General features: G+C 62.3%; 51 protein-coding genes (1 of these 51 running past the window's edge). 23 read left to right on the top strand and 28 right to left on the bottom strand.

The window, feature by feature from the left end; translation table 11 throughout:
* Window positions 1–252: the final stretch of an NADP(H)-dependent aldo-keto reductase gene (locus ACI2KG_RS02235; RefSeq protein WP_404660637.1), read on the top strand. The gene continues 789 nt to the left of window position 1, outside the view; only the last 252 of its 1041 coding nucleotides appear in the window; the start codon falls outside the window, past its left edge; its stop codon occupies window positions 250–252.
* Window positions 253–502: 250 nt separating this feature from the next.
* Window positions 503–1423, top strand: a complete 921-nt coding sequence (locus ACI2KG_RS02230) for a GlxA family transcriptional regulator (RefSeq protein WP_201202078.1) — start codon at window positions 503–505, stop codon at window positions 1421–1423.
* Between the two features lie 132 nt (window positions 1424–1555).
* Here ACI2KG_RS02230 and zapE read toward each other — a convergent pair whose 3' ends face one another.
* The 3 genes from zapE to ACI2KG_RS02215 all read right to left on the bottom strand — a co-directional run bounded on the left by zapE (window position 1556) and on the right by ACI2KG_RS02215 (window position 4915).
* Window positions 1556–2650: a cell division protein ZapE gene (gene zapE / locus ACI2KG_RS02225; RefSeq protein ID WP_404660636.1), complete on the bottom strand. Its 1095-nt coding sequence runs from the start codon at window positions 2648–2650 to the stop codon at window positions 1556–1558.
* Between the two features lie 254 nt (window positions 2651–2904).
* Window positions 2905–4254 (bottom strand): tryptophan--tRNA ligase, encoded by a 1350-nt coding sequence (locus ACI2KG_RS02220; protein WP_404660635.1) that lies wholly within the window; start codon window positions 4252–4254, stop codon window positions 2905–2907.
* Between the two features lie 25 nt (window positions 4255–4279).
* Window positions 4280–4915, bottom strand: a complete 636-nt coding sequence (locus ACI2KG_RS02215; protein ID WP_404660634.1) for an alpha/beta hydrolase — start codon at window positions 4913–4915, stop codon at window positions 4280–4282.
* 135 nt (window positions 4916–5050) lie between these two features.
* On the opposite strand from ACI2KG_RS02215, the gene ACI2KG_RS02210 reads away from it, so the two are divergent.
* Window positions 5051–5488, top strand: coding sequence for a ZapG family protein (locus tag ACI2KG_RS02210; RefSeq protein WP_391127640.1), 438 nt, complete (start codon window positions 5051–5053; stop codon window positions 5486–5488).
* A gap of 157 nt (window positions 5489–5645) precedes the next feature.
* Here ACI2KG_RS02210 and ACI2KG_RS02205 read toward each other — a convergent pair whose 3' ends face one another.
* Window positions 5646–6872 carry a methionine gamma-lyase gene (locus ACI2KG_RS02205; RefSeq protein WP_404660633.1) on the bottom strand — a complete coding sequence of 409 codons (1227 nt, stop codon included), beginning with the start codon at window positions 6870–6872 and terminating at the stop codon, window positions 5646–5648.
* A 127-nt stretch (window positions 6873–6999) separates the two neighbouring features.
* On the opposite strand from ACI2KG_RS02205, the gene ACI2KG_RS02200 reads away from it, so the two are divergent.
* Window positions 7000–7479 carry an Lrp/AsnC family transcriptional regulator gene (locus ACI2KG_RS02200; protein WP_404660632.1) on the top strand — a complete coding sequence of 160 codons (480 nt, stop codon included), beginning with the start codon at window positions 7000–7002 and terminating at the stop codon, window positions 7477–7479.
* A 387-nt stretch (window positions 7480–7866) separates the two neighbouring features.
* On the opposite strand, the gene ACI2KG_RS02195 is transcribed toward ACI2KG_RS02200, so the two are convergent.
* From ACI2KG_RS02195 to ACI2KG_RS02180, 4 genes are all read right to left on the bottom strand, one after another.
* Window positions 7867–8241 (bottom strand): tail fiber domain-containing protein, encoded by a 375-nt coding sequence (locus ACI2KG_RS02195; RefSeq protein WP_404660631.1) that lies wholly within the window; start codon window positions 8239–8241, stop codon window positions 7867–7869.
* A gap of 209 nt (window positions 8242–8450) precedes the next feature.
* Window positions 8451–10352, bottom strand: coding sequence for a sulfate adenylyltransferase subunit CysN (cysN, locus tag ACI2KG_RS02190; RefSeq protein WP_404660630.1), 1902 nt, complete (start codon window positions 10350–10352; stop codon window positions 8451–8453).
* A 16-nt stretch (window positions 10353–10368) separates the two neighbouring features.
* Window positions 10369–11286, bottom strand: a complete 918-nt coding sequence (gene cysD / locus ACI2KG_RS02185; protein ID WP_003251799.1) for a sulfate adenylyltransferase subunit CysD — start codon at window positions 11284–11286, stop codon at window positions 10369–10371.
* Between the two features lie 255 nt (window positions 11287–11541).
* Window positions 11542–12300, bottom strand: coding sequence for a Nif3-like dinuclear metal center hexameric protein (locus ACI2KG_RS02180; protein ID WP_404660629.1), 759 nt, complete (start codon window positions 12298–12300; stop codon window positions 11542–11544).
* Window positions 12301–12468: 168 nt separating this feature from the next.
* Here ACI2KG_RS02180 and algW point away from each other — a divergent pair, with 168 nt between their 5' ends.
* Complete coding sequence (algW, locus tag ACI2KG_RS02175) at window positions 12469–13629, top strand: Do family serine endopeptidase AlgW (protein ID WP_400614447.1); 1161 nt, start codon at window positions 12469–12471, stop codon at window positions 13627–13629.
* Between the two features lie 292 nt (window positions 13630–13921).
* Here algW and ACI2KG_RS02170 read toward each other — a convergent pair whose 3' ends face one another.
* From ACI2KG_RS02170 to ACI2KG_RS02155, 4 genes are all read right to left on the bottom strand, one after another.
* Window positions 13922–14686, bottom strand: a complete 765-nt coding sequence (locus ACI2KG_RS02170; protein WP_016498022.1) for an amino acid ABC transporter ATP-binding protein — start codon at window positions 14684–14686, stop codon at window positions 13922–13924.
* A gap of 10 nt (window positions 14687–14696) precedes the next feature.
* Window positions 14697–15794, bottom strand: coding sequence for an amino acid ABC transporter permease (locus ACI2KG_RS02165; RefSeq protein WP_400614444.1), 1098 nt, complete (start codon window positions 15792–15794; stop codon window positions 14697–14699).
* A gap of 10 nt (window positions 15795–15804) precedes the next feature.
* Window positions 15805–16983 (bottom strand): amino acid ABC transporter permease, encoded by a 1179-nt coding sequence (locus ACI2KG_RS02160; protein WP_404660628.1) that lies wholly within the window; start codon window positions 16981–16983, stop codon window positions 15805–15807.
* Window positions 16984–17050: 67 nt separating this feature from the next.
* Window positions 17051–18079: an amino acid ABC transporter substrate-binding protein gene (locus ACI2KG_RS02155; RefSeq protein WP_201201991.1), complete on the bottom strand. Its 1029-nt coding sequence runs from the start codon at window positions 18077–18079 to the stop codon at window positions 17051–17053.
* Between the two features lie 332 nt (window positions 18080–18411).
* Here ACI2KG_RS02155 and ACI2KG_RS02150 point away from each other — a divergent pair, with 332 nt between their 5' ends.
* Together ACI2KG_RS02150 and rhlB are read left to right on the top strand one after the other, a co-directional pair.
* Window positions 18412–19068, top strand: coding sequence for an alpha/beta hydrolase (locus ACI2KG_RS02150; RefSeq protein WP_400614438.1), 657 nt, complete (start codon window positions 18412–18414; stop codon window positions 19066–19068).
* 101 nt (window positions 19069–19169) lie between these two features.
* A complete protein-coding gene (gene rhlB, locus ACI2KG_RS02145; protein WP_400614436.1) occupies window positions 19170–20633 on the top strand; it encodes an ATP-dependent RNA helicase RhlB in 1464 nt (487 codons plus the stop codon).
* A gap of 160 nt (window positions 20634–20793) precedes the next feature.
* Here the strand turns inward: rhlB and moaE are convergent, their stop codons facing one another.
* The 5 genes from moaE to ACI2KG_RS02120 form a co-directional block, all read right to left on the bottom strand.
* Entirely contained in the window at window positions 20794–21240 is a 447-nt protein-coding gene (gene moaE, locus ACI2KG_RS02140) for a molybdopterin synthase catalytic subunit MoaE (protein WP_400614434.1), read from the bottom strand.
* A gap of 2 nt (window positions 21241–21242) precedes the next feature.
* Window positions 21243–21488, bottom strand: coding sequence for a molybdopterin converting factor subunit 1 (gene moaD, locus ACI2KG_RS02135; protein WP_404660627.1), 246 nt, complete (start codon window positions 21486–21488; stop codon window positions 21243–21245).
* Complete coding sequence (gene moaC / locus ACI2KG_RS02130; protein ID WP_201201984.1) at window positions 21488–21958, bottom strand: cyclic pyranopterin monophosphate synthase MoaC; 471 nt, start codon at window positions 21956–21958, stop codon at window positions 21488–21490. Before moaC ends, moaD begins: the two co-directional genes overlap by 1 nt.
* A gap of 265 nt (window positions 21959–22223) precedes the next feature.
* The gene (locus ACI2KG_RS02125; protein ID WP_012274097.1) at window positions 22224–23618 is read right to left on the bottom strand and encodes a PhoH family protein; all 1395 of its coding nucleotides are present in this window, start codon (window positions 23616–23618) and stop codon (window positions 22224–22226) included.
* Between the two features lie 281 nt (window positions 23619–23899).
* Entirely contained in the window at window positions 23900–25027 is a 1128-nt protein-coding gene (locus tag ACI2KG_RS02120; protein WP_404660626.1) for a polysaccharide deacetylase family protein, read from the bottom strand.
* A gap of 137 nt (window positions 25028–25164) precedes the next feature.
* Between ACI2KG_RS02120 and yaaA the strand changes: the two genes are divergently transcribed.
* Both yaaA and ACI2KG_RS02110 read left to right on the top strand, forming a co-directional pair.
* Window positions 25165–25944: a peroxide stress protein YaaA gene (yaaA, locus tag ACI2KG_RS02115; RefSeq protein ID WP_404660625.1), complete on the top strand. Its 780-nt coding sequence runs from the start codon at window positions 25165–25167 to the stop codon at window positions 25942–25944.
* Between the two features lie 132 nt (window positions 25945–26076).
* Window positions 26077–26481 (top strand): NUDIX hydrolase, encoded by a 405-nt coding sequence (locus ACI2KG_RS02110; RefSeq protein WP_404660624.1) that lies wholly within the window; start codon window positions 26077–26079, stop codon window positions 26479–26481.
* A 92-nt stretch (window positions 26482–26573) separates the two neighbouring features.
* Here the strand turns inward: ACI2KG_RS02110 and ACI2KG_RS02105 are convergent, their stop codons facing one another.
* The 6 genes from ACI2KG_RS02105 to ACI2KG_RS02080 form a co-directional block, all read right to left on the bottom strand.
* Entirely contained in the window at window positions 26574–27800 is a 1227-nt protein-coding gene (locus ACI2KG_RS02105) for an efflux RND transporter periplasmic adaptor subunit (RefSeq protein ID WP_404660623.1), read from the bottom strand.
* Window positions 27801–27831: 31 nt separating this feature from the next.
* Complete coding sequence (locus tag ACI2KG_RS02100) at window positions 27832–29256, bottom strand: TolC family protein (RefSeq protein WP_404660622.1); 1425 nt, start codon at window positions 29254–29256, stop codon at window positions 27832–27834.
* Window positions 29246–30415, bottom strand: a complete 1170-nt coding sequence (locus ACI2KG_RS02095; RefSeq protein WP_404660621.1) for an ABC transporter permease — start codon at window positions 30413–30415, stop codon at window positions 29246–29248. Before ACI2KG_RS02095 ends, ACI2KG_RS02100 begins: the two co-directional genes overlap by 11 nt.
* On the bottom strand, window positions 30408–31064 hold the full coding sequence (locus ACI2KG_RS02090; RefSeq protein ID WP_404660765.1) for an ABC transporter ATP-binding protein: 657 nt from the start codon (window positions 31062–31064) through the stop codon (window positions 30408–30410). Before ACI2KG_RS02090 ends, ACI2KG_RS02095 begins: the two co-directional genes overlap by 8 nt.
* 5 nt (window positions 31065–31069) lie before the next feature.
* Entirely contained in the window at window positions 31070–31852 is a 783-nt protein-coding gene (locus ACI2KG_RS02085) for a hypothetical protein (protein ID WP_404660620.1), read from the bottom strand.
* Window positions 31853–31943: 91 nt separating this feature from the next.
* Window positions 31944–32381, bottom strand: coding sequence for a hypothetical protein (locus ACI2KG_RS02080; RefSeq protein WP_404660619.1), 438 nt, complete (start codon window positions 32379–32381; stop codon window positions 31944–31946).
* A gap of 915 nt (window positions 32382–33296) precedes the next feature.
* On the opposite strand from ACI2KG_RS02080, the gene ACI2KG_RS02075 reads away from it, so the two are divergent.
* From ACI2KG_RS02075 to ACI2KG_RS02010, 14 genes are all read left to right on the top strand, one after another.
* Window positions 33297–34613 (top strand): nucleotide sugar dehydrogenase, encoded by a 1317-nt coding sequence (locus ACI2KG_RS02075; protein WP_400614410.1) that lies wholly within the window; start codon window positions 33297–33299, stop codon window positions 34611–34613.
* Between the two features lie 74 nt (window positions 34614–34687).
* Window positions 34688–36169: a glycosyltransferase family 2 protein gene (locus ACI2KG_RS02070; RefSeq protein ID WP_400614407.1), complete on the top strand. Its 1482-nt coding sequence runs from the start codon at window positions 34688–34690 to the stop codon at window positions 36167–36169.
* Window positions 36170–36205: 36 nt separating this feature from the next.
* A complete protein-coding gene (locus ACI2KG_RS02065) occupies window positions 36206–37372 on the top strand; it encodes a PilZ domain-containing protein (protein WP_404660618.1) in 1167 nt (388 codons plus the stop codon).
* Window positions 37373–37384: 12 nt separating this feature from the next.
* Window positions 37385–38935 carry an alginate biosynthesis TPR repeat lipoprotein AlgK gene (gene algK, locus ACI2KG_RS02060; RefSeq protein ID WP_404660617.1) on the top strand — a complete coding sequence of 517 codons (1551 nt, stop codon included), beginning with the start codon at window positions 37385–37387 and terminating at the stop codon, window positions 38933–38935.
* Window positions 38932–40410 (top strand): alginate export family protein, encoded by a 1479-nt coding sequence (locus ACI2KG_RS02055; RefSeq protein ID WP_400614399.1) that lies wholly within the window; start codon window positions 38932–38934, stop codon window positions 40408–40410. Before algK ends, ACI2KG_RS02055 begins: the two co-directional genes overlap by 4 nt.
* A 16-nt stretch (window positions 40411–40426) precedes the next feature.
* The gene (gene algG, locus ACI2KG_RS02050) at window positions 40427–41986 is read left to right on the top strand and encodes a mannuronan 5-epimerase AlgG (RefSeq protein WP_404660616.1); all 1560 of its coding nucleotides are present in this window, start codon (window positions 40427–40429) and stop codon (window positions 41984–41986) included.
* Window positions 41987–41999: 13 nt separating this feature from the next.
* On the top strand, window positions 42000–43442 hold the full coding sequence (locus ACI2KG_RS02045) for an alginate O-acetyltransferase (protein WP_404660615.1): 1443 nt from the start codon (window positions 42000–42002) through the stop codon (window positions 43440–43442).
* Between the two features lie 7 nt (window positions 43443–43449).
* Complete coding sequence (locus ACI2KG_RS02040; protein WP_404660614.1) at window positions 43450–44553, top strand: mannuronate-specific alginate lyase; 1104 nt, start codon at window positions 43450–43452, stop codon at window positions 44551–44553.
* Window positions 44554–44760: 207 nt separating this feature from the next.
* Window positions 44761–46221, top strand: coding sequence for an MBOAT family O-acyltransferase (locus ACI2KG_RS02035; RefSeq protein ID WP_404660612.1), 1461 nt, complete (start codon window positions 44761–44763; stop codon window positions 46219–46221).
* 10 nt (window positions 46222–46231) lie between these two features.
* Window positions 46232–47389, top strand: coding sequence for an alginate O-acetyltransferase (locus ACI2KG_RS02030; RefSeq protein ID WP_404660611.1), 1158 nt, complete (start codon window positions 46232–46234; stop codon window positions 47387–47389).
* A gap of 20 nt (window positions 47390–47409) precedes the next feature.
* Window positions 47410–48057 carry an alginate O-acetyltransferase AlgF gene (locus tag ACI2KG_RS02025; protein ID WP_264360713.1) on the top strand — a complete coding sequence of 216 codons (648 nt, stop codon included), beginning with the start codon at window positions 47410–47412 and terminating at the stop codon, window positions 48055–48057.
* Between the two features lie 35 nt (window positions 48058–48092).
* Window positions 48093–49547: a mannose-1-phosphate guanylyltransferase/mannose-6-phosphate isomerase gene (locus ACI2KG_RS02020; RefSeq protein WP_404660764.1), complete on the top strand. Its 1455-nt coding sequence runs from the start codon at window positions 48093–48095 to the stop codon at window positions 49545–49547.
* Window positions 49548–49745: 198 nt separating this feature from the next.
* Window positions 49746–50210: a multidrug transporter gene (locus tag ACI2KG_RS02015; RefSeq protein ID WP_404660610.1), complete on the top strand. Its 465-nt coding sequence runs from the start codon at window positions 49746–49748 to the stop codon at window positions 50208–50210.
* A 152-nt stretch (window positions 50211–50362) separates the two neighbouring features.
* The gene (locus ACI2KG_RS02010; protein ID WP_404660609.1) at window positions 50363–51175 is read left to right on the top strand and encodes an SDR family oxidoreductase; all 813 of its coding nucleotides are present in this window, start codon (window positions 50363–50365) and stop codon (window positions 51173–51175) included.
* A gap of 131 nt (window positions 51176–51306) precedes the next feature.
* Here ACI2KG_RS02010 and ACI2KG_RS02005 read toward each other — a convergent pair whose 3' ends face one another.
* From ACI2KG_RS02005 to ACI2KG_RS01985, 5 genes are all read right to left on the bottom strand, one after another.
* Entirely contained in the window at window positions 51307–52101 is a 795-nt protein-coding gene (locus ACI2KG_RS02005) for an SDR family NAD(P)-dependent oxidoreductase (RefSeq protein WP_404660608.1), read from the bottom strand.
* Between the two features lie 154 nt (window positions 52102–52255).
* Window positions 52256–53707 carry an efflux transporter outer membrane subunit gene (locus ACI2KG_RS02000; protein WP_404660607.1) on the bottom strand — a complete coding sequence of 484 codons (1452 nt, stop codon included), beginning with the start codon at window positions 53705–53707 and terminating at the stop codon, window positions 52256–52258.
* A complete protein-coding gene (locus ACI2KG_RS01995) occupies window positions 53704–54765 on the bottom strand; it encodes an HlyD family secretion protein (RefSeq protein ID WP_404660763.1) in 1062 nt (353 codons plus the stop codon). Before ACI2KG_RS01995 ends, ACI2KG_RS02000 begins: the two co-directional genes overlap by 4 nt.
* Window positions 54766–54793: 28 nt before the next feature.
* Window positions 54794–56335 (bottom strand): MFS transporter, encoded by a 1542-nt coding sequence (locus ACI2KG_RS01990; protein ID WP_404660606.1) that lies wholly within the window; start codon window positions 56333–56335, stop codon window positions 54794–54796.
* Window positions 56336–56499: 164 nt separating this feature from the next.
* Window positions 56500–57408, bottom strand: a complete 909-nt coding sequence (locus ACI2KG_RS01985; protein WP_404660605.1) for a LysR family transcriptional regulator — start codon at window positions 57406–57408, stop codon at window positions 56500–56502.
* Between the last annotated feature and the right edge of the window lie 263 nt (window positions 57409–57671).

The following is a 57671-nucleotide window of genomic DNA, read 5'->3' as shown; positions in this document are numbered from 1 at the left end:
CGCTACTCCAACCCGCAAACGGTGGCGGCTTGCAGCCGTTACGTGCAGTTGGCCCGCGATCACGGCCTGGCCCCGGCACAGATGGCTTTGGCGTTCGTCACGCGGCAGCCGTTCGTGACCAGCAACATCATTGGTGCGACCAGCCTGGAGCAGCTGGACAGTAACCTGGCCAGCTTTGAGCTGAACCTGAGCGACGAGTTGCTGGCGGCGATCGAGGTGATTCACCAGGAGCAGCCGAACCCGGCGCCTTGATCAAAGCTACAAGCTACAAGCTACAAGCTACAAGCTACAAGCTACAAGCTACAAGAGAGAGCCGCTCGCGCACGGACTGCTCTTTTCTTGCAGCTTGAAGCTTGCAGCTCGCCCAAAAAAATAAGACGATCCAGCCGGTGATTGACCACTCTACCCTATAAGAACAATGACAATGATGTTTACCCAACCCTCCGCGTCGCTGCGGCGCGTCAGCATCCTGGCCATTGACAAGGTGTTCGCTTCTACCTTGATGCAGGCCAAGGACTTTTTCCACCTCGCCAGCCTGCGCTACAGCAAGCAGCTGGGCCTGGGCTTGCAGCCCATGTTCGAGATCCGCCTGGTGAGCCCCGATGGCCAGCCCGTGGACAGCTTCAGCAATGTGCAGCTGCCGGTCGACGGCGGCCTGGACGACGCCGATGTGATCATCCTGCCGGCCTACTGGGACGACTTCGATAACCTGTTGCAACGTTACCCCCAGGTGCTGCCGTGGCTGCGTGACCAGCATGCCCGTGGCGCCGTGCTGTGCGCCGAGGCCAGTGGCGTGTTCTGGCTGGCCGAGTCCGGCCTGCTCGACGGCAAGGAGGCGACCACTTACTGGCGCTTCTTCAGCAGCTTTGCCGAACGGTTCCCGAATATCCGCCTGAACCAGGACAAGCACCTGACCGATGCCGACAATATCTATTGTGCTGGCGGCGCCACGTCGGCCTGCGACCTGTACATCTACCTGATCGAGCGCTTCTGCGGCGCCAACGTGGCCAGGGCGGTGTCGCGCGACATCCTCTACGAAGTGCAGCGCAACTACACCCCAGGGCGCATGGGTTTTGGCGGGCAGAAGCTGCACCAGGACCTGATCATCCTGCAGATCCAGCACTGGCTGGAAGAGCACTTCGCCGACAAGTTCCGCTTTGAAGATGTGGCGCGCAACCACGGCATGAGCATTCGCAACTTCATGCGCCGCTTCCAGGGCGCGACGGGTGACAAACCGCTGCACTACCTGCAACGGCTACGTATCGAGACGGCCAAGGGGTTGTTGTCGAGCACGCGCAAGAGCATCAAGACCATCAGTTACGAGGTCGGTTATGACGATGCGAGTTTCTTTGCGCGGTTGTTCCGCCAGCATACCGAGCTATCGCCGAACCAGTATCGGCAGCAGTTCATGCAGGAGGCTTGAGGCCCTCTGGGGCTGCTTTGCAGCCCATCGCCGGCAAGCCAGCTCCCACAGGTATTGCATAAGTCTCAAGGGCTGCGCTAAACCTGTGGGAGCTGGCTTGCCGGCGATGGGGCGCGAAGCGGCCCCGGATTCTCAAGGCTTGTGCGCGCGCGACAGGAACTCGTGCGACTGCATCTCCAGCAACCGGCTCAGGGTACGCTGGAACTCGAAGGCCAGGCGCCCACCGGTATACAGGTCCTTCAGCTCCACCTCGGCCGAGATGATCAGCTTGACGTTGCGGTCGTAGAACTCATCGACCATGTTGATGAAGCGGCGGGCGATGTCGTCGGTGGTGACGCTCATCTGCTCCACGTTGCTCAGCAGCACAGCATGGAAAATCTTGCCCAGCTCGATGTAGTCGTTCTGGCTGCGCGGCCCGTCGCACAGGGCGCGGAAGTCGAACCAGGCGACGTCGTCGCACGTACGCAGGGCAGTGATCGGGCGGTTCTCGATCATCAGCACGTCGTTTTCGACCGCCTGGGTGCACTCAGGGGTCAGCGCCTTGAAGCTGGCACGCATGCTCTCGTGCGCCGCGTCATTGAGCGGGTAATGGAACAATTCGGCCTGCTCCAGGTGACGCAGGCGGTAGTCGACCCCGCTGTCAACGTTCACCACGTCGGTGTACTGCTTGATCATGGCGATGGCCGGCAGGAAGCGCGCACGCTGCAGGCCGTCCTTGTACAGGCCGTCCGGGACGATGTTGGAGGTGGCCACCAGCGATACGCCGTTCTTGAACAGCTCTTCCATCAGGGTGCCGAGGATCATCGCGTCGGTAATGTCCGAAACGAAGAATTCGTCAAAGCAGATCACCTTGGCTTCTTCGCTGAAACGCTTGGCGATGATGGTCAGCGGGTTCTTCTCGCCTTTGAGGGTGCGCATTTCCTCATGCACACGCTTCATGAAGCGGTGGAAGTGCGTGCGCATCTTCTGCTTGAACGGCAGCGCCTCGTAGAAGGTGTCGACCAGGTAAGTCTTGCCTCGCCCTACCCCACCCCAGAAATACAGCCCCTTGACCGGGGTCTGCTCCTTCTTGCCGAACAACTTGCCGAACACGCCCGGCTTGTTGTTCTGCGCCTGCACCAGGTCGTCGTACAGGCGCTGCAGGTGACGCACCGCAGTTTCCTGCGCCGCGTCATGGAAGAAGTCGGGACGTTTCAGATCTGCTTGATATCGTTCTAGGGGCGTCATGATTTCGTTAGCGAGGCAACAAAAAACGGGCCGTCACTGTAGCGACAGGCCCGCTTAATGGCAATGCGACTTGCGTCAATATGCCTCATTTACGCTGTATGGCACCGGCTTTGCCGGTGTTCGCGAGTGAACTCGCTCCTACAGGTAAAACCCCTCAGGCTGCACATATTACCTGTGGGAGCGGGTTCACCCGCGAACACCGGCAGAGCCGGTGCCAGGCACCGCGGCGCGCCCGCTGCCACAGTGCAACACCCTCAGTCCTGCTGTGGCGCCAAGGCTGCACGCAGGCTTTCGATGGCCGCATCACGCGCGTCAGCGCTGTCGAACTGCGGCCCTTCGGCCACCTGCTCGCCGTTCAGCCACACGCCAAAGCCCAATCCTTCAACGCGTACATCCGCCTCGCCGCCCTGCTGCAGCTGCTTGCTCACAGCACCGGCGCTCTTGCCGTCGGCGAAGCTGCGCGACAGCAGCAGTTGCTCACCGTCGGCGGCCAGCAGGCGGAAGCGGAAGCTGCCGTCCTCATCGCGGAAGCTGACGAAACGCGCGCTCTTGGCAGCCTTTTTCTTCACTTCGGTGCCGGCCTGCACGCTGGTGCGGAACGAACGCAGGCCAACGGCTTCGCGCAGTTGCTCGAGGAATGGCGTGGCGGTCTTGCGGGCCTTGGCGGCGCCAGCCAGCAGGATGTCTTCGAGGTCCGCCGGGCGGGCGATCAACTGGTGGTAGTACTCACGCTTCTCGGCCAACTGGCCGTCCAGCAACTGGAACAGGCGCTGCTTGGCGTCGCCCCAGCCCAGGCCCTGCAACAGTTCTTCGCGGAATTCGCTGCACTGCTGCGGCGTCGCGAAGGCCTGATACAAGGTGAACAGGTGCGAGGTGTCCGGGTCTTTCGCTTCGCCTGGCGCACGCGAGTCGGTGACGATGCGCGAGATGGCGTCTTTCATGTCCTTGGCGCTGGTGAACAACGGGATGGTGTTGTCGTAGCTCTTGGACATCTTGCGCCCGTCCAGGCCCGGCAGGGTCGCCACGCTCTCTTCGATCACCGCCTCTGGCAGGGCGAAGAAATCCTTGCCCTGGCCGAACAGGTGGTTGAAGCGCTGGCCGATGTCGCGGGCCATTTCCACGTGCTGGATCTGGTCGCGGCCGACCGGCACCTTGTTGGCATTGAACATCAGGATGTCCGCAGCCATCAGCACCGGGTAGCTGAACAGGCCCATGGTCACACCCGCATCCGGGTCTTCGCCGGCTTCCAGGTTCTTGTCTACCGAAGCCTTGTAGGCGTGCGCACGGTTGAGCAGGCCCTTGGCTGCGACGCAGGTCAGCAACCAGGTCAGCTCGGGGATTTCCGGGATGTCGGACTGGCGGTAGAAGGTCACCTTGTCCGGGTCCAGGCCACCGGCCAGCCAGGTGGCGGCGATTTCCAGGCGCGAACGCTGGATGCGCAGCGGGTCGTCGCACTTGATCAGGGCGTGGTAGTCGGCCAGGAAGTAGAACGAGTCGACACCGGGCTGCTGGCTGGCACGGATCGCCGGGCGGATGGCGCCGGCGTAGTTGCCCAGGTGCGGAGTGCCGGTGGTGGTGATACCGGTAAGAATGCGCGTGGTCATGGGTGTTCGCTTATTCAGGCTTGGCTCAGTTCGAAAGGCGCGGCAGCAGCAGATCCTTCAGATCGGTCAGCTTGCCATGGAAGAAGTGTCCGCATTCTGCCACTTTCAGCAGCTCATGGGGACGCGACAGGCTGTAGGACCAATCGTAAACCAGCTGCGGCGCGACCACTTCGTCGGCATCCGGCTGCACCACGGTGATCGGGCACTGCTGCGGCAGCGGGAATTCATCGGTCAGGCGCATCACCGCCGGGGCGATCATGAACAAGTGCTGCAGGCCCACCCCGGCGGCCTCCAGGCGGCCAGCCAGGCTGGTGGCGACAAAACCGCCGAACGAGAAGCCCATCAGTACGAGCGGCAGTTCGGGGTGCTTGCCACGCAGCCAGGCCGCTGCAGCCTCGGCATCGGCCACTTCGCCAGCGCCCATGTCATGGCTGCCGGCACTCTGGCCAACGCCACGGTAGTTGAAGCGCAGGGTCACATAGCCGGCATCACGGGCGGTACGCTGCAGGGTCGAGACCACCTTGTTGAGCATGGTACCGCCCTGGACCGGGTTGGGGTGGCAAATCAGCACCGCGCCGCGGGCGTCGGCCACGTCCAGGTACAGGGCTTCCAGCGGGCCGCAGGGGCCATCGATGAACAAGGGGGTTTCGCGGACAAGCAAGGCACTACTCCGTGACCTCAGGGAGGGTCGATTCGTCTAGGTGAGGAATTCTGTTCTGATTTGCGATCGCTCGCGGTATACAGCGCAGGTCTGAGCCGTTAACGTAAAGCAAAGCCGTTTATAGAGGAAGGACTCGTGGAACTCTCGCTCCTTGTTTGGTTGTTGCCGACCTTGGCCCTGGTCATTGGTGTGGTAGTTGGTTTCGTCGTGGCCCGCCTGCTGCCCAATGCCGCGCCGAGCAGCACCCAGCGTCAGCTGGATGAGATGCAGAAGCGCTTCGACAGCTACCAGAACGAAGTGGTGACCCACTTCAACAGCACTGCAGTACTGGTGAAGAAGCTGACCCAGAGCTACCAGGATGTCCAGGACCACCTGGCCGACGGTGCCAACACCTTGGCACTGGACGAACTGACCCGCCAGCGCCTGCTGGCCGCGCTGCACTCCGAAGGCAGCCAAGGCCCGCGTGACCGCCTGACGCCGCCAAAGGACACTGCCGAAGTACCCCGCGACTACGCGCCAAAAGCGCCAAACTCGCCGGGCATGCTCGACGAGAGCTACGGGCTCAAGCGTTGATCCGCTGACATGAACATGAAAAAGGCCTCGCGAGAGGCCTTTTTTGTGGGCGCCGGCCAAAGCCTGTACACGATCCCCTGTAGGAGCGGCCTTGCGTCGCGAAAGGGCTGCACCGCAGCCCCGACAGTATTGCAGGATGGCTGAAATCCTGGGGCCGCTACGCGCCCCTTTCGCGACACAAGGCCGCTCCTACAGGTGCCCCCAATGCCTGTTGGATATCAGCCAGCAGGTCCTCCACATCCTCCAGCCCCACCGACAACCGCACCAGCCCCTCCGAGATCCCGTGATGCGCCCGCTCCTGCGGCGTATAGCTGGAATGGGTCATACTCGCCGGGTGCTGCGCCAGCGACTCGGCATCCCCCAGGCTCACCGCCCGGGCAAACAGCTGCAGTGCGTTCATGAACCTGCGCCCGGCCTCGATACCGCCCTTGAGCTCAAAGGCAATCATCCCGCCCGGCAAACGCATCTGCCGCTGCGCCAGCGCGTACTGGGCGAACGACGGCAACCCCGGGTAGTGAATCAGTTCCACCTGCGGCTGCCGCACCAGAAACTCAGCCACCTTCTGGGCGTTTGCGCAATGCCGGTCCATGCGCAGGGCCAAGGTCTTCATACCGCGCATCAGCAGCGCCGCATCATGCGGCGACAGCACCGCCCCGGTCATGTCTTTCAGCCCTTCCAGGCGAATACGGTCGACCAGCGCCTTGCGCCCGACCACCAGGCCGGCAGTGATATCACCGTGACCGCTGAGGTACTTGGTCGCCGAATGCACCACCAGGTCCGCCCCCAGCTCCAGCGGCCGCTGCAGGTAGGGCGTGCAATAGGTGTTGTCGACCACCACATGCACATCATGCTCACGCACCGCCTCGGCCACCACGGCGATATCCACCAGCTGCATGTTGGGGTTGGCCGGCGTTTCAAAGTAGATCATCCGCGTTTTGCCGTTGATCGCCGCTTTCAGGGCCTTGGCATCGTTCAGGTCGACATGGCGGATCTTCACGCCGAATTCGCCAATGCCATGGTGCAGGAAAGCAAAGGTGCAGCCGTACAGTGTGCGCCCGACGATCAGCTCATCGCCGGGGCGCAGCAAGGTCCAGATCGTCGAGGTGATGGCGCCCATGCCCGACGCCAATGCCAACCCCGCCTCGCCGCCCTCCAGCGAGGCCATGCGCTGTTCCAGCAGGGCCAGGGTAGGGTTGGAGATACGGCTGTAGAAATGCCCCGGTTCTTCTCCGGCGAAGCATGCAGCGCCATATTCAACAGTCGGGAAGGCGTAGGTGGCGGTCTGGTACACCGGCGGCACCAGGGCGCCACCGTGAGAAAGCGGGTCGTAGCCATGGTGAATGGCCCGCGTGGAAAAACCGGTGTTGTGATGGGAGTCGCGCATGGCAACAGCCTCTTGTGGTTTGTTATAAGCTTATGCCACCGAGCTGCCCGATTTTTTCCAAAATAACCCACGCATCTGCGTGCATGCTGGAACAAAAACAATAATTACCGGACCAGGAGGGCAAAACATGCCTTCAAGCCTCGACCGCACCGACCGCGCCCTGCTCGCCGCCCTGCAGGACAATGCCCGCCTCACCGTTGCCGAACTGGCCGACCAGGTGGCACTGACCACTTCACCCTGCTGGCGGCGGGTGAAACTGCTGGAAGACAATGGTTACATCACCGGCTACCAGGCCATCCTCTCGCCCAAATCGCTGGGGTTTGGTGTTACGGCGTTCGTCAGCATCATGATGGACTCGCACACCAAGGATATGGCGCTGGCGTTCGAGCGGCGGCTGATGGAAATTCCCGAAATTGTCGCCTGCCACAACATTTCCGGGCGCTATGACTTCTTGCTGGAGATCCTGGCGCGGGACCTGGAGTCGTTCGGCGAGTTCACCCGCGAAGTGCTGCAGCGGTTACCGGGGGTGAAGGAGATTTATTCGAGTTTTTCGTACAAGGCAGTGAAGGACAAACGGGTGATACCGGTGTCGGAAAAACACATCTGAGACAGATCTTTCCGACTTAGACAAATATGCTCACTACGGGGCGCTTGCTCGATAGAAAAAGGCCTCGAAAGAGGCCTTTTTCATACTTCTGAGCCGCCTAAGGAACCCCTGCAGAGCGGCCCGCCATTTCAGATCAAGGCTTACGCCAGGACTGACCACCTTCATCGTCGTCACCGCCGCTGCGGCAAATGTACAGGTGGCTGTAGTTCGGGAATACGCTCATGGTAATACGCCTCTTGAATGCACTGGCCAATTCACCAGCTCACCCAGCGTGCCCTCGCCTGGCTTCTTTGGGCATTGGGCAAAAATTCCCGTTCCGCTAGTTCATGCACATGCCTTTAACGCCTGTTCAACATCAGCCTGAAAGGGTGAATGTTGCAACAGCTGTTAGTGCGAGGCGCCGGCCTTCTCCAAAGTCTTTACACGCTGATCCAGTTCACGGACAGCCTCGATCAAAGGCGCAACCAGCTTTTCGTAGTCCACCGTCAGCAGCCCATCCTTCTCATGCACCAGCTCCGGATAGACCTTTTGTACGTCCTGTGCGATCACCCCAATGTCATTGCGACCGGACGCTATCCACTTCATCCGCACACCTTGAATCTGCTGCAAGGTTTCCGTGGAATTCAGCAAACGCTCTATGTCGGTTTTCAGACTTTTATCACTGAAAGGACAACATTTGGCGCCCAGATCTGCATGTGCCATGCCCGATAACCCAACAGCCGATACCAACGTCAATGCTGCGAAAAGTTGGGAAAACTTCATCGCTATGCCTCCTTATGCTCAGAAGCACACAGAGTGAGCGAACGGTTTCCTACTCCATAGTCGGATGCGTCGTTCAGCGCTGTAGGAAATGGCGACGTGATTTGTAGTACGAAATAGATAGGGGTGGACATTACAACCAGTAAAAGAGGCACTGTACGCGCACCACAAAAAAACCCCGCCGGAGCGGGGTTTTTCTTGCAGCCCAGCGCTTAGATAGCGCCACGCTGACGCAGTACGTCAAGCACCCGCTTAACGCCTTCGTCGACGCTGATCGACTGGGTGTCGATCACCAGGTCGGCGTCCAGCGGCACATCGAACGGGAAGCTTTCGCCCGGGATGTTGTCGCCGCCGGCGGCATACAGGCCTTGCGGGTCACGCTCGCGGCAGGCCAGTGGCGAAGCCTGCACGTAAACGGTCACCAGGCGTTCCTTGCCGATGAGTGCCTTGGCCTGTTCGCGGCCTTCGGCGTCCGGGGCAACGAACGCAGCCAGGGTCAGCATGCCGGCTTCGTTGAACTGGCGCGCCACATGGGCGGCGCGGCGCCAGTTCTCGGTGCGGCCGGCGCGGTCCTGTGGCAGGCCCTTGTTCAAGTCGTGGCGCAGGTTCTGGCCGTCGAGCACGTACACCGCACGGCCCATGTCGAACAGCTTGCGCTCTACGGCATAGGCCAAGGTGCTCTTGCCAGCGCCGGAGAGGCCGCTGAACAGCACGGTAGCCGGCTGCTGACCAAAGCGCAGGGCGCGCTCTTCGGTGGACACGTGGGCCAGTTTGCCATGCTGGCCGGTGCTGCCATGCGGCAGGACTGGCTGGGCGATGATCATGCCGGCGCCGACGGTGCCGTTGGTCAGGCGGTCGATGACGATGAACGCACCAGTGGTGCGGTTACTGTCGTAACCGTCCAGGGCGATGGCGCTGTCCAGGGACACCTTGACGCGGCCAATCTCGTTCAACTGCAGGGCGCTGGCAGCGTCCTTCTCGAGGGTGTTCACATCAACCTTGTGGGTGATGCTGGCAATCGAGCCCGGCACGTAGCTGGTGGCGCGCTTGATGTCGTACTTCTTGCCCGGGAGCATCGGCTCTTCGGCCATCCACACCAGCATGGCATCGAACTGGTCGGTTACCGGTGGAACGTTGTCGGCGTGTACCAGCAGGTCACCACGGGAGATGTCGATCTCGTCTTCCATGGTCAGGGTCACGGCCTGGCCGGGACCTGCGTTTTCCAGTTCACCTTCGTAGGTGACGATGGACTTGACCCGGCTGCTCTTGCCCGATGGCAGCACGACGATTTCGTCGCCCTTGTGCACCACGCCGCTGGCGAGGGTGCCGGCAAAGCCGCGGAAGTTCAGGTTTGGGCGGTTGACGTACTGCACCGGGAAACGCAGGTCGGTGAAGTTGCGATCAGCCGAAACCTCGACGGTTTCGAGGATTTCCATCAGCGTCGGGCCGCTGTACCACGGCGACTGCTCGCTGTGGTTGACCACGTTGTCACCCTTGAGCGCCGACATCGGCACGAAGTGCAGGCTGCTCGGGGTCAGGTTGATGGCTTCGGCAAACTTCAGGTAGTCGGCTTTGATCGACTCGAACACGCCTTCATCGAAGCCTTTCAGGTCCATCTTGTTGACCGCGACCACGATGTGCTTGATGCCCAGCAACGAGGCAATGTAGCTGTGGCGGCGGGTCTGCGTCTGCACGCCGTAGCGGGCATCGACCAGGATGATCGCCAGGTCGCAGGTGGACGCACCGGTGGCCATGTTGCGGGTGTACTGCTCGTGGCCCGGGGTGTCGGCGATGATGAACTTGCGCTTGGCGGTGGAGAAGTAGCGGTAGGCGACATCGATGGTGATGCCCTGCTCACGCTCGGCCTGCAGGCCGTCTACCAGCAGCGCCAGGTCGACTTCTTCGCCGGTAGTGCCGGACTTTTTCGAGTCACGGGTGATTGCCTCGAGGTGGTCCTCGTAGATCATCTTGGAGTCGTGCAGCAGGCGCCCGATCAGGGTGCTCTTGCCGTCATCCACGTTGCCGCAGGTGAGGAAACGCAGCAGTTCTTTACGCTCGTGCTGAGCCAGATAAGCGAGGATGTCTTCGCTGATCAAATCGGATTGGTGCGACATGGAGTAACCCTGAAAATTAGAAGTAGCCCTGACGTTTCTTGTCTTCCATGGAACCGGCGCCATCGTGGTCGATGACCCGGCCCTGGCGCTCGGAAGTGCGCGTCAGGAGCATTTCCTGAATGATGTCGGTGAGCGTTTCGGCTTCCGACTCGACAGCGCCCGTGAGCGGGTAGCAGCCGAGGGTACGGAAACGCACCTTCTTCTTGACGATGCGGGCTTTCTCTTCCTCGGAGAGGTGCTCGAGAATGCGCTCGTCGTCGATCATGATCAGGGTGCCGTTCTTCTCGATGACTTCACGCTCGGCGGCGAAGTACAGCGGCACGATCGGGATGCCTTCAAGGTAGATGTACTGCCAGATGTCCAGCTCGGTCCAGTTCGACAGCGGGAAGACACGGATCGACTCGCCCTTGTTGACCTTGCCGTTGTACACGTTCCACAGCTCGGGGCGCTGGTTCTTCGGGTCCCAGCGGTGCTTGCTGTCACGGAACGAGTACACACGCTCCTTGGCCCGCGACTTCTCTTCGTCGCGGCGCGCGCCACCGAAGGCGGCATCGAAACCATGCTTGTCCAGCGCCTGCTTCAGGCCTTGGGTTTTCATGATGTCGGTGTGCTTGGAGCTGCCATGGGTGAACGGGTTGATGCCCTGCGCCACACCCTCAGGGTTGACGTGGGTGATCAGCTCCAGGCCCATTTCCTCGACCATCTTGTCGCGGAAGCTGTACATCTCCTGGAATTTCCACTGGGTGTCGACGTGCATCACCGGGAACGGCAGCTTGCCCGGGAAGAAGGCCTTGCGCGCCAGGTGCAGCATCACGGCGGAATCCTTGCCGATCGAGTACAGCATTACCGGGTTGTCGAACTCGGCCGCCACCTCGCGGATGATGTGGATGCTTTCCGCCTCCAGCTGTTTCAAGTGCGTCAGTTTGTCGACCATGGCTACTCACGAAAAACGATCTTATGGACGGCCTGCGGGCCGTGTTCGAGCGGGCCACTTTATCACAGCGGCTGCTTCTATTTAGGAGGCTGGCTAGATCGAAAAGGTCTAACGATATGACTGGGGGTTTGGGCTGAAACGGGGGCCGCCTTGCGGCCCATCGCCGGCAAGCCAGCTCCCACAGAGAGCTGCACAAGTCTGCAGGCCTGCGCAGTACCTGTGGGAGCTGGCTTGCCGGCGATGAGGCCAGTAAGGTCAGATCGGATTAGGGCAATCGATGAACAGGTGCTCCACGGCAAACCGCCGCGCCAGGTAATCACCCAGCGCCTGCACCCCATAGCGCTCGGTAGCATGGTGCCCGGCAGCAATGAAGCTGACACCATTCTCGCGGGCACTGTGATAGGTCTGCTCCGACGCCTCGCCGGTCAGGTACAAATCGACCCCGGCAGCAATCGCCGTGTCGATGTAGCCCTGCCCGCCCCCGGTGCACCAGCCAACCCGGCGAATCATCTGGTCGCCTTCGACCAGCAACGGCTCACGCCCCAGCACTTCCTGCACCCGCCGGGCAAAGTCGCGCGAGGTGATCGGCTCGGCCAGCGAGCCGACCAGCCCGACCACCTTGAGGTTCTCCGGGTCCAGCGGCCCTTCGACGGTGATGTCCAGGTGCCGTGCCAGTTGCACGTTGTTGCCCACCTCTGGGTGTACATCCAGCGGCAAGTGGAACGCCAGCAGGCTGATGTCGTTGTTCAGCAAGGTCTTCAACCGGCGCTGGCGAATGCCGGTGATACAAGGATTTTCGCCCTTCCAGAAGTAGCCATGGTGTACCAACACCAGGTCGGCCTCGGCTTCGACTGCCGCATCCAGCAACGCCTGGCTGGCGGTAACGCCACTGACGATGCGGCTGACCTGCGGCCGGCCTTCTACCTGTAACCCGTTGGGGCAATAATCCTGGATCTTCGCGCTGCCCAGGTAACGCTCGGCTTCCTCAACCAGGGTGTTAAGAGCGACGGCCATGAAAATCTCCTCGAAAACTGCGCTTTTCCCGGGCACAACGCAGAGGGAACGCCCGTATAATGCCGGCCATTATGGGCCGTCGCCGGCACTGGGGGAACCGGTGTATGATCGCGCGCGCTCATGCCCCACCGCGCGGCCGCTGGCCCCCGCTCTTTCCAGGATCCGTTCATGTTCAAGGCTTTGCGTTACTTTGGCTGGCCCCTGCTTACCGGCGTACTGATCGCCATGCTGATCATCCAGCGTTACCCGGAGTGGGTCGGCCTGCCCAGCCAGGACGTCAACCTGCAGCAGGCCCCGCAGACCACGCGGATCATGCAGGGCCCTGTGTCGTATGCCGACGCCGTGACCCTCGCCGCCCCGGCGGTGGTCAACCTGTACACCACCAAAGTGGTGAACAAAAGCGCCCACCCACTGTTCGAAGACCCGCAGTTCCGCCGCTTCTTCGGCGACAACCTGCCCAAGCAGCGCCGCTGGGAGTCGAGCCTGGGTTCGGCGGTGATCATGAGCCCCGAAGGCTACCTGCTGACCAACAACCACGTCACCAGCGGCGCCGACCAGATCGTCGTGGCCCTGAAAGATGGCCGCGAAACCCTGGCCCGGGTGATCGGCAGCGACCCGGAAACCGACCTGGCGGTGCTGAAGATCGACCTGAAGAACCTGCCCGCCATTACCATCGGCCGTTCCGACACCATTCACATCGGCGACGTGACGCTGGCTATCGGCAACCCGTTCGGCGTCGGCCAGACCGTGACCATGGGCATCATCAGCGCCACTGGCCGTAACCAGTTGGGCCTGAACAACTACGAAGACTTCATCCAGACCGATGCGGCGATCAACCCGGGCAACTCCGGGGGGGCGCTGGTGGATGCCAACGGCAATCTGGTCGGCATCAACACTGCAATCTTCTCCAAGTCTGGCGGTTCGCAGGGCATCGGCTTTGCCATCCCGGTGAAACTGGCGCTGGAAGTGATGAAGTCGATCGTCGAGCATGGCCAGGTGATTCGTGGCTGGCTGGGCATCGAAGTGCAGCCGCTGAGCCAGGAGCTGGCCGAATCGTTTGGCATGAAGGACCGCCCGGGCATCGTGGTGGCGGGCATCTTCCGCGAAGGGCCGGCAGCCAAGGCCGGGCTGCAACTGGGTGACGTGATCCTGAGCATCAACGGCGAACCGGCCGGTGACGGGCGCAAGTCGATGAACCAGGTGGCGCGGATCAAGCCTAACGAGAAGATCACCATCGAGGTGATGCGCAATGGGCAGCAGCTGAAGCTGGTGGCCGAGGTGGGGCTGCGGCCACCACCGGCGCCGGCTGCTGCTCAAGAAGAGAAGTAACCATCGGGGCCGCTTTGCGGCCCATCGCCGGCAAGCCAGCTCCCACACAGGCTGTGTGAAAACCCCCGTCACTTTTCGATGATCGCGCTCGTACGTGAAATCTGAAAAGAGTTGGCTGCTCAGCAGACCCAGATTTTGCGTAAGAGCGCGATTTTTAGGATGTTTTTGAACAGCTACATCGGTCGGGAGGTTTTCACACAGCCTGCACAGGGACAGCACCAGCCTCAAGCCCTGTGCAGTACCTGTGGGAGCTGGCTTGCCGGCGATGGGCTGCAAAGCAGCCCCAACAGCATCAATGCAGAATCTGGCTGAGGAACAACCGGGTCCGGTCGCTGCGCGGCCGGTCGAAGAAGTCATCCGGTGCCGCTTGCTCCACAATCTCCCCTTTGTCCATGAAGATCACCCGGTTCGCCACGGTACGGGCGAAGCCCATTTCGTGGGTGACGCAGAGCATGGTCATGCCATCTTCGGCCAGGCCGACCATGGTATCGAGCACTTCCTTGACCATTTCCGGGTCCAGCGCCGAGGTCGGTTCGTCGAACAGCATGATCTTCGGCTTCATGCACAACGCCCGGGCAATCGCCACCCGCTGCTGCTGGCCACCGGACAACTGCCCTGGGTACTTGTGCGCCTGCTCAGGGATACGCACCCGCTCCAGGTAATGCATGGCAATTTCCTCGGCCTTGCGCCGGGGCATCTTGCGCACCCACATCGGCGCCAGGGTGCAGTTCTCCAGGATGCTCAGGTGCGGGAACAGGTTGAAGTGCTGGAACACCATGCCCACCTCGCGGCGGATGGCCTCGATCTGCTTGAGGTCGTTGGTCAGCTCCACGCCATCGACCACAATGCGCCCTTGCTGGTGCTCTTCCAGGCGGTTGAGGCAACGGATAGTGGTTGACTTGCCCGAACCGGACGGCCCACACAGCACGATACGCTCGCCCTGGCGCACGTTCAGGTTGATGTCCTTGAGCACATGGAACTGGCCGTACCACTTGTTCACGCCCTGCATCTGGATGATGCCTTCGGGGCCGGCAGGCTGCTTGATCGCTTCACTCATTTCGAAACTCCTAACGCTTGTGGCCAGTGTCCAGCTTGCGCTCCAGGTGCATGGAGTAGCGGGACATACCGAAACAGAAAATCCAGAAGACCAGGGCGGCGAACACATAGCCCTCGGTGGCCATGCCCAGCCAGGCCGGGTCGGCGGCGGCTTGCTTGACGCTGTTCAGCAGGTCGAACAGGCCGATGATGATCACCAGGCTGGTGTCCTTGAACAGGGCAATGAAGGTGTTGACGATGCCGGGGATCACCAGCTTGAGCGCCTGCGGCAAAATCACCAGGCCCATCGCCCGCCAGTAGCCCAGGCCCATGGCCGCGGCGGCCTCGTACTGGCCCTTGGGAATGGCCTGCAGGCCACCGCGCACCACTTCGGCGATGTACGCCGACTGGAACAGGATCACACCGATCATCGCCCGCAGCAGCTTGTCGAAGCTCATGCCCTCGGGCAGGAACAACGGCAGCATCACCGAGGACATGAACAGCACGGTGATCAGCGGCACGCCGCGCCAGAACTCGATGAAGGTCACGCACACCACCTTCACCGCCGGCATCTTCGAGCGCCGCCCCAGGGCCAGCAATATGCCCAGCGGCAAGGCGCCGACGATACCCACCGTGGCAATTACCAGGGTCAGCATCAGCCCACCCCACTGGCTGGTCGGTACGCTTTCCAGGCCCAGCACACCGCCATGCAGCAAGGTGTAGGCCAGCACCGGGTACAGTACCAGGAAGCCCAAGCCGTAGAAGGCCTTGCGCGGGAAGCGCTTGATGAACAGCGGCGCGGCACCGAGCACGGCAAGCCACACGGTCAGGTCCACACGCCAGCGCAACTCGGCCGGGTAATAGCCGTACATGAACTGGCCGAAGCGCTGCTGCACGAACACCCAGCAGGCGCCCTCTTTAGTGCAGTCGGCGCGGGTGGTGCCGACCCAGTTGGCGTCGATCAATGCCCACTGCAGCAACGGCGGCACGATCAGCCACACCAGGTAGATGGCAAACAGGGTCAACAAGGTGTTGAGCCAGCTGGAGAACAGGTTGGCACGCATCCATGCGAGTACGCCGACGGTTTTCACCGGTGGCGGCATATCGGGTTTGAAAACATGGGCATTCACGGGCGTATCCTCACCGCTCGATCAGCGCGATGCGCTTGTTGTACCAGTTCATCAGCAGTGAAATGCTGATGCTGATGGCGAGATAGACACTCATGGTGATGGCAATCACCTCGATGGCCTGGCCGGTCTGGTTGAGCACGGTACCGGCGAACAGCGAGACCATCTCCGGGTAGCCGATACCGGCCGCCAGCGACGAGTTCTTCGCCAGGTTCAGGTACTGGCTGGTCAGCGGCGGAATGATCACCCGCAGTGCCTGGGGGATGACCACCTTGCGCAGGGTCGGGCCCTCGCGCAGGCCGAGCGAGCGCGCGGCTTCGGTCTGGCCATGGCTGACCGAACGGATACCGGAGCGCACGATTTCGGCGATGAAGGCAGCCGTATAAATAGTCAGTGCCAGGGTCAACGCAAGCAGCTCGGGGATCAGCACCCAGCCACCGACAAAGTTGAAGCCCTTGAGCTGCGGTACTTCCCAGCTGACCGGGCTGCCGAACAGCAGCACGCTCAGGCCTGGAACGACGATGAACAAGGCCAGCCCGACCCAGAACTTGTGAAACGGCACGCCGGTTTCGTCGAAGCGCTTGTTGGCGAAGCGCACCATCAGCACGATCGCGACTATCGCCACCGCCAGGGCCAAGGCGAACGGCCAGAAGCCTTCGGCCATGGACGCGCCAGGCATGTTCAGGCCGCGGTTGCTGATGAAGAACATGTCGTCGATGTTGATGCTGCCCCGCGGCCCCGGCAGGGTCAGGAACACGGCGAAGTACCAGAACAGGATCTGCAGCAGCGGCGGAATGTTGCGGAAGGTTTCCACATACACGGTCGCCAGCTTGTTGATCATCCAGTTCGGTGACAACCGCGCCACCCCAATGACGAACCCCAGGATGGTCGCCAGGATGACGCCAATGAAGGTTACCAGCAGGGTATTGAGCAGGCCGATGACAAACACCCGCGCATAACTGTCGGATTCCACATAGGGGATCAGATGCTGGGCGATGCCGAAGCCGGCGCTACGGTCGAGGAAGTCGAAACCCGAGGTGATACCCCGGTGCTGCAGGTTGGTCTGGGTATTGTGGAACAGGTACCAGCCCAGGCCCACCACGAAGACGATCGTGAGTATCTGGAACAGCCAGGCGCGCACACGCGGGTCGTTCAGGGACAGGCCCTTGGGTGCGCCAATTTGATTTTGCATGAAGTGCCCCGAAAAATAGGGATTCGAACAACCTGCGGCGGCCGGATGCCGCCGCAGGGTGCAACCATCAGCGCACGGGTGGCGCGTACTGGATGCCGCCGTTGTTCCACAGGGCGTTCATGCCACGGTCGATCTTCAGGTCGGTGCTCTGGCCCAGGTTCTTCTCGAACACTTCGCCGTAGTTGCCGACTTGCTTGACGATCTGCACTACCCAGTCTTTGGGCAGCTTGAGGTCTTTGCCGTACTCACCGTCGCCACCCAGCAGGCGGGCAACGTCCGGGTTCTTGGTGGCTTTGGCTTCAGCCTCCACGTTTTTCGAGGTGATGCCTGCCTCTTCGGCGTTGAGCATGGCGAACAGGGTCCACTTGACGATGCTGAACCACTCTTCGTCGCCTTTACGCACCACCGGGCCCAGTGGCTCCTTGGAGATGGTTTCCGGCAATACGACGTAGTCGGTCGGCGCCGCCAGCTTGGAACGCTGGGCGAACAGCTGCGACTTGTCCGAAGTCAGCACGTCGCAACGGCCGGACTCCAGCGACTTGGCGCTTTCGTCAGAGGTATCGAAGGTGATCGGGGTGTACTTCAGGCCATTGGCACGGAAGAAGTCCGACACGTTCAGCTCAGTGGTAGTACCTGCCTGGATACAGATGGTCGCGCCATCGAGTTCCTTGGCGCTGGAAACGCCGAGCTTCTTGTTGACCAGGAAGCCGACGCCGTCATAGTAGGTAACACCGGCGAACACCAGGCCCATGCCGGCATCGCGCGAGCTGGTCCAGGTGGTGTTGCGCGACAGCACATCGACTTCGCCCGACTGCAGCGCAGTGAAGCGTTCCTTGGCGTTGAGCTGGCTGAACTTGACCTTGGTCGCGTCGCCGAACACGGCGGCGGCCACGGCGCGGCACACATCGGCGTCGATGCCGACGATCTTGCCCTGCGCATCAGGTACCGAGAAGCCTGGAAGACCGTCGCTCACGCCACACTGGACGAAGCCCTTCTTCTTTACCGCATCCAGGGTGGCGCCGGCCTGGGCAGTGCTCACGGCGCCCAGCGCGGCGGCAGCGGTGAGGACTGCCAGGGTGGTTTTCAACACGTTCATTCACTACCTCCAAATCGCTCTTGTTGTATCGAGCCGGAATTGCACCGCACCCTTTTGAGGCATGTCCGACCCGTATTGGCTTGTTATTGGGTCAATTGGCGCAATGGACTGTTCTGTGACAGCCTTCGCTTACAAAGGGTGTTACCGTCACGGCCTGCCCTTTGCATCACAGGTTGAATTGCAAAGCGCGTACCAAATTTTCTGGCTGTAGCGTTTAAGCGCTCGTCAAGTAGGGAAAGTTGTATCGTTGCGACATTCTTTTTCCGACAATCATTTCCAGCGCCTTCTTTTCACGCACGCCATAACAAGACCCGCACACTTTCGGAGCAGTCATGACCAACCCGCTGATTCTCGAGCCACAGAAAACCGCTGACGCCTGTGTGATCTGGTTGCACGGTCTGGGTGCCGACCGTTACGACTTCCTACCTGTGGCCGAATTCATGCAGGAGCGCCTGCCCAGCACACGCTTCATCATGCCCCAGGCACCGACCCGCCCGGTGACCATCAACGGCGGCTACGCCATGCCCAGCTGGTATGACATCAAGGCCATGACCCCCGCCCGCGCCATTGACGAAGCGCAGCTGGAAGAATCTGCCGACCAGGTGGTTGCCCTGATCAAGGCCGAGCAGGCCAAAGGCGTCAGCCTGTCGCGGATTTTCCTCGCCGGTTTCTCCCAGGGCGGCGCGGTGGTACTGCACACTGCTTATATAAAGTGGCAAGAAGCACTCGGCGGGGTAATCGCCCTGTCCACCTACGCCCCCACTTTCAACGACCAGCACCAGCTCAGTGCCTGCCAGCAGCGCACCCCGGCCCTGTGCCTGCATGGCGTGCACGACCCGGTGGTAATCCCGTCGATGGGCCGCACGGCCTTCGAGTACCTGAACACCTGGGGCGTGGCCGCCCGCTGGCACGAATACCCGATGGAACACGAAGTGGTGGTCGAAGAGCTGAATGACATCTACCAATGGCTGGCCGAGCAACTGCAATAAGCGCCTACCGCTTGTAGCTGTAGGGCTATTCCACTACGCCGCGCCCGAATCTTGCATTACACTGCCCGGCGTACATTCCTTAACCAGTTGATGAGACGATCGTGCTCAAGGCACTCAAGAAAATATTCGGCAAGGGAGACGCCGCGCCACAGGCCGTCGCTCCTGCTGCCAGCGTGACGCCACCAGCGCCCGCACCCGCCAGCGAGGCCCGGCCCGTCGCCAAACCGGCCGCTCCGCCCGCCAACCCTACCCCCACGGCTGAACAGCCTGCCGCCGTTACGCCAGCTGCCGAGAAACCGGCCAAGGACAAACCGCGTCGCGAGCGCAAGCCCAAGCCGCAGGCCAGCCTGTGGAAGCCGGAAGACTTCGTGGTCGAGCCGCAGGAAGGCAAGACCCGCTTCCACGACTTCAAGCTGTCCAACGAGTTGATGCACGCCATCCACGACCTGGGTTTCCCGTACTGCACGCCGATCCAGGCGCAAGTGCTGGGCTATACCCTGCGCGGCCAGGACGCCATTGGCCGGGCCCAGACCGGTACCGGCAAAACGGCCGCGTTCCTGATCTCGATCATTTCCCAGCTGCAGCAAACGCCACCGCCCAAGGAACGCTACATGGGCGAGCCGCGTGCGCTGATCATCGCGCCAACCCGCGAGTTGGTGGTGCAGATCGCCAAGGACGCCGCGGCCCTGACCAAGTACACCGGCCTGAACGTGATGAGCTTCGTCGGCGGCATGGACTTCGACAAACAGCTCAAGGCCCTGGAAGCGCGCCATTGCGACATCCTGGTGGCCACCCCGGGCCGCCTGCTGGACTTCAACCAGCGCGGCGAGGTGCACCTGGACATGGTCGAGGTGATGGTGCTGGACGAAGCCGACCGCATGCTCGACATGGGCTTCATCCCGCAAGTGCGCCAGATCATTCGCCAGACGCCGCCGAAAAGCGAACGCCAGACCCTGCTGTTCTCCGCCACCTTCACCGACGACGTGATGAACCTGGCCAAGCAGTGGACCACCAACCCGGCCATCGTCGAGATCGAGCCGGAGAACGTGGCCAGCGAAACGGTCGAACAGCATGTGTACGCCGTGGCAGGCAGCGACAAGTACAAGCTGCTGTACAACCTGGTGACCCAGAACAAATGGGAACGGGTGATGGTGTTTGCCAACCGCAAGGACGAAGTGCGGCGCATCGAGGAAAAACTGGTGCGCGACGGCATCAATGCCGCCCAGCTGTCTGGCGATGTGCCGCAGCACAAGCGCATCCGTACCCTGGAAAGCTTCCGCGAAGGGCGTATCACCGTGCTGGTGGCGACCGACGTGGCCGGGCGTGGCATTCACATTGATGGCATCAGCCACGTGATCAACTTCACCCTGCCGGAAGACCCGGACGATTACGTGCACCGCATTGGCCGTACCGGCCGTGCCGGCACCAGTGGCGTGTCGATCAGCTTTGCCGGCGAAGATGATTCGTATCAGCTGCCGGCGATCGAAGAACTGCTGGGGCGCAAGATCAAGTGCGAGATGCCGCCGGATGAGCTGCTAAAGCCGGTGCCGCGCAAGCATCACTGATTTATCAGCGCTAGCCGCGCCCTTGTAGGAGCGGCCTTGTGTCGCGAAAGGGCCGCGCAGCGGCCCCAGCAATGTCCGCATTTATGCTGAAATTCTGGGGCCGCTGCGCGGCCCTTTCGCGACACAAGGCCGCTCCTACAAAAGCGATCCGTGTCCTGCCTTACCAGCGCCCAGCAGCATCCTGGTCACTCTGCTTCCCTTCCACCCACCTCGCCCCTTCCTGGGTATTTTCCTTCTTCCAGAACGGCGCCCGGGTCTTCAGGTAGTCCATGATGAAATTGCAGGCATCGAACGCTGCCTGCCGATGGGCACTGGCCACGCCGACGAACACGATCGGTTCACCCGGCTCCAGTGCACCGATGCGGTGCAGCACCTCCACCTTCAACAACGGCCAGCGCTGCTCGGCCTCGACCACGATCTTGGCCAGGGCCTTTTCGGTCATGCCCGGGTAGTGCTCAAGGAACATCCCCGCCACTTCGCGGCCATCATTGAAGTCCCGCACATAGCCGACAAAGCCGACCACCGCGCCCACACCCACGTTGGCCGCATGCATGGCATTGGTTTCGGCCCCCGGGTCGAACGCGCTTTCCTGCACTCGCACTGCCATGTTCAGCCTCCTGTCACCGGCGGGAAGAACGCCACCTCGTCGCCCTCTTCCAGCGGCTCATCAAGCTTGCACAGCTCTTCGTTGCGCGCGCACATCAGGTTCTGCTCGGCCAGCAATTCATACTGCCCGCCCTTGCCCAACAATGCCCGGCGCACATCGTCGACATCCTTGAACTCACCCTCCACCCGCTCGGCTTCCACGCCCAGCAGCTCACGGTAACGGGCGAAGTACATCACTTTGACTTTCATTACGCCTGCACCTTGTAGTGGCCGCTCTTGCCGCCGAGTTTTTCCAGCAGGCGCACCTGCTCGATGACCATGCCTTTATCCACAGCCTTGCACATGTCATAGATCGTCAGCGCCGCAACGCTGGCGGCCGTCAATGCCTCCATCTCCACACCGGTCTGCCCGGCCAGCTTGCAGCGGGCGACGATACGCACGGCGTCCGCGCCATCGGCGCTGAGTTCGACCTTTACGCTGGTCAGCATCAGCGGGTGGCACAGCGGGATCAGATCGCTGGTCTTCTTCGCCGCCTGGATCCCGGCAATGCGCGCCACGGCGAACACATCGCCCTTGGGGTGTTCACCGTCGACGATCATCTGCAGGGTCTGCGGCAACATGCGCACCCGCGCCTCGGCGGTAGCCTCGCGCTCGGTCACGGCCTTTTCAGTGACGTCGACCATGTTGGCCCGCCCCTGGGAATCAAGATGTGTCAGCACTGCTCTGCTCCTGTGAAGGGAGCCTGCAGTGTAAACCTGCGGGTCAGGTTTGAGCAGAGGCAAGTGCCTCATCAATTGTGTAGGAGCGGCCTTGCGTCGCGATCGGGCCGCAAAGCGGCCCTGGCAATATCAGCTGCGAAGCTGAGAAGCTGGGGCTGCTCCGCAGCCCGATCCGACCGGTCCGACGCCTCGGCAAGGCAGCTCCTACAAAAAGCACGCACAGTGAACAGGCAAGGCCGGGCGGCGAACCGCCCGGCGGTGAGGATTACAGATGCGACTCGGCGTACTCGGCCAGCACCGAACGGGGCACGCCCTGCAGGGTAATGTGCACGCCATGCGGGAAGTCCTTGAAGCGCTCGGTCAGGTAGGTAAGGCCCGAGCTGGTCGCGGACAGGTAGGGGGTGTCGATCTGCGCCAGGTTACCCAGGCAGACCACCTTGGACCCGGAGCCGGCACGGGTGATGATGGTTTTCATCTGGTGCGGCGTCAGGTTCTGGCACTCGTCGATCAGGATCAGGCTCTGCTGGAAGCTGCGGCCACGGATGTAGTTCAGCGACTTGAACTGCAGCGGCACACGCTCAAGGATGTATTCGACGCTGCCATGGGTGCTTTCGTCATCCATGTGCAAGGCTTCGAGGTTGTCGGTAATGGCGCCCAGCCAAGGCTCCATTTTCTCTGCTTCGGTACCCGGCAGGAAGCCGATCTCCTGGTCCAGCCCCTGCACGCTGCGGGTGGCGATGATGCGCCGGTAACGCTTGCTGACCATGGTCTGCTCGATGGCAGCCGCCAGGGCCAGGATGGTTTTACCGGAGCCGGCAGCACCGGTCAGGTTGACCAAGTGAATGTCCGGGTCGAGCAGGGCGAACAGCGCCAGGCTCTGGTGAATGTCGCGCGGTTTCAGGCCCCAGGCTTCCTGGTGCAGCAACGGCTCCTGGTGCAGGTCGAGCAGCAGTAGTTCATCGTTGCGGATGCCTTTGATCCAGCCGACAAAGCCCTGCTCGTCAATGATGAACTCGTTGATATGCACCGCCGGCAGGTTGTCGATCATCTGCACGCGGTGCCAGGTACGGCCACGCTCCTGGCGGGTGTCGACCTTGCTGACCCGGTCCCAGAACGAGCCGGTGACCGAATGGTACCCCTTGGACAGCAAGGACACGTCATCGACCAACTGGTCGGTGCTGTAGTCCTCCGCCGCGATGCCACAAGCGCGCGCCTTCAGGCGCATGTTGATGTCTTTGGTAACCAGCACAACGTCCAGGTCGGTGCGCCGGCTGCGCACGTCGAGCAAGGTGTTGATGATGATGTTGTCGTTGAGGTTTTCCGGCAGTAACTTGCTGGGCTCGTTGCGCGGGCTCATGAGGATGGACAGGAAGCCCTTGGGCCCACTCTTGTTACGCTGGATCGGCACGCCCTGTTCCACATCACTGGGCGAAGCGTCACCGAGGGTCTGGTCGATCAGGCGGATGGCCTGCCGGCATTCGGCGGCGATGGTCTGTTTACCGGTCTTGAGCTTGTCGAGTTCCTCCAGCACCGTCATCGGAATGGCGACGTGGTGCTCCTCGAAGTTGAGTAATGCGTTGGGGTCGTGAATCAGGACGTTGGTATCGAGCACATAGAGGATTGGCTTGCTGGAGGAAGGGTTGCGTCCTTGGTCATCCATACTCGGTCACCTTATGTCGAAGCCACACGGCGCGGTCTGCTGCGCCGCAAAGTGACTGCCGTGCTCCCCGTATCCGCGTTGCTACGGGCGGGAAGTGAACCTGGCAAGGTGGGCCTGGATGACGCCACCTGTGCTGCAGGAATCGGCTGTCTGGTTTCTTCATACCGCAAAAACCATGACCGGAAAAAGCATTTTTACGCGTTTTTGAAGTTTATTTTTCAGAATGACGAAGGGCCCTTGGCGGCAAAGCAAGACAGGACTACGCTCAGAAGTCATACCCTCTATCCGCTATATCCATATTCCCGGCAATCTTCCCAGCCAATGCCGCTCTGGGCGGTGTTTTGCAGCAACCATTGCACCGCCGGCTGGGCTTTGGGCAGGCTGTCATGGAACTGGATCACACCTTTGCGCCATAGCAGCATCAGGGTGAGTACGCGCTGCGCCGAGGCCTCTGCACTGAGCGCACCGTCATCCTCGGCATCGATATCCCACAACGACACCCGCAACTGCTGGCTGGCCATGAACGCCTCGCCATCGGCCCGGCGCTGCCCATAGGGTGGCCGGAACAGTGGCACGTATTGCTCAGGCAGGTCGGCCTGGACCCGCGCCTGGCTGCGCCGCAGTGAGTCCTGCCAACCGGTCCACTGTGCGTGGGAGCGGTACTCCCAACCCTGGATGCCCACGCACTGGCCGCCGTAGAGCTTGCGCAACGCGTCAGCCGCCCCGGCATCACGGCGTTGCTGCAGGCGGATACCGAGCACGAAGAAGGTGCCTTGCAGCCTTTGCCTTCGCAGGTACTCGGCAAGCAGATCGGTACTGCCGCCCGCCGGCCCGGGGCCGCCGACGAACGTCAGCAGGAACATGCGATCGTTCAGTTGCTCACCATTGCGCTCGCGCGCAGACAACCGCTCCACCTCGCTGCTGGTCTGCGGCAGCAACGCAGCCTTGCGCAGTTGCTCAGTGAGGTAGCGCACATGAAACTGATGGCTGGGCTCTACCCAGGCCGTATAGAACGTGCCGACATCGGCCGCGAACGTCGCCGCCTGGGTGCGCAAACCCGCCATGGAGTCAACCGGGTAGCAGAACGACGCATCCTGCTCGCAACTGCGCTGCGCCTGCTGATACCCCTCCCACAACCGCTGCCACAGGCGCGCCCGCACCTGGCGCACCTTCTGCAGGTTGATCTGCCGCAGGCCCAGCCGCGCTGCCAGCGCCGCATCATCCAGCAGCTCGCTTTCGTGCAGCACTTGGGCGAACGAAAGGATTTCTGCACGCGATGCCACATCGAACAACGCCGGGCTGTTCAATGGCTCGGGCCACAGGCTGCGATCAAGGCTGACCGGGGGTAGAGGGGCGGCTTGCACGGCCAGGCTCGACAGAGCGGCCAGCAAGGCAAAGGCAATGCGCACGGTGGAGAGCTCCGCAACAGCAAAACGCGAACTATAGCGCCTGCACCGGCCATGGTCTGTGACTATCGTCACCATAGTTTGGACTTGTGCCGCCCAGCCCGTAGAATCCCCGACCAACGATGCCAGGAGCCGACCCGATGCTGACGGTGATTTCCCCCGCCAAGACCCTCGACTACGATACCCCGCCCGTGACCGAGCGTTTCACCCTGCCCCAGTACCTGGACGACTCCCAGGCACTGATCCAGCAACTGCGGGAACTGTCGCCAGCGCAGATCAGCGAACTGATGCACCTGTCCGACAAACTCGCCGGCCTGAATGCCGCGCGCTTCGGCAGCTGGACCCCGGACTTCACCCCGGCCAATGCCAAGCAGGCGCTGCTGGCGTTCAAGGGTGACGTGTACACCGGCCTCGACGCCGAGAGCCTGGGTGAGGACGACTTCAGCTACGCGCAAGACCACCTGCGCATGCTCTCGGGCCTTTACGGCCTGCTGCGCCCGCTCGACCTGATGCAGCCCTACCGCCTGGAAATGGGCACCAAGCTGGCCAACGCCCGCGGCAAGGACCTGTATGCGTTCTGGGGTACGCGCATCAGCGAATGGCTGAACCAGGCCCTGGCCGAACAGGGTGATGACGTGCTGCTGAACCTGGCCAGCAACGAGTACTTCAGCGCGGTGAAACGCAGCGCCCTCAAGGCGCGTGTGATCAACGTCGACTTCAAGGACTGGAAGAACGGCCAGTACAAGATCATCAGCTTCTACGCCAAGAAAGCCCGCGGCATGATGAGCCGCTTCGTCATCCAGCAGCGCATCAGCGACCCAGAACAGCTCAAGCAGTTCGATGTGCAGGGGTACTACTACAGTGCCGAGCAGTCCAAGGCGGATCACCTGGTATTTCTGCGCGATCATCCGGGCGAGTGAGCCTGTCAAAGTAGAGGGCTGCCCGGCAAGCCGGCGGGCTCCCTCTCACATGACCACACATTTCTTGAATTGACCGGCCCTTGCCATCATCGTCATCCTGCTGGGACTGGCATCGGCAGGAGGGGTTTGTTCATGGCATTCGAGGATGCGTTTCGGCTCAGTTCGCATGCTGTCATATTGAATGACAGACAAGAGATTCTCTTACTGAAAGCCACGTATGGTGACTTGTCTTGGGGCTTGCCCGGTGGTGCGCTGGAACCAGGTGAAACCATACATGAGGCACTGGAGAGAGAATGCTACGAAGAGACGAAAATCAAGCTCGATAGCCTGACATTGACCGGTGTCTATTACCATAGGAAATACAACTCCCAAGCCTTCATTTTTCGCTGCAGGCCCAGCAATTTCGGCGCCATTGCCCTGAGCAGCGAACATTCCGAATACAGGTTTTTCCCTTTGGATACGCTTGGGGAGATTCAGAAAATAAGGGTGCATGACTGCCTTAATTTCTCGGGCGAAGTCGTTAGTCGAAAGTTCTGAGTTTCATTTTTCTCCTTCATGAATCTGCGCCGCCTGCTTCGCGGGCGCGCCCGCTCCCACAATTTAAGCGCCCACGCCGCTAAGTCAGTGCATTATCCGCTGCCTGTGGCAGCTGCCTTGCCGGCGACGGGTGTGCTCGGTAGCCGTACATATCCAGCTCCTACCCCAATTACTTCCAACCCTTGCGACAAGGCAACTCCAAGGGTGACAGGTACCTTCCTCGCCGGCTGATCGTCTTCGCCGCGCCATACCACATAGTGCGCCCCTGCCTCATCCTCCTGCAGGGCTTCGGCAGGCACCACCAAAGCATTTTCCTTGCCGTATACCAGCACCCTCAGTTGCGCGCTCATGCCCAGACGCAAACCTGATCGCGCTGACGCTGCAGGCAGATCAAGATTTGCAATCACGTCATACCAGGCACCTCGCCCGCCTTCCGGTCTGGGCTGCTGACCTATATGGGCCAACTGCCCGGCAAACGACTGGCCAGCGACGGAAACCTGCACCTGCTGCCCCTCACGAAGGGTGGCCAGATCCTGCTCTTCCACTGCTGCCAACACCTGCAGCTGGTCGAGATCTATCAGCTCCAGCAGTGGCGTGCCGCGAGCGACCTGCTGGCCTGGCTGCAGCGGTGTCACCGCAGCATTGCCAGGCGCCGTTACCCGCACGGCCACCGCACTGAACGGTGCCTTGATCACGCGCTGTTGGCGCAGGCTTAGCAGTGCGCGTTTTCGCGCCTCGGCGTTGCTCAGCTCCATCCGCGCGATTTGCAGGCTATCGCCCTGGCCGCGTACCAGGGTCTGCTGCAGCTCCTGCTCGGCATCGAGCACGGTTTGACGCTGCGCTTCGACCTGTTGCGCCAGACCCTGCACTTCCAACCGGGCGACAATGCCTCGCTCGTACAGCCGCTGGGTGTCGTCCAGGGTTGCCCGGCTAGCCGACAGCGCGCTTCGCGCATTGGCCAACATGCGCCGCGCCCTGACCACCTCAGGGCCGTTGGCCCATGCCTCAAGTGCCATGGCATTGCTGCGAGCCCTCAACCAGTCCGCCTCGGCCTGTCGCAGCTGGATAGCCAGCTGTTCAGTGTCTAGCGTAAGCAGCACCTGCCCTGCCTGAACGCGTTGCCCATGACTGACAGCGACTGCGGCCAGAACGCCGTCGAACGGCGCCGCCACGGTGACCTGGCGTGTTGCCTGTAGCTTGCCGGCCAGGCCCAGATGTTGCTGCAAACGCTGGGGCTCGATCCGCACCCAACGCACGCTGTCGGGTTGCGACTCTGCAGGCCAGGCGTACCAGAGCCAGAAGCCAAACAGACCAGACATGCCAGGCCATATCCATAAGCCCCTACGCCACCTAGTCATACACATCCACACCCCAGCTTTGCAGCGTCGAACCCTGAATCCGGTCAAGCGCTGCCTGGCCATTGAGGTAAGCAATGGCAGCATCCAGATGGGCGTTCTGAGCGTGGCGCAGGTCACTCTCGAAACTCAGTACCTCAAAGTTGCTGGAGCGCCCGAGGGCCAGTTTTTCCTGTTCGACGTCAAGCTTGCGTTGCGACAGGGACAACGCCCGCCGGGCAATTTCCAACTGCCGCCAACGTACCTGGATATCCCGCACGGCGTCGGTCACATCGCGCTGCAACTGCTGGTACGCCTCGGCCTTAGTCAGTTGATGACGTTGCAGTGCGGCCTCGGCATGCACCTCAGCTTGTCGCTGACTCAGGTCACCCAGTGGTACTTCCAGCTCCAGCCCCACATAACGCTGCCAGCTCGACTGGCTGCCAGGGCGCTCACGCGCCTGGCTGGCCCCGGCCACCAACGACAGGTCCCACCATTGCTGGTCACGCGCCACCAGCAGGTCAACAGCAAGTTGCTCACCGGTAATACGCTGCATCAGATAGGCAGGTTGCAGCGCTTCAGCCCGGGCCAGCGCTTGCGCAGCATCCACATGCACCTGCTGCACCTCGACCTCGTCCACGGCCCGCAAAGGGGTTGCAAGGTCGATGGCCAATGCCTGGGCCAAGGCAAGCCGGCTCTGCTGCAACTGGCTGCGGCTGCTCTCCTGCGCCAGCTCCTGGGTTGCCACCTCGGCTTCAGCCTGGATGATCTCGAACGCCGCCATGCGGCCAGCGGTGATAAGTGCCTGGTTCACCTGCACAAGCTGACGCGCGCGACGCACAGCTTGCTCGGCAATTTTCTGCTGCTCTTGCGCCCGTACTAATGCTCGATAAAGAAAAATGACCTGGCTGATGGCGTGCGCGATATTGTCCTTGAGTGCCAGCCGATTAAGCTGGTCCGACAGCTGCGCCTGACGCAGCGGCGCGCCTGCGACTGCCGGGCCTGCACCGCGCAACAGAGGCTGAATCACCATCAGGTTGGCGCCATCCCTGTAGCGCCGTCCTGACTCATGCAGCTGGGTATGGCCATACGACCAATCCATGCTCAAGCGTGTGCCGTAGGGGGTCAACAGGTTGGCCGAGGGGGCAAACTCGGCCTCGCGGTAACGCTCGCTCTGGTTGCGATTAGCGTAATAGCGGGCCTTGAGCGAAAGCTGCGGCGAATAGCGATTACGGGCCACGCGCAGGTCGAATTTTTCCACCCTGCGCTGAAGGTGGGCACTGCGAATGGCGCGGTTGTCTCGCAAGGCCAAGGCTACCGCGTCTGCCAGCTGCAATGGCACCTCCCGGGTCTGGGCCATTGCCAATGCGCTGACCCCCTCTGCCCAAGCCGCAACAGGCAGCAGCAACGCGCAGGCAAGCAGCCACCCGCTAGTCCTCACGCAATGCCTCCACCGGTTGCAGGCGGGCGGCGGCGAGTGCCGGATACAGGCCAGACAGAAGGCCTGAAACCAACGAAGCGGCAACCCCCAATGGCACCGGATAAATTGCCAGTGACAGCGGCCAACCGGACCACCAGGCGAACAGCCAGGCCGCCAGCAACCCTGCAACTGCACCACCCAGCGCACCGGTACAGGACAACAGCAAGGCCTCGAGCAGGAACGACCAACCGATGTCCCGGGCCCGCGCCCCAAGGGCTAGCCGAAGGCCTATTTCGCGACGGCGCTCGGCCACATTCATCAGCATGACGTTCATCACCCCGACACCGCCCAATAGCAAAGCAATGCCGGCAAACCCCGCCAAAAGGCCGTTGAGCATCTGCGACTGGCCCGTCATGCCCTCCAGCAACTGACTCGGCAGCCGCACCGTCACCTGGTGCTGTGGCAGCTGTGCCTGAAGGTGAGCTACCAGGCGCTCCGCGGACTGTGCCAGCGGATGCGGGTCGCGCCCGAGTGCCAGCATCAGGCCCACTTCCGGGGCCGGCATCAGTCGGTGCATGCCCGATAACGGCATGAGCACAGCCTGGTCCAGCATGATCGGCAATAGCGGATTGTCACCTGTTGCAGCCAGTACCCCTACCACGTGGAACAGATAGTGCCCCAGCTGCAGCTGCTGGCCCGGCCTTGCTGCCAACTGGGCCGCCAGCGAGGCACCCAGCACTACATGCAGGGAATCGACATCATGCACAGACAGCAAGCGCCCTTCACGGGCAGCAAGCCCAAGTACCGCTGCAAGCTGGGCCGTGCTGCCGACGACCATTGCGTCATGTCGCAAGCCTGGCCGCTGGACAGTGCTCGCGGCGACAATCAGCGGCGCTACCACCCGCACGTACGCGGATACGTCGGTCGTGTCGGGCGTCACGGCACCGTTGCCCCTGCCCTGGCGCTCCAGCTCGACCACCATCAGTTCGCTGCCCATGCCTTTGAACAGCGTCTGCACATGCTGCGCTGCACCGTGCCCCATGTTCAGCAAGGCAACCACCGCAGCACAACCTACCCCGATGCCCAGCAATGCCAGCCAAGCCCTGCGCCCCATCAGGCGCAGGTTTAGCAGCGCCTCGGCGAATCGCTGCGGCCAGCCAGGGCCATAGCGCTCAGGCATCGCTCAGGCGCCCATTTTCAACCCGCAGGCAACGCTGCATCTGCTGCGCCAGTGACAGGTCATGGGTCACCATGAGCAGCGTGGTGCCACGTTCGCGGTTAAGTTCCAGCAGCAGTTGCAGTACGCGGGTGCCGGTCAGCGGGTCCAGGCTGCCGGTTGGCTCGTCAGCGACCAGCATGCGCGGTTCAGTGACCAGCGCGCGCGCAATGGCCACGCGCTGCCGCTGGCCACCTGACAAGTCGGCAGGCCGCTGACGGCCTTGCGTGCCAAGGCCCACGGCCTCCAGCTGCGCCTGGGCCAAGCGCCGCGCGACAGGCAGGCGCAGGCCCCGATAGGACAGCGGCAGTGCAACGTTATCCAGCGCGCAAAGCCGCGGCAGCAGGTTGAAACCCTGAAAGACAAAGCCGATCAGCTGGTTGCGCATGAGCGCACGGCGATCAGCGCTGGCGGCTGTTACGTCAATGCCGCTGATCAGGACACGGCCACTGCACGGGCGGTCAAGCAGGCCGATCAGGTTCAGCAACGTGCTTTTGCCAGACCCGGACTGGCCAATGATGGCGCAGCTCTGGCCGCTGGGCACCATCAGGTCGATGTCTTGCAGCACTGGCCGGCCGGCATGGAACCGGCTGACGTTGGCAAGGCTGATCATCGGCTTCATGAGGTCTTGTCCTGCTCGTCTGCCGGTGTCAGCACCGGCTGTGCATGCTGGGCCTCATCTTCCAGATTGCGCACTGTCTTCAGGATCGTTTCTATCAGCGAGTCCGCTTCATCACCTCGGGGTAGTTCTTTCTTGCCAATCAGCATACTTAGATTAGTTTCATAATTAAAAAACTGCGCCTCTTCTATCGCAGGCAATGCTTTGTAATAGGCGATCATTTCTCTGATCGCATTATCACTGAGGCCGGTTCGTTCATATTCAGCATTGTCCTTATCGACGATATAACGCGTCCACAATGCATACCGATGTCCAATCTCCTTAAGGGCGGACTCTCTTTCATTCTTGGTGAAATCGCCCTCTTCGTCGTAACCGATCAGTGCCAGTTGTTCCATGGACAGATCGTTGAATGGATTCTGACCTCTGCCGTTAACATATTCGGTAGCCTGCCGCGCACGTGCCAGCAACTCCGGGTCATCCGTGTTGGGTACAAATGCATCGTTCAAAGGTTTGTTCAGACCGTACACAGATTTACTCAGGTCCATCTGGATGCGTATGCCTAACTTACCCAGTTCCTGCTGGCTAAGCTGGCTGTCACGTATTGCTGCTCGCTCTGCCGCAGCAGCCAGTTGTCGAGCCAGCGGAGAGACATCTGGCGCGCGCTCGTCTTCACTTTCGACTCGCCCAGCGTCCATATCAGGCGAGGTCGCGGTAGTGGTTTCTGGGACCGCTTTGAATATATTTTGCAAGGGTGAAGAAACAAAATCGCCAATCCTGGACATGGCCAACCTCCTGGCTCAGTTAACACCTCAATAACTCCCAACCGAGCAGCCTGCCATCAGCTGGACAAGCCGCTCGGGTAAAGCTGAGCAGTTACTTCATGGTGAACTCGGCTTTCCAGGCGTAGTTCGCAGCAAAACCTGAATTCACAGCCGTACAGGTTGCACCACCCGTCGGGGTGGCTGTCTTGTTCCATTTAGGCAGTTTTATACCCCCCGACATCATCATTACGAACGTGGTACTGAAAGCACATGTTCTACGGCCGTCCGTATACCGCAGCATTGCTCCATTTGTATCGGGGCTCACCAGCCGTTGAACCTTGATCATTATGGTCTCGCCAGCCTTGACCACTTGCTTAGGCTGCGGTTTGGCAATCTGGTAGGTGCTGGTCTCGTTCGCGTTCGTCAGTTCAAGCGTTACCGGCCCTGTCCCAAGATTCCTGAAGGTAACCTCAACAGGCGGCCCCGCCAGCGCTTCGCCAGCAGCAAGCAAGGAGGCAGTTGCACAAAGGATTCGCGTCAATTTTTTCATTGATGTCAGTCTCGTCTCTTCCTTGTGTTGATTGGGTGAGACGCCCTTGTAGCCATAGCTCAAGCTGCCTGAGACGTTCCTTCGTACACAGACACCTCCTTGGGGAGCGTCCATAAGGCTTAACGGCCACTGCGGGAATACCTTAAAGAAAATGTGCCTATCAGATGTTTCGAAATATGAAGGTCCGCTCACGCTTCTACGGGCAGCTATCGCCATTTTTTTGGCGCCAAAAAACCATTGGACTGAGGGTTATCGCCAAACGCCATAAGACCGTTCGTACCTTTTTTGACGAATTTTGCAAAAAAATTTTGGATGCTGGCATTAAAACATCTCGCAACAGTTTCACCCTTGAAACATAGGGGCGAAACCCTGCTGTGCTATCAAATTGAAATTGTCTACTTCTGAATAAATATTTAGAAATCTTTCATTCGGGCTATACCCCCTCAGGAACTTCTCATACCCCCAACCGCTCATAGTGCCGTAACGAATTTCCTGCCTACGGGCTGTGAGAGATGACTTACAGATGACAACGGCAAGGTATCCACTACCCGCCTCGATAACGTAGACAGGCTGCACGGTTAACCCGAGAAGCCTGTCCTTGCAGGAGACAAGCGTCCCTTACAACTCGTCCTAGTGGTTGATTTCAAAGGATTTATCCCACTTGAAAGAACAAGCACAGCAACGCGCCACGTAGCGCGCTGCAGTAAAGACGGCTGCATTTCAGGGCACGTTTTTAATAATTGGCTTTTACATGCCTAATTTGAGTGCATAACTTTTTGCGCTCCGGTTTTATTTTGCCTGCGCTCGGCGAAGTGTGCATTCGCCATGGACCCGTGCGCCCGAAAACTGTTGTTAATCAACCCAGCCCGGCGCTCTGCAAAGAGGTCGGCGTGATAAACACATGAGGTGATAGCGATGCGTATCAGCATCTTTGGTTTGGGTTATGTGGGTGCAGTCTGTGCAGGCTGCCTGACGGCGCGTGGCCATGAAGTGATCGGTGTGGACGTGTCCAGCACCAAGATCGACCTGATCAACCAGGGCAAGTCGCCCATCGTCGAACCCGGCCTGGAAGCACTGCTGCAACAGGGCATCGCCAATGGCCGCCTGCGCGGCACCACCGACTTCGCCGAGGCCATCCGGGCCAGCGACGTGTCGATGATCTGCGTGGGTACCCCGAGCAAGAAGAACGGCGACCTGGGCCTGGAGTACATCGAGTCGGTGTGTCGCGAAATCGGCTACGTGCTGCGTGACACCACTCGCCGTCACACCATCGTGGTGCGCAGCACCGTGCTGCCCGGCACCGTCAAGAACGTGGTCATCCCGATCCTCGAAGACTGCTCGGGCAAAAAGGCCGGCGTCGACTTCGGTGTCGCGGTCAACCCGGAATTCCTCCGCGAAAGCACCGCGATCAAGGACTACGACCAGCCACCGATGACTGTCATCGGCGAACTGGACAGCGCCAGCGGCGACATCCTCCAGGCCCTGTACGAAGAGCTCGACGCCCCGGTCATTCGCAAGCCGATCGAAGTGGCCGAGATGATCAAGTACACCTGCAACGTGTGGCACGCCACCAAGGTCACCTTTGCCAACGAGATCGGCAACATCGCCAAGGCCGTCGGCGTCGATGGCCGTGAAGTGATGGACGTGGTCTGCCAGGACAAGGTGCTCAACCTGTCGCAGTACTACATGCGCCCTGGCTTCGCCTTCGGCGGCTCGTGCCTGCCGAAAGACGTGCGTGCCCTCACCTACCGTGCCGCCAGCCTCGACGTACGTGCACCGCTGCTCGACTCGCTGATGCGCAGTAACGAATCGCAGGTGCAGAACGCCTTCGAGCTGATCGAAGCCCACGACAAGCGCAAGGTCGCCCTGCTTGGCCTGAGCTTCAAGGCGGGTACCGACGACCTGCGCGAAAGCCCGCTGGTAGAGCTGGCCGAACGCCTGATCGGCAAGGGCTACCAGTTGGACATCTACGACGAGAACGTCGAGTACGCCCGGGTTCACGGGGCGAACAAGGACTACATCGAATCGAAGATCCCGCACGTCTCGTCGTTGCTCAACGGTGACTTCCAGCAGGTCATCGACAACGCCGACATCATCGTCCTCGGCAACCGTGACGAACAGTTCCGCGCCCTGGCCCAGCAAGCACCGGCCGGCAAGCAAGTGATCGACCTGGTCGGTTTCATGAGCCAGCCGACCAACGCAAGCAGCCGCACCGAAGGCATCTGCTGGTAAGTGCCTGGCAGGGCAGCGCAAGCCTCCCCACTTGCGCTGCCCAACCTTTCCCGAATTCTCGACGGATGCTGAACATGCAAAGGCTCCAGACAGTGCTGTTGCAGTGCGCCGGTTGGCTGCTCTACATGAGCCTGCTCATGCTGATCGCCCTGGCCCTGCCAGCCGATATCTTCGACTCGCAGTCGAAGCACTTCATCTTCCTGGTCGGCGCAGTCGGCATCTGGCGCTATTCCATGGGCGCCACCCATTTCATCCGCGGCATGATCTTTCTCTACGGCGTGTACCCGTACCTGCGCCGCAAGGTGCAGAAAATGGGCAATGCCGCCGACCCGTCACACGTGTACCTGATGGTCACCAGCTTCCGCATCGAAGCGTTGACCACCGCCCAGGTGTACAGCTCGGTTATTCGTGAGGCGATAAACTGCGGCTTCCCCACCACAGTGGTCTGCTCGCTGGTGGAAATGTCCGACGAACTGCTGGTGAAAAGCCTGTGGGCCAAGTACAACCCACCGGCCCACGTAAAGCTGGACATCGTGCGCATCGCCGGTACCGGCAAGCGCGATGGCCTGGCCTACGGCTTCCGTGCCATCTCGCGCATGCTGCCGGACGACAACGCCGTGGTGGCGGTGATCGACGGTGACACCGTGCTGGCCGACGGCGTGGTGCGCAAGACCGTGCCGTGGTTCAAGCTGTTCCCCAACGTCGGTGGCCTGACCACCAACGAGTTCTGCGAAGTGCGCGGCGGTTACATCATGAGCGAGTGGCACAAGCTGCGCTTCGCCCAGCGCCACATCAACATGTGCTCGATGGCCCTGTCCAAGCGGGTGCTGACCATGACCGGGCGCATGTCGATGTTCCGCGCCAGCGTGGTGACCAACCCCGAGTTCATCGCCGACGTCGAAAGCGACTCGCTGATGCACTGGCGCCTGGGCCGCTTCAAGTTCCTCACGGGTGACGACAAGTCCAGCTGGTTCAGCCTGATGCGCCTGGGCTACGACACGTTCTACGTGCCGGACGCCGCCATCAACACGGTCGAGCACCCGCCGGAGAAAAGCTTCTTCAAGGCCAGCCGCAAGCTGATGTACCGCTGGTACGGCAACAACCTGCGACAGAACTCCCGTGCCCTCGGGCTGGGCATCCGCCGCCTGGGGCTGTTCACCAGCATCGTGCTGTTCGACCAGCGCGTTTCGATGTGGACCAGCCTGCTGGGCCTGACCGTGGCGGTGATCGCCAGCCTCAAGTTCGGCCTGGGCTTCCTGCTGGTGTACCTGCTGTGGATCGGCATCACCCGCCTGATCCTCACCATCATGCTGCTGTGCTCCGGCCACAACGTCGGCCCGGCCTACCCGCTGATTCTCTATTACAACCAGATCATCGGCGCGCTGATGAAGATCTACGTGTTCTTCCGCCTCGACAAACAGTCGTGGACGCGTCAGCCCACTGCCCTCAAGCGTGACCTCGCCAGCTTTCAACAATGGTTCAACACCTGGTCCTCGCGGACCATGACCTTCTCGGCGGCCAGCATCTTCGTTGCTGTGCTGTTCATGGTCGTGTGAGCCCAACCCGGATCGGATCTAACAGGAACAAACCCCATGAATACCGCCGTGAACGTCAACGTCGTGCATGAGTCCGAAGCCCAGCGCCAGCATGCCCGGGTTCGCATCCCCGCCAAGCTGCGCTTCCTCGACGCCCAGCGCCAGGCCCACGATGTAAAGGTCGAAGACCTTTCCGCCGGTGGCCTGAGCTTCCACACCAAGCAGCCACTGTCGGTTGGCGACGTGTTGCGCGGACGCCTGATGTTCACGGTCGACAACCTCGGCCTGTCGATGGACATCGAGTTCCAGGTGCGCTCGTTCAACCCCGACAACGGCCGTACCGGTGCGCAGTTCCAGAACCTCGAACCGCGCGACATTGCCACCTTGCGCCACATCATCACCTCGCACCTGTCGGGTGAGCTGATCACTGCCGGTGACGTGCTCAGCACCCTGCAGCGCGATAACTTCACCAAGGCCCGCAAGCAGAAGGATGGCGGCAGTGGCCTGAGCGCCTTCGGCCGGCTCAAGGCGGTCACCGTCACCCTCGGCGTGTTCGTGGTCGGCGTCGCGGCTTTCGGCTTCGTCGCCAAGTCGCTGTACGGCATGTACTTCGTCAGCCATGCCGAAGCCGGTGTGGTCGCGGTACCCACCACCAGCGTCACCATGCCGCGCGACGGCACCGTGAACAGCCTGGTCGAAAGCGGCGGGCAGATTGCCAAGGGCGCGCCGCTGGCCAGCTTCACCACCAGCATGCTGGACATGCTCAAGGGCAACCTGGACGACACGCAGCTGGAGCCGGCGAAGATCGAGGAACTGTTCGGCAAGCAATTGTCCGGCACCCTCACCAGCCCCTGTGATTGCGTGGTCGCCCGCCAACTGGTGGACGACGGCCAGTACGCCGCCAAGGGCCAGCCGATCTTCCAGCTGATCCCGCGCACCACCACCCCGATGGTCGAGGCGCGCTTCAGCTACCGCCAGTTCGACGAGGTCAAGCCAGGTACCCGGGTCAACTTCCAGGTCGCTGGCGAAGACGAAGTGCGCACCGGCCAGATCGTCAGCAGCGCCAGCCTCAACAGCGAAGACCTGGCCTCTGACATCCGCGTGCAGATCAAGCCTGACAGCGGCCTGCCCGCCGAACTGGCCGGCCGCCCGGCCTCGGTCAACAGCGACCGCGGTCCGTCGCTGAACTGGTTGATCGACAAAGCCGTGGCCCGTGGGCTGTAAGAGGAGCTTGTGATGACCAACATGCCGCCATTGCGAGGGCTTCGCCCTCGATCGCGACACAAGGCCGCTCCTACAGGGTCCGAGTCGCTAAACCATCTGTCGCCTGACGCTGGACCTGTAGGAGCGGCCTTGTGTCGCGATCGAGCGCGAAGCGCTCGCCCGTTCGCATGGTGCACACTCGCCCTGGCTGTAACCCTGGCCGGCTGTGCCGGCCTACCCGACCAGCGCCTGGCCAACGAGGCCATGAAGCGCGGTGACACGGCACTGGCCGAACGCAACTACAAGGCCTTGGCCGACCTCGGCTACAGCGAGGCTCAAGTGGGCCTGGCCGATATTAAGGTGGCTACCCGCGACCCGGCGCAGATCAAGCAAGCCGAGGCCACCTACCGCGCCGCGGCCGCCACTTCGCCGCGTGCCCAGGCGCGCCTTGGCCGCCTGCTGGTGGCCAAACCCGACAGCACCCAGGCCGAGCGTGAAGAGGCCGAAACGCTGCTCAAGCAAGCCGCGAAGCAAGGCGAAAGCAACACCCTGATCCCGCTGGCGATGCTCTACCTCAGCTACCCGCAGAGCTTCCCCAAGGTCAATGCGCAGCAGCAGATCGACCAGTGGCGCGCCGCCGGCAACCCCGAAGCGGGCCTGGCCCAGGTGCTGCTGTACCGCACCCAGGGCACCTACGACCAGCACCTGGGCGAAGTGGAAACAATCTGCAAGGCCGCGCTGAACAGCACCGACATCTGCTACGTCGAACTGGCCACCGTGTACCAGAAACGCGGCCAGGCCGACCAGCAAGCCGCCCTGCTCGGCCAGCTGAAGTCTGCCTACACCCGTGGTGCAGTGCCGGCCACCCGGGTCGACAGCGTGGCCCGGGTACTGGCCGACCGCAGCCTCGGCCAGACCGACGAAAAAACCGCCAAGGACCTGCTCGAACAAGTGGCCCCGGCCAACCCGGCCTCCTGGGTCAGCCTGGCGCAACTGGTCTACGACTTCCCCGAGCTGGGTGACACCGACCAACTGCTGGCCTACATCGACAAGGGCCGCGAGGCCGAACAGCCACGCGCCGAGCTGCTGCTGGGCCGCCTGTACTACGAAGGCAAGACCCTACCGGCGGACGCGAAAAAAGCCGAGCAGCACCTGCAAGCCGCCGCCGACGCCGGCGAGATCAGCGCCCATTACTACCTGGGCCAGCTGTACCGCCGCGGTTACCTGGGCAACGTCGAGCCACAGAAGGCCGTCGACCACCTGCTGGCCGCCGCCCGTGGCGGGCAGAACAGCGCCGACTATGCCCTGGCCCAGCTGTTCAGCGAAGGCCACGGCATTCGCCCGCAGCCAGGCAACGCCTGGGTGTTCGCCCAGCTGTCGCAAGCCAACCCGACGCCGCAATCATCGGAAATGCTGCAGCAACTCGACCAGCAACTGACCGCTGACCAGCGCAGCCAGGCCCAGCAACTGCTGGCCCAAGAAAAGCAGGCCCGCGGCAGCATGAGCCAGGGCGCCAACAGCACCCTGGCCATCGAAGCCCTGCAAGACGACGAACAAGAAGTAGACGGTGAGGACTCGCTATGACGCTCAATCCCTTCGTGAAAGCCGGCATCGGCCTGAGCTTCGCCCTGCTGTGGTCCTGCCCGACCCTGGCGGAAATGACCGCTGAAAAGAACTTTGGCCTGGACGTGAAAATCACCGGTCAGTCGGAAGACGACCGTGACCTTGGCACCCGCTCCGGCGGCGACGTCAACGGCCTGGGCCTGGACCTGCGCCCTTGGGTGTACGGCGAGCGCGGCAACTGGAGCGCCTATGCCATGGGCCAAGCCGTCGCGGCCACCGACACCATCGAAACCGACACCCTGCGCCAGAACGACGACGGCACCACCACCGATACCGGTGACGACAGCCGCAAGCCCGACAAAAACTACCTGGCCATGCGCGAGTTCTGGGTCGGCTACAGCGGCCTCACCGCCTACCCCGGCGAGCAATTGCGCCTGGGCCGCCAGCGCCTGCGCAGCGACGATGGCATGTGGCGCGACACCAACATCGAAGCGCTGAACTGGACGTTCGACACCACCCTGCTCAAGGCCGACCTCGGCGTGGCCCAGCGCTTCAGCGAGTACCGCACCGACCTCACCGAGCTGGCCCCGGAAGACAAGGACCGCACGCACCTCTACGGCAACGTTGCCACGCAGTGGACCCCTGGCCATTGGGTGGGCGTGCGCGCCCACCATACGCATGACAGCGGCAGCCTGAAAAACCCCGGCGAAACCGTCGACGCACTGGACAAGACCCGCACCGGCGACCTCACCTGGCTGGGCCTTGAGGCAAACAGCGACGCCTACAACTGGCGCAACGACCACACCGTCAACTACTGGAGCAGCCTGACCTGGCTGACCGGTAACCGCGACACCCTCAGCAGCCAGGTCGTCGGCGATGACCAGGTGGCGACCGGCAAGCAGAGCGGCGACGTCAACGCCTGGGCCACAGACCTTGGCATCCGCCTGCGCCTGGACCCCAACTGGCAGGTCGGCGCGGCCTATGCCCGTGGCAGTGGCGGCGGTGGCGACGACGGTTCCAACAACTTCGAGCAGACCGGCCTTGAGAGCAACCGCTCCAACTTCACCGGCACCCGCTCGCGCGTACACCGTTTCGGCGAGGCCTTCCGCGGCGAGCTGGGCAACCTGCAGGCGGCCACCCTGTTCGCCTCGTGGCAGCTGCGCGATGACTACGACGCCAGCTTCATCTACCACAAGTTCTGGCGGGTCGATGGCAGCCAGAACATCGGCTCCAGCGGTATCAACGCGGCGGTCAACGACAACGGTGTGAACCGCCAACTGGTCAATGGCGAGAAAGACCTGGGCCAGGAAATGGACGTGGTCGTGACCAAGTACTTCAAGCAAGGCCTGCTGCCGGCTTCGATGAGCCAGGCCATCGACGAGCCGTCCGCCCTGGTGCGCCTGCGTGCCGGTGTGTTCAAGCCGGGCGACGCCTATGGCAAGGAAGCAGACTCGTACATGCACCGCGCCTTCGTCGACGTGATCTGGCGCTTCTGAGGCCGGGAGAAATTTGATGAACCTTCACCCGCACTTACGTCACAGCCTGTTGGCCAGCGCCTTGCTGCTGGCCTCGGGCCTGGCCGTCGCTGCAGAGCCCAAGGTTATCGCCAAGGAACTGCAGCAGGCCAAGACCTACACCGTGGCCAGCGCGCCGATCGAGCCACTGCACATGGACCCACCCAAGCTGCCCGACCTCAGCGGTTTCACCGCCGAGGCCGTGCAGAACAAGATCGACCGCAGCCACAAGGGCAAGGTCAGCGTGCGCCGCATGTTCCAGGAGGACACCCTCAAGGAGTTCGTCGGCGGCGACAACAAGGCGGCCGAGTGGGTGCAGCGCCAGCACGGCATCCCGCAGGCGATCTTTGTCGATGACGGCCATGTCGACCTGGTCGAGCTGAGCAAGAAGGTGCCAAAACAGTACCTGCGCGAAGTCGAGCCGGGGGTGTACCTGGCGCGCCTGCCGATCGTGGTCGGGCAGAAAGGCATCCTCGAGATCGACGGCAAGGTCAAGCAGCTGCGCTTGTCCCAGGAAGGCGGTTCGTTCCTGGTCAATGACGGCAAGCTGTTCGTCACCGACACCCAGGTGACCGGCTGGCGCGAGAAGGACAACGGCCCGGCGACGTTCCGCTCGCCCAAGGAATTCCGCCCGTTCCTGCTGTCGTGGGGCGGTACCGAGACGTATATCGTCAACACGAAGATGGCCAGCTTCGGCTACGCCAAGTCCAAGTCGTATGGCGTGAGCATCTCGCAGTACACGCCGAACATGGCCAAGCGCATGGGCCGTGCCGAACCCACCGGCTGGATCATCGGCTCGGAATTCAGCGACATGTGGTACGGCTTCTACTGCTACGAAACCCAGGACTTCGTGGTCAAGGACAGCACCTACCGCGACAACATCGTCTACGGCATCGACCCGCACGACCGCTCGCACCGGCTGATCATTGCCGGCAACACGGTGTACGGCACCAAGAAGAAGCACGGCATCATCGTTTCGCGTGAGGTCAACGACAGCTGGATCATCAACAACAAGAGCTACGACAACAAGCTCTCGGGCGTGGTGATCGACCGTAACAGCGTCAACAACCTGATCGCCTACAACGAGATCTACCGCAACCACACCGACGGCATCACCCTGTACGAAAGCGGCGACAACCTGATCTGGGGCAACAAGCTGATCAACAACCGCCGCCACGGCATTCGCGTGCGCAACAGCGTGAACATCCGCCTGTACGAAAACACTGCCATGGCCAACGGCCTGGTCGGTGTATACGGCCACATCAAGGACCTGTCCGACACCGACCGCGACATCGCCCTCGACCCGTTCGACACCAAGGTGTCGCTGATCGTAGTGGGTGGCGAGCTGGTGGCCAACGGCTCCGGCCCGTTGTCGATCGACTCGCCGCTGTCGGTCGAGCTGTACAAGGTGGCCATGCTCGCCCCGCGCAAGGCCAGCGGCATCAGCCTCAACGGCGTGCTGGGCGAACGCCAGGACGAAATCCTCGACCTGCTGGTACGCCAGCAAAAGGCTGTGCTGATCGACCCGGTCGAACGCCAGACCGAAATGATCGATTAAGGAAGCCCAGACCATGACTCCACACCTGATGAAACTGCTGGGCCTGTCCGCCGCCCTTCTGGCGATCAGCCAGGGCGTGCGTGCCGATGAGGTCAAGGCCCCGACCTTCACTGCCGAGCCTTGCTGCCAGCTGTGCCCGCAAGCGCACGACGCCAGCCGCTACACCACCCGCTACCAGCAGAACTTCACCACGCTGGTGCAGGCCAAGGGCGATTGGCTGTTCCGTACCCGCGAAGACCTGCGTACCGAGTTCAACACCACCCCGGCCGGCTACAAACGCCTGCAGCAGGTGCACGACGCGTTCAAGAAGCGCGGCGTGGAACTGGTGGTGGTGTACCAGCCGACCCGTGGCCTGGTGAACCGCAACATGCTCAACCCGGCCGAGAAAGCCGCCTTCGATTACCAGAAGGCGCTGGGCAACTACCAGGCCATGCTCAAGCGCTTCGCCAGCATGGGCTACAACGTGCCCGACCTGTCGCCGCTGACCAACGAACAGCTGGCCGCCGCCGACCAGGGCAAGGACTTCTACTTCCGCGGAGACCAGCACTGGACGCCCTATGGCGCCGAGCGCGCGGCAAAAATCGTGGCTGACACCGTGCACAAGATGCCGGCCTTCGAAGGCATCCCGCGCAAGGAATTCGAAACGAAGAAGTCCGGGCGCATGGGCAAGACCGGCACCCTGCATAACGTGGCTGGCCAGCTGTGTGGCACGAGCTACGCGGTGCAGTACATGGACCAGTTCGCCACCGAGCCGAAAGGCTCGACCGGCGGCGGCGACGACCTGTTCGGTGACAGCGGCAATGCCCAGATCACCCTGGTCGGCACCAGCCACAGCGGCAAGAACTACAACTTCAGCGGTTTCCTCGAACAGTACATCGGCGCCGACGTGCTCAACGTCGCCTTCCCCGGTGGTGGCCTGGAAGGCTCGATGATCCAGTACCTGGGCAGCGAAGAGTTCCAGAAGAATCCGCCGAAGATTCTGGTCTGGGAATTCTCCCCGCTGTACCGCCTGGACCAGGAAACCATCTGGCGGCAAATCCTTGGCCTGCTCGACGACGGCTGCGACGACCGCCCGGCCCTGATGAGCGCCAGCACCACCCTCAAACCTGGCAAGAACGAACTGATGGTCAACGGCAAGGGCGGCGTGGTCAAAGACCTGATCAACCGCAACCTGCAGATGGACGTCAAGTTCGAAGACCCGTCGGTGAAGGTGCTGCAGGCCACCCTCTGGTACCTCAATGGCCGCCACGAGGACATCAAGCTGGAAAAACCGGAAACCTCCGATACCGACGGGCGCTTTGTCTTCCAGATGCGCGAAGACGAGGACTGGGCCAGCCAGAGCCTGTTGGCCTTTGAAATTCAGGGCCCGGAAAAAGGCACGCAGAAAGTCGAAGCCAAGCTCTGCAAACGCAACAACTTCGCCGTGCCTGCGCAGACCGCGCAGGCCGGCCAGTGAGGCGACCATGACTGCATTCAAGCAAATCTTCAGCCCTGCCCTGCTTGCCCTGGCCCTGTTTGGCAGCGCAGCACAGGCGGCGCTGGTGCCGCCGCAGGGGTACTACGAGGGCATCGAGAAACTCAAGACCGGCGATGGCAATTTCCGTTGCGAAGCGGCGCCCAAGCCATACACCGGTGCCCTGCAGTTTCGCAGCAAGTACGAGGGCTCGGACAAGGCCCGCGCCACGCTCAACGTCGCCTCGGAAAAAGCCTTCCGCGACTCCACAGCCGACATCACCACCTTGGAAAAGGGCGTGAGCAAGATGGTCGGCCAGTACATGCGTGACGGCCGCCCGGCGCAGCTTGACTGCACCCTGACCTGGCTGGGTACCTGGGCGCGCGCTGGTGCGCTGCTGTCCACCGATTACAACCACACCGGCAAGTCGATGCGCAAATGGGCGCTGGGCAGCATGAGCGGTTCGTGGCTGCGCCTGAAGTTCTCCGACTCGCAGCCACTGGCAGCGCACCAGGCCGAGGCCGAGCTGATCGAAAAGTGGTTCGCCCGCCTGGCCGAGCAAACCGTGCGCGACTGGAGCGACCTGCCGCTGGAGAAGATCAACAACCACAGCTACTGGGCGGCCTGGTCGGTGATGGCGACTGCCGTGGCCACCGACCGTCGCGACTTGTTCGACTGGGCCGTGAAGGAATTCCGGGTGGGTGCCAACCAGGTCGACGACCAGGGCTTCCTGCCTAATGAACTCAAGCGCCGCCAGCGTGCGCTTGCCTACCACAACTATGCCCTGCCGCCGCTGGCGATGATCGCCAGCTTTGCCCAGGCCAACGGTGTGGACCTGCGCAGCGAGAACAATTTCGCCCTGCAACGCCTGGGTGAAGGCGTACTGGCCGGTGCACGCGACCCAAGCCAGTTCAAGGCGCGCACCGGCGAGAAACAGGACATGAAAGACCTCAAGGTCGACAGCAAGTACGCCTGGCTCGAACCCTGGTGCCAGCTGTACCACTGCGTGGGCGACACGCTTGAGCGCAAGCATGGCATGCAGCCGTTCAACAGCTTCCGGCTGGGGGGCGATGTGACCCGGGTTTATGACCCGGGTGCAGAGCGCAAGAAGTAACACACCCCAATATGGGGGTGAAATCTGTGGGAGCTGGCTTGCCGGCGATGGGCCGCAAAGCGGCCCCTGACTACCGATGGGCAAGGCTTTGCCTTGCATCGCCGGCAAGCCAGCTCCCACAGAGGTATTAGGTTGCCTTCCGGTTTTGCACTGGGGGGTTTGGGGGGCGCTGTGCCCCGGATGCTGTGAACAAAAAGGAGAACCGGGATGGTCTTCTCGTCCAACGTGTTCCTGTTCCTGTTCTTGCCGATATTCCTCGGCCTGTACTATTTGAGCGGGCAACGTTATCGCAACCTGCTACTGCTGATCGCCAGTTACATCTTCTATGCCTGGTGGCGGGTGGATTTCCTGGCCCTGTTCGCCGGGGTCACCCTGTGGAACTACTGGATCGGCCTGAAAGTCGGTGCCGCTGGCGTACGCACCAAACCGGCGCAGCGCTGGCTGCTGCTTGGCGTGGGTGTCGACCTGGCGATCCTCGGCTACTTCAAGTACGCCAACTTCGGCGTCGACAGCCTTAACGCGATCATCAGCTCGTTCGGCCTGGAGCCGTTTATCCTCACCCATGTGCTGCTGCCGATCGGCATCTCGTTCTACATCTTCGAGTCGATCAGCTACATCATCGACGTGTACCGCGGCGACACCCCGGCCACCCGCAACCTGATCGACTTCGCGGCGTTCGTGGCGATCTTCCCGCACTTGATCGCCGGCCCGGTGCTGCGCTTCAAGGACCTGGTCGACCAGTTCAACAACCGCACCCACACCCTGGACAAGTTCTCCGAAGGCTGCACCCGCTTCATGCAGGGCTTCATCAAGAAAGTGTTCATCGCCGACACCCTGGCGGTGGTGGCCGACCATTGCTTCGCCCTGCAGAACCCGACCACGGGTGACGCCTGGCTCGGCGCCCTGGCCTACACCGCGCAGCTGTACTTCGACTTCAGCGGCTACAGCGACATGGCCATCGGCCTGGGGCTGATGATGGGCTTCCGCTTCATGGAGAACTTCAAGCAGCCATACATCAGCCAGTCGATCACCGAGTTCTGGCGGCGCTGGCACATCAGCCTGTCGACCTGGCTGCGCGACTACCTGTACATCACCCTGGGCGGTAACCGTAAAGGCACCTTCAACACCTACCGCAACCTGTTCCTGACCATGCTGCTGGGCGGCCTGTGGCACGGTGCCAACTTCACCTACATCATCTGGGGCGCCTGGCACGGCATGTGGCTGGCGATCGAGCGGGCGCTGGGCATCGACACCAACCCGCAGCGCTTCAACCCGGTGAAGTGGGCCTTCACCTTCCTGCTGGTGGTGGTCGGCTGGGTGATCTTCCGCGCCGAGAACCTGCACGTGGCGGCCCGCATGTACGGCGCCATGTTCAGCTTCGGCGACTGGCAGCTGTCGGAACTCAACCGCGCCCAGCTCACCGGCCTGCAAGTGGCCACCCTGATCATCGCCTACATCACCCTGGCGTGGTTCGGCCTGCGCGACTTCTACCGCAATGCCACACCAACGGCTGCCACACGCACGCCGGCGCAAGTCAATGCCGATGGCTCGATCGGCCTGGACTGGACCCGGGTGATGACCCGCGCCCTGGTGCTGCTGCTGTTCGTGGCCTCGATCCTCAAGCTTTCGGCGCAGAGCTACTCGCCGTTCCTTTACTTCCAGTTCTGAGGTTGATGACATGACCCGGACATTACGCATTACCTATTCGCTGTCGTTCCTGGGCCTGCTGGTGGGCATGGGCGTCTGGTCCACCGGTGCCCTGCAGAGTTTCCAGCGCACCGAGCAGATGACCCTGCTCAACGGCAAGCTGGCCAAGGCCGCAGAGACCCACTACGACGCCGAGTTCCCGATCAAGCGCCTGGGCACCAACCTGTGGGCGGCGATGGACTTCAAGCTGTTCAATGAAGGCCGCCCTGGCGTGGTGTTAGGCCGCGACCAGTGGCTGTTCAGTGATGAAGAGTTCAAGCCCACCGCCGGTGCCGAGCAGCTGATGCAGGAAAACCTGGCGCTGATCCGTGGCGTACGTGACACGCTCAAACAACACGGCAGCCAGCTGGTGTTGGCGATCGTCCCGGCCAAGGCGCGGATCTACGATGAGTACCTGGGCAAGGAGCTGCCGGCCAGCCTGCATGGCGACCTGTACAACCAGTTCCATGCCCAGGCGCGCCAGGCCAACGTGTTCGCCCCAGACTTGATGGCCCCACTTGAACAGGCCAAGGCCCGTGGCCAAGTGTTCCTGCGCACCGACACTCACTGGACACCGATGGGCGCTGAAGTGACGGCGCAGGCGCTGGCTGAGGCGGTCAACCGCCAGCAATTGCTCAATGGCGAACCGCAAACCTTCATCACCGAGGCCGGCAACACCGCGCCCTACAAAGGTGACCTGACCAACTTCCTGCCGCTGGACCCGCTGTTCAGCAACCTGCTGCCAGCCCCGGACAGCCTGCAGCAACGCACCACCCGCCCGGTCGAGGCTGCGGCTGATGCAGGCGACGCACTGTTCGCCGACAAACAGATCCCGGTCGCCCTGGTAGGCACCAGCTACAGCGCCAACCCGCACTGGAACTTCCTCGGTGCGCTGCAGCAGGCGCTGCGCAGCGACGTCGCCAACTACGCCGAAGACGGCCACGGCCCGCTGCTGCCGATGCTCAAGTACCTGCAAAGCGATGCTTTTAAAAACGCCGCGCCACAAGTGGTGGTGTGGGAATTCCCCGAACGTTATCTGCCAATGAAAAACGACCTCAGCAGCTTCGATCCGCAGTGGATCGCGCAACTGAAAAACTCCCGTAAATCCGAAGAAAACCTGGCCTTGTCGTCCACCCGGACGAACCACTGATTGAAGAGAGGAACACGCACATGACTACCAAGACTTCCATTGCCAAAGCCCTCACCCTCGCGGCCGGCCTTTCCCTTGCTTCGATGCAGGCCTTCGCCGGCGCCGACGCCGCGCTGTACGGGCCAAGCGCGCCGAAAGGCTCGACCTTCGTGCGCCTGTACAACGCTGCCAGCGCACCGGCTGCCGCCAGTGTCGGCAACACCCAGATCAAGCAGGTTGGCGCCCAGGCCAGCAGCGATTTCAGCTTCCTGCCAGGTGGTGACTACACCGCTCAGGTGGGTGGCAAGAGCGTGCCGGTCAAGCTGGCCTCGGACAAGTACTACACCCTGGTCAACAGTGGCAGCGGCAACCCGCAGCTGATCGAAGAACCGCCGTTCAAAAACAAACAGAAAGCCCTGGTGCGCGTGCAGAACCTGAGCGACCAGCAGCTGACCCTGAAAACCGCCGACGGCAAGACCGAAGTGGTCAAGCCGGTGGCCGCCAACGGCCGTGGCGAGCGCGAGATCAACCCGGTCAAGGTCAACCTGGCGCTGTACCAAGGTGACAAGAAAGTGGGTGACGTGAAACCGGTCGCCCTGGAGCGCGGCGAAGCCGCAGTGCTGTACGTAACGGGTTCCGGCAACGCCTTGTCGCCGGTGTGGGTAACTCGCCCCGTGGCTAGCAACTGATTCCCCTGCCTCTCAACGACTATTGGAGAAACATGATGATCCCGGTAATTCTTTCTGGTGGTAGCGGTTCGCGTCTGTGGCCTCTGTCGCGCAAGCAGTTCCCTAAGCAGTTCCTGGCCCTGACCGGTGAACACACCCTGTTCCAGCAAACCATCGAGCGCCTGGTGTTCGAAGGCATGGACACGCCGATTGTGGTCTGCAACAAGGACCACAAGTTCATCGTCCAGGAACAGCTGGCTGCCCTGAAGCTGGAAACCCAGGGCATCCTGATGGAGCCGTTCGGCCGCAACACGGCACCCGCCGTGGCCATGACCGCGATGAAGCTGGTCAACGAAGGCCGCGACGAGCTGATGCTGGTATTGCCTGCCGACCACGTGATCGATGACCAGAAGGCCCTGCAACGTGCCCTGGCCCTGGCCACCGTGGCCGCCGAGCGCGGCGAGATGGTGCTGTTCGGCGTGCCGGCAACTAAACCGGAAACCGGCTACGGCTATATCCGCTCCAGCCAGGATGCGTTGCTGCCTGAAGGTGTGGCGCGCGTGGCCCAGTTCGTGGAGAAGCCGGACGAGCAACGCGCTGCCGAATTCGTCCAGGCCGGTGGCTATTTCTGGAACAGCGGCATGTTCCTGTTCCGTGCCAGCCGCTTCCTCGAAGAGCTGAAAAAGCACGACGGCGACATCTACGACACTTGCGTGCTGGCCTTGGAGCGCAGCCAGGAAGACGGCGATGTGCTGAGCATCGACGAAGCCACCTTTGCCTGCTGCCCGGACAATTCCATCGACTACGCGGTGATGGAAAAGACCCAGCGCGCCTGCGTGGTGCCGATGTCGGCTGGCTGGAGTGACGTGGGTTGCTGGTCGTCGCTGTGGGAAGTGCACGAGAAGGACGACAACGGCAACGTCACCAAAGGCGACGTGGTGGTGCAGGACAGCCACAACTGCATGATCCACGGCAACGGCAAGCTGGTGTCGGTGATCGGCCTGGAGAACATTGTGGTGGTCGAGACCAAGGACGCCATGATGATTGCCCACAAGGACAAGGTCCAGGGCGTCAAGCAGATGGTCAAGACCCTCGACGAGCAGGGCCGTAGCGAAACCCAGAACCACCTGGAAGTGTATCGCCCGTGGGGCTCGTACGACTCGGTGGACATGGGCGGCCGTTTCCAGGTCAAGCACATTACCGTCAAGCCGGGTGCCAGCCTGTCGCTGCAGATGCACCATCACCGTGCCGAGCACTGGATCGTGGTGTCCGGCACGGCCGAGGTAACCTGTGACGAGAACGTGTTCCTGCTGACCGAGAACCAGTCGACCTATATTCCCATTGCCTCGGTGCACCGCCTGCGCAACCCGGGCAAGATTCCGCTGGAGATCATCGAGGTGCAGTCCGGGAGCTACCTGGGCGAGGATGATATCGAGCGGTTCGAGGATGTGTATGGGCGCACATCCACGCCGGTGGAGCGTGGGGTTTCGGTGAAAACTATCGCGCAGTGAATGAACCCTGGGGCCGCTTTGCGGCCCATTCGCGGGGCAAGCCCGCTCCCACAGGGGCCGCATGTTCGCCTATACATGAGGTCCCTGTGGGAGCGGGCTTGTCCCGCGAATGGAGGGCGCAGCCCTCCCCGCTTTTGAGCCCTCCCTCATTTCAGGCTACGATGGTCAGACCCCGCGCAACCAAGGTCTGCAAGCGTCATGATCATCGGTGCCTTCCTCATCCTCACCTGGCTGGTGCTGCTGTTGCGCTACCCGGCCAAGGCCCTGCCGATTTCCCTGGCTGCCGTGTGCGGCCTGGGCCTGGTGGCGATGTTCGTGGTCTGGCAAGACAGCCGCGAAGCCTCGCAACTGGCCCGCCTGGACGTGCGCCTGAGCTATGCCCCGGAACACTGCCCTGCCGACCGCGCCTTGCAGGTACGCATGAAGAATGGCAACAAGGCTCCGCTGACCGAACTGCGCTGGCGCGTGGCGGCGTATGCGCCGGGCGATAGCGTGAACCTGGCCGAGAACACCTACAACGCCCCGCGCTACCGTGGGCCGGGTGAATTGCAGCCAGGGGCAGAGTGGAAAGACTGTTTGCCATTGCCGCCCTTGCGTTCCGGGTACCGGCCGCAGACCCTGGAGTTTCGGGCTGAGCACCTGCAGGGTACATTTGCCAACTGATTCATTGCCTGTACCGGCCCTATCGCCGGCAAGCCGGCTCCCACAGGTACTCCACAGGTCCAGATGATTGTGGGGTACCTGTGGGAGCTGGCTTGCCGGCGATAGGGCCAGTGCAAGCCAAACATCTCTCACCATGATCCAAGGCCCCAACCATGCCCACCGTCCTGATCACCGGTTGTTCCAGCGGCATCGGCCGCGCCCTGGCCGACGCCTTCCGCGATGCCGGCCACCATGTCTGGGCCACCGCCCGCAAGCCTGAAGATGTCGAGCAACTGCGCGCCGCTGGCTACACCGCCCGGCAACTGGACGTGAACGACAGCGAGGGCGTGGCCCGCCTGGCCCAGGAACTGCCAGGCCTCGACATCCTGATCAACAACGCTGGCTACGGCGCCATGGGCCCGTTGCTCGATGGGGGTGTGGATGCCCTGCGCCAGCAGTTCGAAACCAACGTGTTCGCCGTGGTTGGCGTGACCCGCGCGCTGTTCCCGCTGCTGCGCCGCTCACGCGGGCTGGTGGTGAACATCGGCAGCGTTTCCGGCGTATTGGTCACCCCGTTCGCCGGCGCCTACTGCGCCTCGAAAGCTGCCGTGCATGCGCTGAGCGATGCCTTGCGCCTGGAGTTGGCGCCGTTTGGCGTGCAGGTGATGGAAGTGCAACCGGGGGCGATTGCCTCACAGTTCGCCAGCAATGCCCAGCGCCAGGCCGAGCAGGTGCTGGCGGCGGATTCGGCGTGGTGGCCATTGCGCGAATACGTACAGGCGCGGGCGCGGGCCTCGCAGGACAAGCCAACATCGGCGGCGGTGTTTGCCCAGGGGGTGTTGGCGGCGGTGAACAAGTCGCCGGTGCCGGCGGTGGTGCGGTTGGGCAATGGCAGTACGGCGTTGCCGTTGCTGGCCAGGTTGCTGCCGCGGCGGGTGCTGGACTGGGCGTTGCGCAGGCGGTTTGGGCTACTGCGTCCGCTTTAACATGTCTATTGCCTGCACTGGCCCTATCGCCGGCAAGCCAGCTCCCACAAGGCCTCCACAGGCTTTGAAACCTGTGCTGTACCTGTGGGAGCTGGCTTGCCGGCGATAGGGCCAGTGCAGGCATTAAAGATTCAGGCGATGGAACGCAGCACCCCGCCATCCACCCGCAACGCCGCCCCGGTCGTCGCGCTGGCCTGCATCGAGGCCAGGTACACCACCATATTGGCCACCTCTTCCACCGTCGCCAGCCGCTTGATCAGCGAAGTCGGCCGGTGCTCAGCCAGGAAGTTGGCTTCCAGTTCTTCAGTCGACACCCCCTGCTCCTGCGCCAGCTTGGCAAAGAAATCACCCACCCCCTCCGAACGCGTAGGCCCCGGCAACACCGAATTCACCGTCACCCCAGTGCCTGCCAGGGTCTCGGCCAGCCCACGCGACACCGCCAGCAGTGCCGTTTTGGTCATGCCGTAATGAATCATCTCGGTCGGGATCTGCAGCGCCGATTCGCTGGAAAGGAACACCACCCGCCCCCATTTGCGCTCGGCCATGCCCTGGGCATAGTGGCGCGACAGGCGCACGGCGCTGAGCACGTTGACGTCGAAGAAGCGCTGCCAGTCTTCGTCTTCGATTTCAAAGAACGGCGTGGGCTCGAAGATGCCGAGGTTGTTGATCAGGATGTCGGTGTGCGGCACCTGGTCGAACAGCTTTTGCGCGCCGTCCCGGGTGCCGAGGTCGGCGGCAATGCCGATGATGCGTGCTTGCGGCAGGCGTTCGCGCACGGCCTTGAGGGCTTCATCGACACGGGCCTGGGTGCGGCCATTGAGCACCACTTCGGCCCCCGCCTCGGCCAGGCCGATGGCGATGGCCAGGCCAATGCCGGCGGTGGAGCCGCTGACGATGGCGCGCTTGCCGTTCAGGGAAATGTGCATCTGTGCCTCCTCATCTGTCTGGGAAATCGATGGGGCTGCTGCGCAGCCCATCGCCGGCAAGCCAGCTCCCACAGGTACTGCGCAGGTCTCAGGTACAGCGCAATACCTGTGGGAGCTGGCTTGCCGGCGATGGGCCGCAAAGCGGCCCCTGTCTTTATGCTTTCTTCACCGGCTGCTCATCAAACGCCTGCCAGCCACCACCCAATGCCTTGTACAACCCAACCAACGCCTGCGACACCGCCGCCGAACTGTCGATCCACTGCTCCTCGCTGGCCAGCAAGGCCCCCTGCACCGTCAGCACATTGAGAAAGTCCACCGCCCCTTCCACATACTGGCGCTGTGCAGTTTCCAGGGCGATGCGGTTCTGCCGCACGGCCTCGGCCAAATGGTCACGGCGCAACTGGCTGGCGTTGTACAGGCGTAGCACATCGTCAATTTCATGCCAGGCACCCAGCACCACCTTGCGGTAGTTCAGCGCCGCTTCCTGCTGCTGCGCCTCGCGCAGTTGCAAGGTGCCTTTGAGCCGGCCGCCCTCGAAAATGGGCAACGACAACTGCGGCCCGAACGCGAAACGGCGCGAATCCCAGCCACCGAAGTCGGACAGCTGCATGGCCTGGAAGCCCATGCTGCCCGACAGCCGGATGCTCGGGTAGAAGTCCGCCTTGGCCACGCCAATGCTGGCAGTGGCAGCATGCAGGCGGGCCTCGGCCTGGCGGATGTCCGGGCGGCGCTCGGCCAGCTCTGACGGCAAGCCGATGGCGAACTTCTGCTGCGGTGCGGGCAGCTCGCCGCCCTTCAACAATTCGGCCTGCAAGCTGCGCGGTGGCTCGGCGGCGAGCAGGCTGAGGGCGTTGATCAGATCATCGCGGCGGGCTTCCAGGCTGGGCAGGCGCGACTCGATCGAAGCGACCTGGGCGCTGGCCTGGGCCACATCAAGCCGGGTGGCGACGCCTTCGGCCTGGCGGTTTTCAGACAGTTTCAGGCTGTGCTGGGCGACCTTGAGGTTGTCCTGGGTCACATCGATAGTGTGCTGTACCGCGCGCAGCTGGATGTAGTTGCCGGCGGTTTCCGACAGCAGCGCCAACAGCACGCCGCGGCGGTCGTTCTCGGCCACTTCGACCGTGGCATCGGCAGCTTCCACCTGGCGCCGCACGCGGCCCCACAGGTCCAGCTCCCAACCGGCCACCAGGTCGCCCTGCCACAGGTTGAAGGCTTCTTTACCCGCCTTGCCGGACGGGTCGCTCAGGCCTTCGGCACTGTTGCGTGCCCGGCTGTAGCCGGCGTTGACGTCCACCGACGGCACTTGATCGGCGGCCACGGTGCTGCGCAAAGCGCGGCTTTGCAGCAGCCGAGCGCTGGCCATCTGCAGGTCGAGGTTGCGCTCGGCAACCCGCTGGATCAAGGCACTGAGCTGGGCGTCGTGGAAGGTTTCCCACCAGCGCAGCTCCAGCGGCTCGGCCTGAGGCTGGCTGGCCGCTGCCTCGCCTTGCAGCGGTGCCCACTGTTGCGGTGCCTGGCTGTCGGGGCGCAGGAAGTCCGGGCCCAGGGTGCAGCCGGCCATCAGCAAGGCCAGCAGCAACGGGGTCAAGCGTAATGCCGGTTTCATCGTGCGCTTACCTCTTTGCCATCGAGCTTGTCGCCACGGGTATCGATGGTCGCTTCCACCGACATGCCCACACGCAGGCGGCTGAGCAGCGGCTGGCCATCATCGAAGACAATCTTCACCGGGATGCGCTGCACGACCTTGGTGAAGTTGCCGGTGGCGTTGTCCGGCTTGACGGCGGCAAAAGTCACGCCGGTGGCCGGGGCAATGCTTTCCACGTGGCCTTGCAGCTTCTCACCGGAGAAGGTGTCGACACTGATAGTCACCGGCTGGCCAGGCTGCACATGGGTCAGCTGGGTTTCCTGGAAGTTGCCGACCACGTAAGCCTGCTGCAGCGGCACCACCGACAGCAGGCGGGCGCCCGGGTTGACGTAGGCGCCGACGCGCAGGGCGCGCTCGCCGACCATGCCGTCCACCGGAGCGCTAATGCGCGTGTAAGAAAGGTCGAGCTGGGCCTTTTCCAGGCCTGCTTCGGCGCGTTTGAGCTGGCCATCGGCACTGGCCACTTGTGCGGTAAGGATGTCCACTTGCTTGCGCGCCGCCACCAGCGCTGCCTGGGCGTTGGCCAGGCGGGCGCGGGCCTGGTCAACCCCGCTACGCGCCTGCTGGGCGTTCTGCACGGTACCGGCGCCCTGCTCGGCCAGGCGGCTGTAGCGGTTGACCTCGTGGTCGGCGAACGCCGCTTCGGCCTGGGCAGCTTTCACTGCGGCTTGCGCCTGGGCAATGAGTGCGGCCTGACGTTCCAGGGTGGCGCGGGCATCGGCGCTTTGTGCCTGGGCCACCAGCAACTGCGCCTGTGCGGCGTCCAGGGCAGCCTGGTAATCACGGGCATCGATGGTCGCCAGCAACTGCCCGGCGGTGACCTGCTGGTTATCCTCCACCAGCACATCCTTGATGAAGCCGGCCACCTTTGGCGCGACCACGGTGTAGTCGGCGATCACATAGGCGTCATTGGTGCTCTGGCGGTGGTCGCTGCCAAGCATCCACGGGCCAACGATTCCAGCCAGGACAGCCACTGCCAGCACCGAGCCGATGAACAGGGTTTTGCGGTTATTGGTCATTTCAGGGGTACTCGAATTCATCCAGGGTTCAGGCCACCGCGCGCGGCGGATAGACCCGGGTAGGTACGAAAGGAATCAGGCAGATCAGGGCCACGGCAATGCCGGCCATGACCAGGTAGAGGTCGGCCGAGGTCAGCACCAACGCCTGGTCGTGGATGCGCTTGGCCAGGCCAGCGGCATTACCGTCGACCAGCGGGGCGTTGCCCAGGCTGTCCACCAGGTGATTGGAATGGAAGTGCCGGCGCAGGGTGCCCAGGGCATCCAGCAGGCCACCGGCGATCACCGCCGCCAGGCCTTTTACGGTGTTGAACCAGCTAGAGGCGAACGGGCCTTCCTGTGGGGTCATGCCGTTGGTCGACAGCATCAGCAGCGGCAGCACCGCCATTGGCTGGCCGAACACCTGCAGCAGGTAGAACGGGTAGAAGTCGCCACGGATCCACTCGCTGGTAAGCAGGCTGCTGCCCACGCAGGACATCGCCAGCATCGCCAGACCGATGCCCAGCACCCAGCGGCAGTCCACCGCACGGATGTTGCACAGCGCTGCGGTCAGCGGCAGGGCAATCAACTGCGGCATGGCCACCAGCATCATCAGCGGGCTGGTCTGCGCCGGGCGGTAACCCTGGATCTGCGCCAGGTAGGCTGATGGAATGCTGCTAACGCCGGAAAGCACGATCAGCACGCCGGCCAGCGTCACCAGGGCGAAACTCAAGTTGCGTCGCGTCAGCATGCGCAGCTGGAAGAACGGCAGCGGCTCGGACCATTCGTTGTACATGAACAGCACCAGCAACAGCAGGCCACCGCCGAGCAGCCAGCAGATCAATGGCGAGTCGAACCAGCCCCAGCGATCACCCAGCGACAGGCCCAGCACGATACAGCTGATGGCCGGCAGGCCGAGCAGCACACCGCGCCAGTCGAACTGCTTGAAGCGCTCCAGGCGCAGCGGGTCCTGCGGCAGGCCCCAGCCGACGCAGGCAATCGCCAATGCCGAGGGCAGGATGATCTGCCAGAACGCCCATTGCCAACCGACGTACTCGGTCCACAGCCCGGCCAGTGGCGTGCCGAGGTTGGGGCCAAAGGTGGCGGTGAGGGCGTAACAGGCAAGGCCATAGACCTTGATGCCCGGCGGCAGGAAGCGCAGGGCCACGCTCATCAGCATCGGTGGCAAGGCGCCAGAGGCGAAGCCTTGCAGCACGCGCAGCAGCATCAGGCTGTGCAGGTCGGGGGCGAATGGTTGCAGCAGGCCGAGCACGGCGAACAGGCCAATCGCGCTCATGGTGAAGCGGCGCAGCGAGAAGGTGGTGGCCAGCCAGGGCGCAAAAGCCATGGCCGACACCGAAGCAGCACTGTACACCGCCAGCAGCCAGGCACCTTCGTCGGCACCGATGCCCATGGCCCCGCGGATGTCGGCCAGGGAAATCTTGGTCACCGACTCGTTGAGGCCCGCACACAACACGGCCAGCAATACACCGAACAGCCCAACCACTACCTGCAGGCCGAACGCAGTCTGCGCAGGCGCGGCCGGCGCGCGGGCGGCGGCCACGGCGGCAGACGGGGCGGACAGGGAACTCATGGGCAGACATCTCCAGCAACAAATTTGCGATTGGAGCAAGTCTAAGAAGGTCGAATGCTGACGAAAACTGACTTCTCGGTAGGTTTATGTTGCGTCGGACGCAATCCATCCTAAAACCGAATCGCCTGCTTCGTGGGCACGCCCGCGAAGCATCCAACCCGGTTTTAAGGGTCAACACTGCAACAGGCCTTCAGGGTCTGCCGCAACCAGCGATGCGCCGGGTCATTGTGAAACCTCGGGTGCCACGCCTGTAGTACCGTCACCCTTTCCAGCGGCACCGGAATCTCGAACGAGCGCAACGGCAGCCCCAGCTTGTGCACGCTATTGAGGATGTTCGCCGGCATCGGCAGGATCAGGTCCGAATCGGGCAGCGAGAACAGCGCCGAGTGAAAACTCGGGGTAATCAACGCCACCCGCCGCTGAACCTTGAAGTTGGCCAACTCCACATCGATCGGCCCGTTGGCGCGGCCGCGCCGGGACACGCTGATCTGTGGATAACTGGCAAAGCTGGTCGGCGTGATCGGCTGCTCGAAGATCGGGTGGTCGCGCCGCGCCAGGCCCACGTAGTAGGTCTGGAACAGGCTCTGCACCTTGATCTCGGGCCCCAGGTCCACGGTCGAGCTGATGATCAGGTCGGTACGCCCGTCACGCAGCACGCTGTCGTCATCGCCGCCTGGGCTTTCTGGCACGAAGCGCAGCACCGTACGCGGCGCCTGTTCGTGCATGCGGCGGAGCAACTGAGCGCCGTACAGGGCAATGAACAGGTCGTTGGTGCGGATGTTGAAGGCGCGGTCGAGCCTGGGCAGGTCGACCTCGTCGGCACTGCGGAATACTTCACCGGCCTGCTCGACCAGCGCCGCCACCTGCTCGCGCAACGCCAATGCCCGAGGGGTTGGCACCAGGCCACGGCCAGCACGCACCAGGATCGGGTCGCCCAAGGCATCGCGGATGCGCCCCAGGGTCCGGCTCATGGCCGCGGGGCTCAGGTTCATGCGCTGCGCTGCGCCAACTACACTGCCCTCGTCGAGCAGGGCATCGAGGGCGACGAGCAAGTTCATGTCCGGGAGTTGCATGGCCGTTTTCCGTTACAGCAGTGGGGATGGCGATGGTAGCAGGTTGCTGGATTGCACCAGACGCAATGCGCCCGTGCGCGCTGGAGCATTTATTTCGGACGGTGATTGGGCCATAACCTTTGCAGTGACTGCACTGGCCCTATCGCCGGCAAGCCAGCTCCCACAGGGTGGACTGCCCCCCAAAAGTTGGACAGTTTTAAGCTGCTGCCTGGGTCCTGTACTCGACAGGGCTCAGGCCATTGAGCCTCAGCTTGATGCGGTCA

It is taken from the genome of Pseudomonas sp. NPDC089407, assembly GCF_044900445.1.
Taxonomy (GTDB): Bacteria; Pseudomonadota; Gammaproteobacteria; order Pseudomonadales; family Pseudomonadaceae; genus Aquipseudomonas.
This window is presented reverse-complemented; position numbering and strand designations above follow the sequence as displayed.

Bases quoted from the DNA above. Each gene is read 5' to 3' on its own strand.
- ACI2KG_RS02230 (WP_201202078.1), top strand. From the start codon at position 503: ATGCAGGCCAAGGACTTTTTCCACCTCGCCAGCCTGCGCTACAGCAAG.
- zapE (WP_404660636.1), bottom strand. From the start codon at position 2,650: ATGACGCCCCTAGAACGATATCAAGCAGATCTGAAACGTCCCGACTTC.
- ACI2KG_RS02220 (WP_404660635.1), bottom strand. From the start codon at position 4,254: ATGACCACGCGCATTCTTACCGGTATCACCACCACCGGCACTCCGCAC.
- ACI2KG_RS02205 (WP_404660633.1), bottom strand. From the start codon at position 6,872: ATGCGCGACTCCCATCACAACACCGGTTTTTCCACGCGGGCCATTCAC.
- ACI2KG_RS02200 (WP_404660632.1), top strand. From the start codon at position 7,000: ATGCCTTCAAGCCTCGACCGCACCGACCGCGCCCTGCTCGCCGCCCTG.
- ACI2KG_RS02195 (WP_404660631.1), bottom strand. From the start codon at position 8,241: ATGAAGTTTTCCCAACTTTTCGCAGCATTGACGTTGGTATCGGCTGTT.
- cysN (WP_404660630.1), bottom strand. From the start codon at position 10,352: ATGTCGCACCAATCCGATTTGATCAGCGAAGACATCCTCGCTTATCTG.
- cysD (WP_003251799.1), bottom strand. From the start codon at position 11,286: ATGGTCGACAAACTGACGCACTTGAAACAGCTGGAGGCGGAAAGCATC.
- ACI2KG_RS02180 (WP_404660629.1), bottom strand. From the start codon at position 12,300: ATGGCCGTCGCTCTTAACACCCTGGTTGAGGAAGCCGAGCGTTACCTG.
- algW (WP_400614447.1), top strand. From the start codon at position 12,469: ATGTTCAAGGCTTTGCGTTACTTTGGCTGGCCCCTGCTTACCGGCGTA.
- ACI2KG_RS02170 (WP_016498022.1), bottom strand. From the start codon at position 14,686: ATGAGTGAAGCGATCAAGCAGCCTGCCGGCCCCGAAGGCATCATCCAG.
- ACI2KG_RS02160 (WP_404660628.1), bottom strand. From the start codon at position 16,983: ATGCAAAATCAAATTGGCGCACCCAAGGGCCTGTCCCTGAACGACCCG.
- ACI2KG_RS02155 (WP_201201991.1), bottom strand. From the start codon at position 18,079: ATGAACGTGTTGAAAACCACCCTGGCAGTCCTCACCGCTGCCGCCGCG.
- ACI2KG_RS02150 (WP_400614438.1), top strand. From the start codon at position 18,412: ATGACCAACCCGCTGATTCTCGAGCCACAGAAAACCGCTGACGCCTGT.
- moaE (WP_400614434.1), bottom strand. From the start codon at position 21,240: ATGGCAGTGCGAGTGCAGGAAAGCGCGTTCGACCCGGGGGCCGAAACC.
- moaD (WP_404660627.1), bottom strand. From the start codon at position 21,488: ATGAAAGTCAAAGTGATGTACTTCGCCCGTTACCGTGAGCTGCTGGGC.
- ACI2KG_RS02125 (WP_012274097.1), bottom strand. From the start codon at position 23,618: ATGGATGACCAAGGACGCAACCCTTCCTCCAGCAAGCCAATCCTCTAT.
- yaaA (WP_404660625.1), top strand. From the start codon at position 25,165: ATGCTGACGGTGATTTCCCCCGCCAAGACCCTCGACTACGATACCCCG.
- ACI2KG_RS02110 (WP_404660624.1), top strand. From the start codon at position 26,077: ATGGCATTCGAGGATGCGTTTCGGCTCAGTTCGCATGCTGTCATATTG.
- ACI2KG_RS02105 (WP_404660623.1), bottom strand. From the start codon at position 27,800: ATGTCTGGTCTGTTTGGCTTCTGGCTCTGGTACGCCTGGCCTGCAGAG.
- ACI2KG_RS02095 (WP_404660621.1), bottom strand. From the start codon at position 30,415: ATGCCTGAGCGCTATGGCCCTGGCTGGCCGCAGCGATTCGCCGAGGCG.
- ACI2KG_RS02090 (WP_404660765.1), bottom strand. From the start codon at position 31,064: ATGATCAGCCTTGCCAACGTCAGCCGGTTCCATGCCGGCCGGCCAGTG.
- ACI2KG_RS02085 (WP_404660620.1), bottom strand. From the start codon at position 31,852: ATGTCCAGGATTGGCGATTTTGTTTCTTCACCCTTGCAAAATATATTC.
- ACI2KG_RS02080 (WP_404660619.1), bottom strand. From the start codon at position 32,381: ATGAAAAAATTGACGCGAATCCTTTGTGCAACTGCCTCCTTGCTTGCT.
- ACI2KG_RS02075 (WP_400614410.1), top strand. From the start codon at position 33,297: ATGCGTATCAGCATCTTTGGTTTGGGTTATGTGGGTGCAGTCTGTGCA.
- ACI2KG_RS02070 (WP_400614407.1), top strand. From the start codon at position 34,688: ATGCAAAGGCTCCAGACAGTGCTGTTGCAGTGCGCCGGTTGGCTGCTC.
- ACI2KG_RS02065 (WP_404660618.1), top strand. From the start codon at position 36,206: ATGAATACCGCCGTGAACGTCAACGTCGTGCATGAGTCCGAAGCCCAG.
- algK (WP_404660617.1), top strand. From the start codon at position 37,385: ATGACCAACATGCCGCCATTGCGAGGGCTTCGCCCTCGATCGCGACAC.
- ACI2KG_RS02055 (WP_400614399.1), top strand. From the start codon at position 38,932: ATGACGCTCAATCCCTTCGTGAAAGCCGGCATCGGCCTGAGCTTCGCC.
- algG (WP_404660616.1), top strand. From the start codon at position 40,427: ATGAACCTTCACCCGCACTTACGTCACAGCCTGTTGGCCAGCGCCTTG.
- ACI2KG_RS02045 (WP_404660615.1), top strand. From the start codon at position 42,000: ATGACTCCACACCTGATGAAACTGCTGGGCCTGTCCGCCGCCCTTCTG.
- ACI2KG_RS02040 (WP_404660614.1), top strand. From the start codon at position 43,450: ATGACTGCATTCAAGCAAATCTTCAGCCCTGCCCTGCTTGCCCTGGCC.
- ACI2KG_RS02035 (WP_404660612.1), top strand. From the start codon at position 44,761: ATGGTCTTCTCGTCCAACGTGTTCCTGTTCCTGTTCTTGCCGATATTC.
- ACI2KG_RS02030 (WP_404660611.1), top strand. From the start codon at position 46,232: ATGACCCGGACATTACGCATTACCTATTCGCTGTCGTTCCTGGGCCTG.
- ACI2KG_RS02025 (WP_264360713.1), top strand. From the start codon at position 47,410: ATGACTACCAAGACTTCCATTGCCAAAGCCCTCACCCTCGCGGCCGGC.
- ACI2KG_RS02020 (WP_404660764.1), top strand. From the start codon at position 48,093: ATGATCCCGGTAATTCTTTCTGGTGGTAGCGGTTCGCGTCTGTGGCCT.
- ACI2KG_RS02015 (WP_404660610.1), top strand. From the start codon at position 49,746: ATGATCATCGGTGCCTTCCTCATCCTCACCTGGCTGGTGCTGCTGTTG.
- ACI2KG_RS02010 (WP_404660609.1), top strand. From the start codon at position 50,363: ATGCCCACCGTCCTGATCACCGGTTGTTCCAGCGGCATCGGCCGCGCC.
- ACI2KG_RS02005 (WP_404660608.1), bottom strand. From the start codon at position 52,101: ATGCACATTTCCCTGAACGGCAAGCGCGCCATCGTCAGCGGCTCCACC.
- ACI2KG_RS02000 (WP_404660607.1), bottom strand. From the start codon at position 53,707: ATGAAACCGGCATTACGCTTGACCCCGTTGCTGCTGGCCTTGCTGATG.
- ACI2KG_RS01995 (WP_404660763.1), bottom strand. From the start codon at position 54,765: ATGACCAATAACCGCAAAACCCTGTTCATCGGCTCGGTGCTGGCAGTG.
- ACI2KG_RS01990 (WP_404660606.1), bottom strand. From the start codon at position 56,335: ATGAGTTCCCTGTCCGCCCCGTCTGCCGCCGTGGCCGCCGCCCGCGCG.
- ACI2KG_RS01985 (WP_404660605.1), bottom strand. From the start codon at position 57,408: ATGCAACTCCCGGACATGAACTTGCTCGTCGCCCTCGATGCCCTGCTC.